The organism is Kitasatospora saccharophila, from assembly GCF_039529925.1.
GTDB classification, from domain to species: Bacteria; Actinomycetota; Actinomycetes; order Streptomycetales; family Streptomycetaceae; genus Kitasatospora; species Kitasatospora saccharophila.
Window position 1 is genome coordinate 116072 of record NZ_BAAANS010000008.1, and the last position, 55501, is coordinate 171572.

Sequence of the window (55501 nt, forward strand, 5' to 3'; positions counted from 1 at the left end):
GGGGGGGGGGGGGGGGGGCGCGGGGGGGGGGGGGGGGGGGGGGGGGGGGGGGGGGGGGGGGGGGGTAGGAGATGGCGGGAGTGTGGTCGTCGGATGCCCGGAGGTGGGTGCTGTGGTGCGGTGGAAGCGTGCGGTGGCGGGGTTGGTCGTGGTGGTGGCGGGTGTGGTGGGGGTGCCGGGGGTGGCGGGGGCCGAGGGGGTGCAGAACGAGCAGCAGCGGGAGGTGTGTTCGCGGTTGTTGGACGGGTTGCTGCCGGGGTTGGTGCCGACTTCCTCGGTGTGTGCGGTGCAGGGGGTGGGGCAGGGCTGAGGCGCGGTCCTAGGGTGGGGGGATGACGGGTGGGGAGTGTTACGCGTGTGCCCGGGAGGGCGAGTTCGAGCGGTTGCCGGCGTACGAGCGGATCGCGGTGGACGAGCACTGGCGGGTGGTGCACGCGGTGGACTGCGCGTTGCCGGGGTGGCTGGTGCTGCTGCCCCGGCGGCACCTGGAGTCGTTGGCGGAGCTGACCGACGCGGAGGCGGCTTCGCTCGGGGTTTGGCAGGTGCGGTTGGCGCGGGCGCTGGGGGAGGTGACGGGGTGCCGGAAGGCGTACGTGGCGCAGTTCGGGGAGGCGGCCGGGTTCGCGCACGTGCACTTCCACCTGGTGCCGCGGGGGGAGGAGTGGCCGGTGGAGTGGCTGGGGCCCCGGGTGTTCGGGTTGTTGAAGGCGGGGGAGCGGGCGGTGCCGGCGGCGCGGATGGACGAGTTGGCGGGGCGGCTGGCCGCCGTCCTGGCGGGGTGAGGGGTGGCGGGATCTCGACGACGGCTGGCGGCCGGGCCGCTGGTGGGGGGCGTGGCGGGGCGGCCATGCTGGGCACATGATCACTCCTGACACCAAGGACTGGACCTGGGTCCTCGAACGTCCCTGCGCCGACTGCGGCCTGGACACTCCGGCGGTCGCCTTCGAGGCGGTGCCGGGCATGATCCGGGCGAACGCGGCGGCCTGGGTCGCGCTGCTGGGCGCCGAGGGCGGGGCGGCGGCGGCCGGGTTGGGGGAGCGTCCGGCCGCCGGGGTGTGGTCGCCGCTGGAGTACGCCTGCCACGTCCGGGACGTGTTCCGGCTGTTCGACGTGCGGCTGCGGTTGATGCTGGCCGAGGACGACCCGCTGTTCGCCAACTGGGACCAGGACGCCACCGCCGTCGAGGAGCGCTACCGGGAGCAGGACCCGGCCTTGGTCGCCGTCGAACTGGCTGAAGCGGCCGAGCAGTTGGCGCGTTCCTTCGCCGCGGTGCCGGAGGCCGGGCGGCGGCGGACCGGGAACCGCAGCGACGGTGCCCGGTTCACCGTGGAGTCCTTCGCCCGCTACCTGATCCACGACCCGGTGCACCACCGCTACGACGTCACGGGCCTTCGGCACCAGGAAAGTTGACGAAGCGTCAGGGCGCGAGGAGGGCGGGGTCGCCCTGCTCCAGGGTCCAGGCGGGCAGGCCGTGCGGCCGGGCTTCGGCGAGCGTCACCTCGGGGTCGGTGCCGAGTCGGGCGGTGAGCAGGAAGCGGTGTCCGGCGCCGACCCGGCGCGGTTCGAAGGCGAGGTGCAGGAACGGCGCGGACGGGTCGGAGGCGGCCGCGAGGCGGGCCAGTTCGTCCTCGGTGCGGCGCCACTCCTCGGCGGGCACGTACTGCCGCATGACCGAGTGCCAGACCACGGTCAGGGCGCCCTCGGCGGTCTCGACGTCGCGCAGGAACGCGGCGGCGCCGGTCGCCTCGACCGGGGCGGCCGTCTCGGCGGCGAGCGCGAGTGCGCCGTTCAGCCGTTGCACGCGCGGGAGTTGGTCCGCCCAGAGGTAGGAGCGCAGGGCCAGCGAGCCGTCGGCGGAGCGCGGGTCGATCGGGGTCGGGTCGCAGCCGCGCCGGTCGGCCACCCGCTGGAGCGGGGCGTCGCGCAGCCAGGCGGGCGGCTCGCCCTGCCAGGCGTCGGCCAGGACGACGGGGGAGTCCGGCGGCCCGTACGAGAAGCCCGGGGCGGTGCAGCGGAACCGGTCGGCCAGGAGGTTGAGGCCCGCGCTGGAGCCGAGTTCGCGCAGCCGCACCGGGAAGGGGGTGCCGGGGGTGGCGGCCAACCGCCGCTGGGCCCAGGCGAGGCCGGTGAGCAGCAGGTTGGCCCGGCCGACCTCGTTGGTCTGCGGCGGGCGGGTGAGCCACTCGCGGACGAACGGCAGGTGGGCGGCGACGGCCTCGCGGAAGGCCGGCCAGGGGGCGTCCGGGTCGGCGGGGTCGAAGTGCCCGCCGGCGCTGGGGTAGTGGGCGGCGAGGTCGGGGGCGAGGCCGGACAGCACCAGGGCGTGGGCGGCGCCGAGCAGCCGCAGGGCGATGGCGTCCGGGCCCGGGGCGTCCTCGTGTCCGGCGATCGCGGCCGCGCACGGGCCGTCCGCGGCGAGGTCCTCGGCGGCGCGGCGGAGCAGGGCGGCGGACAGCGGGGAGCCCAGGGCGGCGCAGGAGTCCGCCTGGTGGTGGAACATGGCCACGGCGTGGTCGTGGGGCACTGCGGGGTCTCCGTTCTCCAGGGCCGCGAGGGCCGCGGGGGGCGCGGGGGTTGCGACGGCCGGGGCGGTCGTGACCGCCGTGACGGGAGTGGCGCCCGTGACGATCGTGACCGGCGGGCCCATCCTTCGCCGACCGCGGGGGCGGCGGTAGTACGCCTCGGGTGACCTTGATCACGAGCGGTGCGGGTCGGACGCCCGGGTGCTTCGGGAACGACCGGCCCGGGCCGGCGGCGGACGGACGGCGGACGGGCGCGGTTCCGGCGGACGCGTTCCGCTCGCGGGGAGCGTGCCCCGGCGGGGCGGGGTGTGCCCCCGGAGGGCGAGGCGTGCCGGGGGCGCGCGACCTGCGCTGCGCGCCCCGGGAGGGTCACCAGTCGGTGGCGCGCCTGCGGTGGGTCTGGCGGAGCTGGCTGGTGATGCTGGCGGTGTCGCCGCCCACCACGTCCGCGATCTCGGGGGTGGCCAGGCCGACCACGTAGTGCAGGATCGCCAGGTCCTCGTCGCCGTCCACGTCGGGCCGCAGGCCCTCGATCCCGGCGGTCGCGTGCTGCTCGGTGACGGTGTCGCGGAGGATCTGCCAGGCCGCGGCGGCCGGATTCGGACTCTCCAGGACGGTGGGCCACACCGAGGCGATCGCGTGCAGGGCGAGCCGGACCACCCGGTGGGCGGCGGCCGGCTCCTGGAACCAGACCCGGGCGTAGCTCCGGTACCTGGGTTCGTGGAGCTCGCAGAAGGCGGCGAACTCGACGGACACGTACGGAAGTTCGGTGGACCGATCAGCGGATGCCGAGTCTGCGGCCGGGACATGACGGTCAGTCACATCAGCTGCCTCTCGATCTGGGTCCGGACGGGGAGCGTCAGCGCTCACTCTAGGCCCTCGGGTGGGTGCTGTGGGTGACAAGTCTGCTGAGATGCCCGGAGCCGGACCCGATTCGGGCCGTTGTGTGACGAGGCGTCAGCAAATGCCGCCCGCCGGACGCAGCTGCGAGGGAATCGCACCTGGTCAGAGGTGGTACATCGACAGTGGCTGCAAGGGAGTCGGTGTGCCACTGTAAGCCCCATGGGTGAACGCTGGAACGGCGACGGGACTCACCTCCACGGGCGAATCCCGGACCACGGGCATGACCACCATCACACACCGGACCGGCCGGACCTCCCCGGCCACGAGCCCCACGGCCACCGCCACCGCCCGTGGCACCGCCTCGCGCACCTGCTGCGCCCGCACGCGCACGACGCCGCGGACCGGGTCGACGCGGCGATGGAGTCCTCGGCCGAGGGCCTGCGCACGCTATGGATCTCGCTGCTGGTGCTGGGCGTGACGGCCGCCGCCCAGGCGGTGGTGGCGGTGCTGTCGGGTTCGGTGGCGCTGCTCGGCGACACCGTGCACAACGCCGCCGACGCGCTGACCGCCGTCCCGCTGGGCGTGGCGTTCCTGCTGGGGCGGCGGGCGGCGAGCCGCGGCTACCCGTACGGGTACGGGCGGGCCGAGGACCTGGCGGGCGTCGCCGTGGTGCTGGCGGTGGCGGCGTCCGCGCTGGTGGCGGGGTGGGCGGCGGTGCAGCGGTTGCTGCACCCGGAGCCGGTCGGGCAGTTGTGGGCGGTGGCCGCCGCGGCCCTCGCGGGGTGCGCCGGCAACGAGTGGGTGGCCCGCTACCGGATCGCCACCGGCCGCCGGATCGGCTCGGCGGCGCTGGTCGCGGACGGCCTGCACGCCCGCAGCGACGCGCTGGCCTCGCTGGCGGTGCTGCTCGGCGCGGGCGGCGGCGCGCTGGGCTGGCGGTACGCGGACCCGGTGGTCGGACTGCTGATCACGGTGGCGATCCTGGCCGTGCTGGCCGGCACGGTGCGCGAGGTGGGCCGGCGGCTGATGGACGCCGTCGATCCGGCGCTGCTGGACGCGGCGGAGCGCGAACTCGCCGCGGTGGACGGGGTGCGCGCGGTCGGCGCGGTCCGGATGCGCTGGATCGGGCACGCGCTGCGCGCCGAGGCGGAGGTGGTGGTCGACCGGACGCTGACGGTGGTGGCCGGGCACCAGGTGGCGGAGGCCGCCGAACGGGCCCTGGTCCGGGCCGTCCCCCGGCTGCTCGCCGCGACCGTGCACGTCGACCACGCCCCGCCGGGACGGTCTGATCCGGTCGGGCGGTTCGGCGGGAGTCCCGGCGGGCGGCCCCGCCGGGTCGACGGTCCGAGCTGACGTGCCGTCAGAAAGCCCGCGGAGGGGCCCACCGGCCCCGTCCGCGCGCCCGTGCGACTCCTGGGTCGTACGGGGCCCCCGGGGCGCCGGAGGGCCCTCCAGGGCCGTCGGGCTCCGCGAGGGCCAGCGGGTTCCCCCGCGCCGGGCCGTTCCGGGCCGTTCCGGGCCGTTCGCCGGGCCGCGTCCCGGGCTGCCTGCCGCACCGCGCACCGCGCGCCGGGCCGCGCCCCCGTCCGCGGCCCCGCTCCCGGTTGGGCGCTCAGCGCTCGCGGGCGGTCTGCGTCGTCCGCGTCGCCTGTGCCGCCCGGGCCGCGGCCCGGGCGGCGAGGGCCGCCGCCTGCTCGGCGGCGCGGGCCGCGGCCGCCACGCTGTCGGGCTCGCGGCGGGTCTGCTCCGGGATGCCGGCGTTGCGCCGGTCGCCGCGGACGGCGGTCTCGGCGGCTTCGAGGCTCTCCCGGGCGGCCAGGTACGCCTGCACCGCGGCGATGCCGTAGACCGGCTGGATGAGCTGGTGGCCCTTGAAGAAGGGCCGGGCGGGGGCGAAGCCGGCGGCGGCCACGAGTTCGCGGATCTCGGTTATCTCGGCCTCGCTGCGCGCCGTGAAACGCACTTCCCAGCCCTTCTTGTACGTACGTCCGTCCTCCCCGCCGCGTCTGGCGGGATCCGGTTGGCGGACGTAGCCGGGCAGGCGGCCGAGGCGTAGTCGGGCGGCGCGCTGGGCTGATGTCTCGTCGCGGGGCATGAGCCCGATGGTAGGCAATTCGCGGCGGTGGCCGGTGCCGGGGGGTGTGACGTCGGGTGATCGGACGATCACCGGTGGTCAGATCGCGCAGGTCGGGGGCGCGGGTCCCGGGGGATCGCAATGCTGTGTCGATCCGATGAAAATCGGATAGTAGAAAACAAGTCCGATCTATTACGGCAAGGGAGTGAACACCCGATCCGCCGAATGGGTGAGGGTATGGGGACTTTAGTGCGGAGCAGTCCCGGTTTGACGACGGTTGCGTAACAGGTCGTCAGGTCTGGCATCGACTGTCAGAAGCGCGGGGGAACGTGGATGTCATGAGCCACCGGATTCCGCAGCAGCCCGCGTCCCTCGAAGAACTCGCCCGGCACCAGCAGAACGTGGTGACGGCCAGTCAGCTCCGCGCCCGCGGGGTGCCCGCCCGCATGGTCAGCGAGCACTGCCGCAGCGGGGGGCCGTGGCAGCGCCTGCTGCCACGGGTCTACCTGCTGCAGGAGGGCGAGCCGACGCCCGAGCAGCGGATGTGGGCCGCGCTGCTGTACGCGGCGCAGAACGGTCCGGCCGGGGACGGGGCCCGCGAGGGGGCGGTGATCACCGGCGCGGCGGCGCTGGCGCTGTACGGGTTCGTGTCGGTGCCGCGGCTGCCGGCCGTGCTCGGGGTGGAGGTGCTGGTGCCCCGGCAGCGCCGGCTGCGGGACGCCGGGCAGGTGCGGATCCGGCGCACCGAACGGGAGTTGGAGGCCCGGTCGGTGCACGGGCTGGCGGTCGCCCCGGTGGCCCGGGCGGTGGCGGACGCGATCCGCGAGTGGGACGAGCAGGGCGCCTTCGGGTCCGGCCGGACCGGTCCGGGCCTGCTGCGGTCGCTGCTGCGCGAGGCGCTCACCGGGCGCGGCGGCGGCTGCGCGGCGTCCGAGCTGCTGGCCGAGCTGGCCGAGGCGGGCCTCATGGAGCTGCCCCGGGTGCGGGCCGCGGTGGACGAGCTGCTGGCGGCGCGCCGGGAGGCGGCGTTCGCCGAACTGCTGGAGCTGGCCGCGGAGTCGGGCCTGCCGCTGCCGCTGACCGGCCCCGAGCTGCGGATGCGCGGCGGCACCTACGTCGCGGTGCCGGACCTGTACTGGCCCGAGGCGGCGGTGGCGGTGGAGGTCGACTCCGAGCTGCGCTGCGTCAGCGAGGGCGAGTCGGCCTGGGTGCGCGGCGGCCAGCACCGGATGGAGTACCTGGGCGTGCGGGTGCTGTACGTCGGCTCGTCCCGGCTCGCCGCCGAACGGGAGGCGGTCGGCGGCGAGTTGACCGAGGCGTACCGGCTCGGCGGGGAGGACGTGGTGGAGCTGCTGGTCACCGGGCGCTGAGCGCCCGGGGGCCGCCGCCCGGTCAGCCGTGGACGACCGGCGTGCCGGTCAACTCGACGCCCGCGGACCGTAGTTCGTCCAGTGCGGTGGCGGTGGTGGCGGGGGCGACGCCGGCCGTCAGGTCGAGCAGGACGCGGGTGGCGAAGCCCTCGCGGGCGGCGTCCAGGGCGGTGGCGCGGACGCAGTGGTCGGTGGCGATGCCGACCACGTCGACGTCGGTGACGCCGCGCTCGTTCAGCCAGTCGGTGAGGGTGCCGCCGTGCTCGTCGAAGCCCTCGAAGCCGCTGTAGGCGGCGGCGTGCGCGCCCTTGGAGAAGACCGCCTCGACCGCGCCGGAGGTCACCGAGGGGGCGAAGTTGGGGTGGAAGCCGACGCCCTCGGTGCCGGCCACGCAGTGCGCGGGCCAGGAGCGGACGTAGTCGGGTTCGGCGGCGAAGTGCGGGCCGGGGTCGATGTGGTGGTCGCGGGTGGCGACGATGTGGGCGTAGCCGGGGGCGGACTCGGCGATCAGGTCGGTGATCGCGGCCGCGACCTCGGCCCCGCCGGCGACGGGAAGACTGCCGCCCTCGCAGAAGTCGTTCTGCACGTCGACGACGATCAGGGCCCGGTGCATGGCTCTTCTCTTCTCTCGTGGGCTCGGGAGCGCGGGGGCTCGGTGGCCGCTGCTCCGGGAGGGAGCGGGGTGCGGACGGTACGGCGGTTGGCACTCTAGGCAGAGCCGGGGCGGACGCGGTAGTACCGGCGGGCGGAGCCGGGTCCGGTCTCCGGGTCGGCCGGGGGTCAGCCCGGGTCGGCCGGGGGTCAGCCGGCGTGCCGCTCGGTGGTGATCACCGGCTCGCCGCGGGAGAGCTGGGTGGCCGACAGCGGCAGCGCGGCGCGGGCCCGGAGGTGGCGCTCGCGGGCGGCCTCCAGCGGTTCGCGGCCGACCACCTCGCCGCCGGTGACCAGCGGGACGTGCAGCAGGTGCGGGGCCAGTTCGGCGGGGACGGGGCCGGTGCCGACCACCTCGGCCTCGGCGACGCCGTCCCGGTCGGGGCGGCGGGCGGCCCACTTGCGGCCGCCGACGCTGGTCTTGCCGCCCGCCGAGCGCTTGGCGACCGGGACGAGCTCGCCGCCGGGCACCGACTCGCGGGCGACCAGCTTGTAGACCATCGCGCAGGTCGGGTGGCCGCTGCCGGTGACCAGGCTGGTGCCGACGCCGTAGCCGTCGACCGGGGCGGCGGCCAGCGCGGCGATGGCGTACTCGTCCAGGTCGGAGGTGACGATGATCTTCGTGTCGGTGGCGCCGAGCTCGTCGAGCTGGCGGCGCACCCGGTGGGCCAGCAGGGTCAGGTCGCCGGAGTCGATCCGGACGGCGCCCAGCTGCGGTCCGGCCACCTCGACGGCGGTGCGGACCGCCTCGCCGAGGTCGTAGGTGTCCACCAGCAGGGTGGTGTCGCGGCCCATCGAGTCGATCTGCGCGGTGAAGGCGTCCTTCTCGCTGTCGTGCAGCAGGGTGAAGGCGTGCGCGGCGGTGCCGGTGGTCGGGATGCCGTGGGTGAAGCCCGCCTCCAGGTCGGAGGTGGCGGCGAAGCCGGCCAGGTAGGCGGCCCGGGCGGCGGCCACCGCGGACCGCTCGTGGGCCCGCCGGGCGCCCATCTCGATCACCGGGCGCCCGCCCGCGGCGGCGGTCATCCGGGAGGCGGCGGCGGCGATCGCCGAGTCGTGGTTGAGGATCGACAGGATCACCGTCTCCAGGATCACTGCCTCGGCGAAGCTGCCCTCGACGGTGAGCAGCGGCGAGCCGGGGAAGTACGCCTCGCCCTCGGGGTAGCCGTGCACGTCGCCGGTGAAGCGGTAGTCGGCGAGGAAGCGCAGGGTCTCCTCGTCCACCACCCGCTGGTCGGCCAGCCAGTCGAGTTGCGGCGCGGTGAAGCGGAAGTCCTCGATGGCGTCCAGCACCCGGCCGGTGCCGGCCAGCACGCCGTAGCGGCGGCCGTCCGGCAGGCGGCGGGTGAAGACCTCGAAGACCGAGCGGCGGTGGGCGGCGCCGCTGCGCAGCGCGGCCTGCAGCATGGTCAGTTCGTAGCGGTCGGTGAGCAGCGCGGAGCTGCGGTGCGCGGTGATGGCGTCCATGGGGATGATGCTACTACCACTTAGCGTCAGTTTGACGATTTCTCTCGCGGAGGGCCCGTGTCGGGCCGTGCCGCGCCGCCGCGGACATCCTGATTCGCTCCTGGGTCCCTCGGATGGAAGCATGGGACGGGGGAGTTCCGAGGTCGACGAGGAGAGACGGACTGTGAGTGTCGCGCCGGTGGAGATCGAGCGCCCGGAGGTGGAGGGGGTTCCGGTCACGGAGCCGGACACGCCGTGGGTGACCATCGTCCACAACGACCCGGTCAACCTGATGAGCTACGTCCAGTACGTCTTCCAGAGCTACTTCGGCTATCCGAAGGACAAGGCCCGCAAGCTCATGATGGACGTGCACCACAAGGGGCGGGCGGTGGTCTCCAGCGGCACCCGCGAGGAGATGGAGCGCGACGTGCAGGCGATGCACGGCTACGGCCTGTGGGCCACCCTGCAGCACGACTGACGGACCGTCACCCACCACCCACGAGGGGCTGATCCCACCCACATGGCCACTTTCTTCGAGAGCACCGGCGACGGCGGCGCGGCGATGGACCTGGACGAGTTCGAGGTGTCCATCCTGCGCACGCTGGAAGTGCAGATGCTGGAGCTGATCGGCCCGCCGCCCGGCGGGCAGGGCGACGACCCGCTGGCCGCGCTGTTCGCCGAGGGCCCGAGCGAGGCCCCGGACGACCCCGTGCTGCACCGGCTGTTCCCCGACGCGTACGGCGGCCCGGGCGCGCCCGAGGACCCGCGGACCGCCGAGATGGCCGCCGAGTTCCGCCGCTACACCGAACTCGACCTGCGGACCCGCAAGCGCGACGACGCGCTGGCGGTGGTCCGGACGCTGGACGGGCTGGCCGGGGGCGGGGTGCTGGAGGTGGGGCCGGACGAGCTCCAGCGCTGGCTGGGCGCCCTGAACGACCTGCGGCTGGCCCTGGCCACCCGGCTGGAGGTCACCGAGGAGGACACCGAGGGGCTGTACCGGCTGCCCGACTCCGACCCGCGCAAGCCGCTGGTGGTGGCCTACCTGTGGCTGGGCGGGCTGCAGGAGAGCCTGCTGGACGCGATGGCGGGCTGACCCGGACCGCCCCGCCTCCTTCCTATTGTCCGATTGATCCGGTGCTGCCCGCTTGTGGGCGCCTCCGGGCCTTCCGCGTGGTTCACTGCTGCCTCCCCGGGAACACGGGGCCCGTCGGCCGACCGGCCGGCGCGGACCGGGAGGCGAGGCGGGCGCATGACGCAGCAGGTGACGGACGAGGCGGTCGGGCCGGCCCCGGACGGGGAGGGCTACCAGCGCGGGCTGGGCAGCCGGCAGATCCAGATGATCGCGATCGGCGGCGCGATCGGCACCGGCCTGTTCCTCGGCGCCGGCACCGCCATCTCCAAGGCCGGCCCCAGCCTGGTCCTCAGCTACGCGGTGGCCGGCGTGGTGATCTTCGTGATCATGCGGGCGCTCGGCGAACTGCTCACCTACCGCCCGGTGTCCGGCAGCTTCGCCGAGTACGCCCGGGAGTTCCTCGGCCCGTTCGCCGGGTTCGCCACCGGCTGGACGTACTGGCTGTTCTGGGTGGTCACCGGCATGGCCGAGACCACCGCCGCCGCCGTCTACGTCCGCTTCTGGGCGCCCGGCGTCCCGCAGTGGGCCACCGCGCTGGTCTTCCTGCTGGTGCTGTACGCCGCCAACCTGATCTCGGTGAAGGTGTTCGGCGAGATCGAGTTCTGGTTCTCGATGGTCAAGGTCACCGCCATCCTCGGGATGATCCTGATCGGCGTCGGCGTGCTCACCCTCGGCTTCTCGGACGCCGGGGACACCGCCTCGGTCACCCACCTGTGGCAGGACGGCGGCTTCTTCCCGAAGGGCGTCGGCGCCACCGTGATGACCCTGCAGATCGTCATGTTCGCCTACGTGGGCGTGGAACTGGTCGGCGTCACCGCGGGGGAGAGCGAGGACCCGGAGAAGACCCTGCCGCGGGCCATCAACACCCTGCCGCTGCGGATCGCGCTGTTCTACGTCGGCGCGCTGGTGGTCATCCTCTCGCTGGTGCCGTGGAGCGAGTTCCAGCCCGGCGTCAGCCCGTTCGTCGCCGCCTTCGGGAAGATCGGCATCCCGGCGGCGGCCGGGATCGTCAACTTCGTGGTGCTCACCGCCGCGCTCTCCTCCTGCAACTCCGGGATGTACTCCACCGGCCGGATGCTGCGCGACCTGGCCCTGCGCGGACAGGCCCCCGGGCGGCTCACCGGGCTCAACGCCCGCCGCACCCCCGCCGCCGCGATCACCGTCTCCTGCCTGCTGATGGGCGCCGGCGTGGTGCTCAACTACTGCGTCCCGGAACGGGCCTTCCAGTACATCACCTCGGTCGCCACCGTCTGCGGCCTGTGGACCTGGGGCGCCATCCTGGCCAGCCAGATCCGCTACCGGGCCGCCTGGACCTCCGGACGGCTGCCCGCCCCGACCTTCCGCGCCCCCGGCGGCAACTGGAGCCGCGCCCTGGCGCTGGCCTTCCTCGTCCTGGTCGCCGTCCTGATCGGCGTCGACCCCGACACCCGGATCTCGCTGTACGTCCTGCCCGGCTGGGCGCTGTTCCTGGTGGTCGGCTACGCGGTGCTGCGCCGCCGCGACCCGGCCGCCCTGGACGCCGACCTCCGCCCGGAGGAGGGCGTCTGACGCCTCGCTATCCTGGCCGCATGCTGACCATCACCCGAGAACTGCGCGACCGGATCGTCGCCCACGCCCGCGCCGACCACCCGGACGAGGCGTGCGGCGTGATCGCCGGACCGGCCGGCACCGGGCGCCCCGAGCGGTTCGTCCCGATGCTCAACGCCGCCCGCTCGCCCACCTTCTACGAGTTCGACTCCGGCGACCTGCTGAAGCTCTACCGCGAGATGGACGACCTCGACGAGGAGCCGGTGGTGATCTACCACTCGCACACCGCCACCGAGGCGTACCCCTCCCGCACCGACGTGAGCTACGCCTCCGAGCCGTTCGCCCACTACGTGCTGGTCTCCACCGCCGAGGGCACCGACGAGACGGACCCCTACCAGTTCCGCTCGTTCCGCATCGTGGACGGCGTGATCACGGAGGAAGACGTCGAGGTGGTCGAGGCGTACGCCGCCTGACGCCGCCCGCCCGGGGACGGGCCGGTCCGGACCGCGCCCGCGCGGCGGATCGGCCCGTTTTCTCATGCCTCGGAACGCCATCGACCGGATGCCGAGACACGCATGTCAAAGCGGGGCCGGGAATCTATACGATGAGTCCATGCGTTCCGTCGATGTGAGCAATCAGGCCCCAGGCACCCGCCTCGTGGCGCGCCTGCACGTCGACCTGTGCCGGCTCGCCAGCGCGATCTGTCCCGGCACCGCCGCGCACTGACCGGCGGCACCGACCGGCAAGCCCAGACAGCACCGCCCCGGCGCCCCGGGGCCCTCCCCCCTGCCGCGCCCCGCCCGGCCCGGCAACCCGAACCCCACTCCACAGGAGCGCAGCCATGGCCATCGAGGTCCGCATCCCGACCATCCTCCGTACCTACACCGACGGCGCCAAGGCCGTCGACGGCAACGGCGCCAACCTCGGGGAGCTCTTCACCGACCTCGACACCCGCCACCCCGGCATCGCCGCCCGGCTGCTGGACGGCGGCGAGCTGCGCCGCTTCGTCAACGTCTACCTGAACGACGAGGACGTCCGCTTCCTGGACGGCATCTCCACCGCGCTCTCCGACGGCGACAGCGTCACCATCCTCCCGGCCGTGGCCGGCGGTATGAAGTAATGCGCTACGACAGCCCGATCGAGGCCATCGGCAACACGCCCCTGGTGCGGTTGCCGAGGCTCTCGGCCGGCATCCCGGGGAACGAGGACGGCCGGGTCACGCTCTGGGCCAAGCTGGAGGACCGCAACCCGACCGGCTCGATCAAGGACCGTCCGGCGCTGCGCATGATCGAGCGCGCCGAGGCGGAGGGCCGGCTCACCCCGGGCTGCACCGTCCTGGAGCCCACCAGCGGCAACACCGGCATCTCGCTCGCCATGGCGGCCAAGCTCAAGGGCTACCGGATGGTCTGCGTGATGCCGGAGAACACCAGCGAGGAGCGCCGCGAGCTGCTCCGGATGTGGGGCGCGGAGATCATCCCCTCGCCCGCCGCCGGCGGCTCCAACACCGCGGTGCGGATCGCCAAGGAGATCGCCGCCGAGCACCCCGACTGGGTGATGCTCTACCAGTACGGCAACCCGGACAACGCCGGCGCGCACTACGCCACCACCGGCCCGGAGATCCTCGCCGACCTGCCCACCGTCACCCACTTCGTGGCGGGCCTGGGCACCACCGGCACCCTGATGGGCATCGGCCGCTACCTGCGCGAGAAGGTCCCGGGCGTGCAGATCGTCGCCGCCGAGCCCCGCTACGACGACCTGGTCTACGGCCTGCGCAACCTGGACGAGGGCTTCGTCCCCGAGCTGTACGACGCCGAGGTGCTCACCACCCGCTTCTCGGTCGGCTCGGCCGACGCCGTCACCCGCACCCGCGAACTCCTCCAGCAGGAGGGCATCTTCGCGGGCGTCTCCACCGGCGCGGTCGCGCACGCCGCGATCGGCGTGGCCCGCAAGGCCGCCAAGGCCGGCGAGCGGGCGGACGTGGTGTTCGTGGTCGCCGACGGCGGCTGGAAGTACCTGTCCACCGGCATCTACACCGCCGAGACCACCGAGGCGGCGGTCGAGGCGCTGCAGGGCCAGCTCTGGGCCTGACGGACGCGGCAGGACCACGGCGCGGCACCCCTCCGGGTGCCGCGCCGTCCGCTCGTCCGATCATCGGTCCGCTGTGACACCGCGGCATTTGTCCGTTCCCGATGACCGGTTCGTCACGGAACGGCCACCGCGCCGGTCGCGCCCCGACCGCCCCGCCCCGCCCCGCCAGGCTGGCCGCGCACCACTGGTTCGCCGTCACCCGGAGGTGGGCGCGATGCCCGGCCGAGAGCTCTGGTCCTACGTCGAGATCGGCCTGCACATCCACGTGCAGACCGAGACCGTGCGCAACTACAAGCGGCACGGACTGCTGCCCGAACCCGACCTGGTCGACCCGGCCGGCCACCCCCGCTGGTACCCGGAGACCATCCGGGCCTGGGCCCTGGCCCGCCCCGGCCGCCGTTAGTGCCGCGTCCGGCGCGCGTTCGAACGCCCCCGCCCCGTCCTGGTGATTCCGCCCACAGCCCGGCACGGGAGAGGGGGCAAAGTGCCGCCCGGCCCTTACCCTCGACAGTCAAAGCACCGACGGAGCCGAAGGACCCCGCCCGCCCGCCGGCGGTGCGGACGGCCGCGGACGACGGCCCGACTGGGCGGGAAGGGCTCGGCATGAAACTGACCGTGGTGGGGTGCTCGGGGAGCTTCCCGTCCGTGGACTCCCCGTGCTCCAGCTACCTGGTGGAGCACGACGGCTACTGCCTGGTCGTCGACCTCGGCAACGGCGCGCTCGGCGCGCTGCAGAAGTACGCCGGCCTGTACGACGTGGACGCCGTCCTGCTCAGCCACCTGCACGCCGACCACTGCGTCGACCTGTGCGCGTACTGGGTGGCCCGCAACTACCGGGTCGAGGGCTGCCCCGACCCGCTGCCCGTGTACGGCCCGGCCGGGACGGCCGAGCGGCTGGCCCGCGCCTACGACATGCCGGAGAAGCCCGGCATGACCGAGGTGTTCGACTTCCGCGACCTCGGCGGCGGCGCCCGGCTGCGGCTCGGCCCGTTCACCGTCACCGCCGTCCGGGTCAACCACCTCGACTGCGAGGCGTACGGCTTCCGGATCGAGGCCGGCGGCCGCAGCCTGGTCTACTCCGGGGACACCGGGGTCTGCCCCGACCTGGTCGAACTCGCCCGCGGCGCCGACCTGTTCCTGTGCGAGGCGGCCTACACGGACGGCAAGGAGACCTTCGACTCCATCCACCTGAACGGCACCCAGGCCGGCGAGCACGCCGCCGACGCGGGCGCCGCCCGGCTGGTGCTCACCCACATCCCGCCGTGGACCGACGCCGAGCGCAACCGCGCGGACGCCGCCGCGGTCTTCGCCGGACCGGTCGAGCTGGCCCGGGCCGGAGCCGTCTACGAGCTCTGAACCGGCGTCAGCCAGTGCCGGTAGCGGGCGTCGGCGCCGCTCACCGCGGCCCGGTACGCCTCGCCCAGGAGCTTGGTCAACTCGCCCTCGCAGGACGGCAGTTCGCGGTTGTCCAGGGAGGCCACCGGCACCACCCCGGCCGCCGTCCCGGAGACGAACACCTCGTCCGCCGCGTACAGGTCCGAGCGCAGCAGGTTCTCCACCCGCACCTCGACGCCCAGGTCCCGGGCCAGCGTCAGCAGGGTGTCCTGGGTGATGCCCTCCAGTGCGCCCGCGCTGCCCGGCGGGGTGCGCAGCACGCCGTCCCGGACCGCGAACACGTTCTCCGAACTGCACTCGCTGACCGTCCCGTCCGGGGCCAGTAGCAGTGCCTCGTCGTAGCCCGCGTCGCTCGCCTCCCGCCGGGCCAGCGCCGAGTTGAGGTACGGGCCGGTGGCCTTCGCCGCCGGGGGGACGGAGTTGGGGTCGGTGCGCCGCCAACTGCTGGTCATCAGCCGCAGCCCGCGCTCCGCCGCCAGGTAGGCCGGCCACTCCCAGGAGGCGATCGACACGCTGGTGGGGGAGTGTCGCATGTCCAGCCCCATCGAGCCGTAGCCCAGGAACGCCAGGTGCCGCAGGTAGCAGGAGCGGTGGCCGTTCGCCGCCACCAGGTCCACCGTCGCCCGGGCCAACTCCTCTCGGGTGTACGGGAGTTCGATCCGCAGCATGCGGGCGCTGCGCTCCAGCCGGGCCAGGTGCTCGTCCAGCCGGAACACCGCGGGCCCGTCGGCCGTCTCGAACGCCCGGGTGCCCTCCAGCACACCGGTGCCGTAGTGCAGCGCGTGCGTCAGCACGTGGACCCGGGCCTCCTGCCAGGGCACCAGCGCGCCGTCGAACCAGATCACGGAAGACTCGGGAATCGCCATGCCGCCCATCCTGGGGACCCCGGCCCGCCCCGCGAAGCCCCCCGGCCGCGCCGGATCAGGCCATGGCCGCCACCGCCGCGGCCGTCTCGCATGCTGAAAACCACCGTCCGCCCCCCGGCCCCGGCCCTAGGCTCCCGGAGGGTGGAGACCAGCACCGCCCTGTACGCCCGACTGCTCGCCGAACCCGGCCTGCCGCTGGACTCCCTGCGCGACGAACTCGGCTGCGAGGAACGGGAGTTAGAGCAGGCGATCGGCGAACTGCGCGGCCTTGGACTGCTCCAGCGGACGACCGCGACGGTCAGCGGGGTGGCCGCCGTCTCGATCGACACCGCCGTTCGCCAACTGCTGGCCGACTCCGACCGCCGCTTCACCGCGCTGCTCGGCGAGGCCCGCCGCACCCGGGACCGGGTCGAGCAGCTGCACTCCCACTACCTGCCGCTGCGCACCGGCGCCGCCCACGAGCTGGTCCGCGGCGCCGACCGGGTCGCCGCGCTGCTGGAGGACGCCGCCCGGGCCGCCCGCACCGAGGCGCTGTCGCTGCGGCCCGGCCAGGACCAGTCCGAGAGCGGCCTGGCCGAGAAGCTCGCCCGCGAGCGGATCGCCCTGGCCCACCGGGTCGCGCTGCGCACCATCTACCCCGCCGCCGCCCTGAACCAGGGCCCGGTGCTGGCCCACGTCCAGGCGCTGACCGCGGCCGGCGCGCACATCAGGGTCGCGCACACCCTGCCGCTGTGGCTGATCGTGGTCGACGCGGGCCTGGCCGTCCTGCCCGCGCCGGGGGAGCCGCCGGGCAGCGCGGCGGTGGTGGTCCGCGACCCGGCCGTGGTCGGCGTGGTCCGCGAGCTCTTCGAGCACTTCTGGGCGTCCAGCTGGGTCCCGCCGGAACTGCTCGGCCGCACCACCCCCGACGACCGCCACCGCGAGGTGCTGCGGCTGCTCGCGGCCGGGCTCACCGACCAGGCGATCGGCCGCAAGCTGGAGATCTCCGACCGCACGGTGCGCCGCCTGGTCGCCGACCTGACCACGGCGCTGGGCGCGCAGTCCCGCTTCCAGGCGGGCGTGCACGCGGCCCGGCTGGGCTGGATCTAGGCCCGGGGGCGAGGGCGAGGGCGAGGGCGAGGGCGAGAGCGGGGGTGGGGCAGGGGCAGGGGCGGGGGCTACCCGTCCTCGAAGGCGTCCTCGTCCTCGCGGCCCGGCGTCTTCAGGTCGAAGCGCAGGATGACGAACCGGAAGAGCGTGTAGTAGACCACCGCGAAGCACAGCCCGATCGGGATGATCAGCCAGGGTGCGGTGGCCAGGTTCCAGTTCAGCGCGTAGTCGATGGCGCCCGCGGAGAAGGTGAAGCCGTGGTGCACCCCGAGCCCCCAGGTGACGGCCATGGACAGGCCGGTGAGCACGGCGTGCAGGACGTACAGGACCGGGGCGATGAACAGGAAGGCGAACTCGATCGGCTCGGTGATGCCGGTGACGAAGGAGGTCAGGGCGAGCGAGAACATCATGCCCAGGACGGCCTTGCGGCGCTCCGGGCGGGCGCAGTGGGCGATGGCGAGCGCGGCGGCGGGCAGGCCGAACATCATGATCGGGAAGAAGCCGGACATGAACTGGCCGGCGTGCAGGTCGTGCTGGAAGAAGCGGGTCTGGTCGCCGTGGAAGTCCTGGCCGCCGACGGTGTAGGTGCCGGCCTGCTGCCAGAAGAAGGTGTTGGCGAACTGGTGCAGGCCGAACGGCAGCAGGGCCCGGTTGATCAGGCCGAAGATGCCGGAGCCGAGCGCGCCCAGGCCGATCGCCCAGGTGCTGAAGCGGTCGACGAGGCCGCCGATCGGGCCCCAGCACAGGCCGAAGAGGACGCCCAGCGCGGTGCCGACGAAGGCCATCACGATCGGGACCAGCCGCCGCCCGTTGAAGAAGCCCAGCCAGTCGACCAGCCGGGTCCGGTGCAGCCGCTGCCACAGGATCGCGGTGAGCAGCCCGACCACCACGCCGCCGAGCACCCCCGGGTCCTGGTAGGTGGCCTCGATGTCCCGGCCGGGCAACTCCTGGTAGCCGGTCTTCGGGAAGGCGGTGAGCACCTGGTGGTAGGTGAGGAAGCCGACCAGGGCGGCGAGCGCGGTGGAGCCGTCGGACTTCTTGGCGTAGCCGATGGCGATGCCCACGCAGAACAGCAGCGGCATCCAGTCGAAGACGGCGTGGCCGGAGGCGGAGAACACCTCGGCGACCCTGGTCCAGCCGAGGCCCTGGTCGCCGAAGACGTCCTCCTTGCCGAGCCGCAGCAGGATGCCCGCGGCGGGCAGCACGGCGATCGGGAGCTGGAGGCTGCGACCGATCTTCTGGAGGGACGCGAAGACCCGGGAGCGCAGCTCCCGTCCGCCGGGTGCCGCCGCGGGCCGGGAGTTCTGCGCGGTCGTACTCATAGCGGTGGTTCCTCACGGCAGCGCGATCCTGGTCTAGACCACTTAAGGTCTCGTTCAGCTTTCTAGCACGGGCCGAACGGGCTCCGGAACCCTCTTAAGGTTCGCGGGGGACAAGCGCTGCGGAATCGAAACCTTGGGCCGGTTGACGCCGAATCAATTGACCTGGTGGTAACTCCTTTTGGATCGTCGGGAAACAAAGCCGCGCCCCCGGCGGGAATTCCTCCCGCCGGGGGCGCGGTGCGCGGCGCCGCGGCCGCTGAGCTGGGGTCAGGCCTTGGTCACGTCCTCGACCTCGTCGTCGTCCTCGCGACCCGGGGTCTTGAGGTCGAACTTGACGATGATGAAGCGGAACAGGAGGTAGTAGACCACCGCGAAGCACAGGCCGATCGGGATGATCAGCCACGGTTTCGTGGCCAGGTTCCAGTTGATGACGTAGTCGAGCAGGCCGGCCGAGAAACTGAAGCCGTCGTGGACGCCGAGCCCCCAGGTGATGGCCATCGAGGCGCCGGTGAGCAGGGCGTGGACGGCGTACAGCAGCGGGGCCACGTAGGCGAAGGAGTACTCGATGGGCTCGGTGACGCCGGTGACGAAGGAGGTCAGCGCGACCGAGAGCATCAGGCCGTAGATCTCCTTGCGCCGGTGCGGCTTGGCGGCCGCGGCGATGGCCATCGCCGCGGCGGGCAGCGCGAACATCATGATCGGGAAGAAGCCGGAGGTGAACTGGCCGGCCGTCGGGTCGCCCGCCAGGAAGCGGTTGATGTCACCGTTGACGACCGTGCCGTCCGGCTTGGTGAAGGAGCCGAACTGGAACCAGAGGAAGGTGTTCAGCAGCTGGTGCATGCCGATCAGCAGCAGGGCGCGGTTGGCGACGCCGAAGATGCCGGAGCCGCCGGCGCCCAGGTCGGCCAGCCACTGCGAGAAGTCGTTCATCCCGGTGCCGATCGGCTTCCAGACCCAGGCCATCAGCGAGCCGAACAGCAGGCCGACCAGGGCGGTGATCATCGGGACCAGGCGGCGGCCGTTGAAGAAGCCCAGCCAGTCGACCAGCCTGACCCGGTGGAAGCGCACCCAGAGCCAGGCCGAGAAGAGGCCCATCAGGATGCCGCCCAGGACGCCGGGGTTCTGGTAGACGGTGTTGGCCGCCTTGCCGCCGGCGAAGTCGACGCACTGGTTGCCCTTGAGCACGGTGGGCGCCGGGCAGTCCTCGGGGAACGCCTGCAGGACGGCGTAGTACACCAGGAAGCCGGCCACCGCGGCGAGCGCGGTCGAGCCGTCCGCCTTCTTGGCCATGCCGATCGCGACGCCGATGCAGAACAGCAGCGGCAGGCCGAGCGAGGAGTTGAGCAGCGCACCGCCCGCGGCGCCGATGGCGGTGGCGACGTTGTCCCAGCCGAGGCCGTCGGCGCCGAAGATGTCCGGCTGGCCGAGCCGGTTCAGGATGCCCGCGGCCGGCAGGACCGCCACCGGCAGCTGGAGGCTGCGGCCCATCTTCTGCAGGCCGCCGTAGAAGGTGTGCCACCACGTGGACTGGTGCGCCGTGGCGCCTGGTGAACTCATCGTCGGCCCTCCGCTGCCGTTCCCGTTCCCCGCTGGGGGCTCATCCGTGCGTGGGGCCAGGAACACCGGCGGACCGTCCTGCGTTGTCCCGAGTACACCTAGGATTGGTGTAGACCATTTCCGGGGCAGTGGCGGTCCGCGGGTTCGAGAACCCGATGATCGTCATCCTCCGGCGGCTCCGGAGAGGGCCGCGCGCGGAGATAGCCCGAAAGTGGACTAACGTGGCATATCGGTCGGAAACGGGTGATGCTGGTCGCGCCGTCGGAAGACGCGGCAAACTGATCCCCGGTCACCTCCGGCCGGCACCACCGCACACGCAGTACGGCACCCGGCGACCGACCGCCGAAGCGCCGAGACAGAGGGAGAAAGACCATGGCCAGCAAGGCTGAGAAGATCGTCGCCGGTCTCGGCGGAATCGAGAACATCGACGAGGTCGAGGGCTGCATCACCCGGCTGCGCACCGAGGTCCACGACGCCTCCAAGGTCGACGAGGCGGCGCTCAAGGCGGCCGGTGCCCACGGCGTGGTGAAGATGGGCACGGCCATCCAGGTCGTCATCGGCACCGACGCCGACCCGATCGCCGCCGAGATCGAGGACATGATGTGAGCTGAGCCCCCGCGGCCCGCTCCGCCCCGCACGGCCCGCCGCCGGAGACCACCGGCCGGCGGGCCGTCGCACGTGCGCCCCGGCCGGGGGCCGGGCACGGACCCGATACGCTCGGGGACATGTCTCGCATCGACGGCCGCACCCCCGACCAGCTCCGCCCCGTCACCATCGAACGGAACTGGAGCAAGCACGCCGAAGGCTCCGTCCTGGTCTCCTACGGCGACACCAAGGTGCTGTGCACCGCCAGCGTCACCGAGGGCGTCCCGCGCTGGCGCAAGGGCAGCGGCGAGGGCTGGGTCACCGCCGAGTACGCCATGCTGCCCCGGGCCACCAACACCCGCGGCGACCGCGAGTCCGTCCGCGGCAAGATCGGCGGCCGCACCCACGAGATCAGCCGGCTGATCGGCCGCTCGCTGCGCGCCGTCATCGACCACCGGGCGCTCGCCGAGAACACCATCGTGCTGGACTGCGACGTCCTGCAGGCCGACGGCGGCACCCGCACCGCGGCGATCACCGGCGCGTACGTCGCCCTGGTCGACGCGGTCTCCTGGGCGCGCGAGAAGAAGCTGCTGCGCGCCAAGGGCCAGCCGATCACCGGCGGCGTCAGCGCGGTCAGCGTCGGCATCATCGGCGGCGTCCCGATGCTCGACCTCCGCTACGAGGAGGACGTCCGGGCCGAGACCGACATGAACATCGTCTGCACCTCCGACGGCCGCTTCGTCGAGGTCCAGGGCACCGCCGAGGGCGCCCCCTTCGACCGCGCCCTGCTCGACCAGCTGCTCGACCTCGGCAGCCTGGGCTGCGCCGAGCTGGACGAGATCCAGCGCAAGGCCCTGGAAGCGTAGGGAACCGCGGTGGGCTGAACGGCCGTCAGGAAGGGTGGGCGGGCACCGGAGTGCTGTACAGGCACGCGGGCCGAGCCTTAACGTTCGGGGTGAGCCCGCACACCCTCCTGGAGGACTCGCCGATGCAGCAGCCGCTGAGCATCAACCGCACCACCGCGCTCGCCGTCGCCGCGCTGGCCCTGGTCCTGCCGTTGAGCGCGGTCAGCTGCTCCGCCGCGGAGAAGGCGCTCAGCTGCGCCAACACCGCGGTGCAGATCAGCACGCACGTGGCCCAGCTCGGCGACGCGTACAACAACGCCGACCAGGACCCGGCCGCCGCCGGGAGGGCGCTGCAGAACCTCAAGGGCGACGTGGACAAGCTCGGGCGCAACTCCAGCGACGCCGACCTGGCCAAGGCCGTCACCGACCTGCAGACCCAGCTCGACAACGTGCAGAAGGCCGTGGACGGCAACCAGACGCCCGACCTCGGGCCGCTGGGCAGCGCGGCCGGGCGGGTCAGCAAGGTGTGCACCGGCTGAACCGGGCCGCGGCACTAGGCTGGGCGGCATGACCAAGCGACTCGTTCTCGCCACCCGCAACCAGCACAAGGTCGCCGAGCTGCGCGACATCCTCGGCGCGGCCGGACTGGACGTCGAACTGGTGGGCGCGGACGCCTTCCCCGAGGTGCCGGACGTGCCGGAGACCGGGGTCACCTTCGCCGAGAACGCGCTGCTCAAGGCGCACGCGCTGGCGAGGGCGACCGGGCTGCCGGCCGTCGCCGACGACTCCGGGCTGTGCGTGGACGTGCTGGGCGGGGCGCCCGGGATCTTCTCCGCGCGCTGGGCCGGGCGGCACGGCGACGACAAGGCCAACCTGGACCTGCTGCTGGCCCAGCTCGGCGACATCGCCGCCGAGCACCGGGCCGCCTCGTTCGCCTGCGCCGCCGCGCTCGCGCTGCCGGACGGCACCGAGCGGGTGGTCGAGGGCCGGCTGCACGGCACCCTGCGCACCGAGCCGGCCGGGACGAACGGCTTCGGCTACGACCCGGTCCTGCAGCCGCTCGGCGAGAGCCGCACCTGCGCGGAGCTGAGCGCCGAGGAGAAGAACGCGATCAGCCACCGCGGCCAGGCGTTCCGCTCGCTGGCGCCGGTGGTCGCCGAACTGCTCGCGTAGTCGCGGCGGAAGCGTGAAGAGGCCCGCCCCGGGAGGATCCGGGGCGGGCCTCTTCACGCGTGAACGCCGGTGCGGCCTGAGGGACTCGAACCCTCACGAGATCTCTCTCACGGGCACCTAAAACCCGGGCGTCTGCCAATTCCGCCAAGACCGCCGATGTGTGACTCCCGCCATGCTACTGGCCCGTCGCACGGGCGTGCACCACCCTTTCGGGCGGTGGTTCGGGGCGTCCCGGCTTGTTCAAGAATTGGTACAGACCTATTGACCGGTGTGGTCCAGACCACGTACGTTCGCGCCGATCCGCGGAAATCCGGGTCCCGGGCGGTGCGCAACGGCCGGGCCCAGGCACGCCTTCCTCCCCCACGGCGCCCGGTCCCCCACCCCGGGCGCGAGCATTGGAGCGACCCATGCCCGAACGCGCCACAGCCGCGCGCTCCGCCGCCCGCACCGGGCGGCGTCCGCTGAAGGCCGGCACCGCGCTGGCGACCGCGACCGCCCTGGTGGCCGGTGCCGCCGGACTGGTCACCGCGATGGGCGGCGCCTCCTCGGCCGCCACCGTCAACCTGCTCGTCAACGGCGACTTCGAGAGCGGCACGCCGAGCGGCTGGAACTGCTCGGCCGGCCTCGGCTCGATCACCTCCACCGCCCCGCACGGCGGCACCAAGGCGCTGCAGGCGGCGGCCTCCGCGTCGGACAGCGCCCAGTGCTCGCAGACCGTCACGGTCAGCCCGAACACCACGTACAGCCTGAGCGGCTGGCTGAAGGGCAACTACACCTACCTGGGCGTCACCGGGACGGGCACCACCGACACCAACGCCTGGGGATCCAGCGCCGACTGGACCAACCGCAGCACCACCTTCACCACCGGTGCCTCCACCACCTCGGTGACGGTCTACACCCACGGCTGGTACGGCCAGGGCACCTACTACGCGGACGACCTGGTCCTCACCGGCCCCGGCGGGTCGGGCTCCAGCAGCCCCTCGGCGAGCGGGAGTTCGAGCGCGAGTGCCAGTGCGAGTGCCAGTGCGAGCGCCTCGGCCAGCGCGTCCTCGTCCGCCTCCCCCTCCGGGTCCGCCTCGGCCTCCGCCTCGCAGAGCGCCTCGCCGTCGGCCAGTGCCTCCAGCACCGGGACGCCGGGCGGGGACGGGGTGGTGACCACGCCGACCGGGCTGACCGCGAGCGTGGCGGGCACCGCGGTGACGCTGAAGTGGAACGCCTCCACCGACAACGCGCAGAACGGCAACAGCGCGGTCTACCGGATCTTCACCGGCGGCACCACGGTGCAGACCGCGACCTCGATGGGCACCGCGGTCACCATCTCCTCGCTGCTGCCGAACACCTCGTACTCCTTCACCGTGCAGGGCTACGACAAGGACGGGCACAGCAGCGGGTTCACCGCGCCGGTGACCGTCACCACCGGGGCGGCCCCGACCGGCGCGCTCAAGTCGGCGTACTTCGCGCAGTGGGGCATCTACGGGAACAAGTACTACCCGTCGACGATGGCCGCCACCGGCGCGGCGAGCGGGCTGAACACGATGACCTACGCGTTCGCCAACATCAACCCGTCCACGCTGAGCTGCTTCGAGACCATCAAGGCCGCGGACACCAACGACAACAACCCGAGCGCCGGCGACGGCGCGGGCGACGCGTTCGCGGACTACCAGAAGGGCTACACCGCGGACATCGCGGTGGACGGCACCACCGACGCCTGGACCCAGCCGCTGAAGGGCAACTTCAACCAGCTGCGCGAGCTCAAGGCGAAGTACCCGAACCTGAAGATCACCATGTCGCTGGGCGGCTGGACGTACTCCAAGTACTTCTCCGACGCGGCGGCCACCGACGCCTCGCGCAAGAAGCTGGTCTCCTCCTGCATCGACATGTTCATCAAGGGCAACCTGCCCTCGATCCAGGGCGACGCGACCGGCGGCGCCGCCGCGGCGATGGGCATCTTCGACGGCATCGACATCGACTGGGAGTACCCGGCCTCCGCGGGCGGCCACACCGGCAACCACTACGCGGCCGCCGACACCGCCAACTTCACCGCGCTGCTGGCCGAGTTCCGCAACCAGCTGGACGCCTACGGGCAGACCGTCGGCAAGAAGTACCTGCTGACCGCGGCGCTGCCGTCCGGCCAGGACAAGATCGCGCTGCTGCAGACCGACCAGATCGGCAAGTACCTGGACTACGGCAACGTGATGTCCTACGACATGCACGGCGCCTGGGACGCGACCGGTCCGACCAACCTGCAGGACCCGCTGTACGACAGCCCGAACGACCCGAGCAACCCCGTCGCCCCGGGCACCCAGAGGTACACCGTGGACAACGCGGTCAACGCCTACCTGAACGGCGCCCCGGCGTACGGGATCAAGGGCGGCTTCCCGGCCAAGAAGCTGGTGCTGGGCGTGCCGTTCTACATGCGCGGGTGGACCGGCGTGCCGGCCGGCTCGAACTACGGCCTCTACCAGAGCGCGACCGGCCCGGCGGGGGCGCAGGGCACCAGCCAGACCGCCGGCGTGGCGTTCTGGAAGGAGCTGGTGGCGGCCGGCAAGACCACCGGTTCCTCGGTGCACTGGGACCCGACCACGCAGAGCTCGTGGATCTACGACGGCACCAACCTGTGGACCGGTGACACCCCGCAGGCCATCGCGGCGCGCGGCTCGTACGCCACCTCCAAGGGCCTCGGCGGCATCTTCGCCTACTCGCTGGAGGCGGACGACCCGTCCGGAACCCTGGTCAACGCGATGACCGGCAGCATGAAGTAGCGTCAACTTTCCTTAGGGAGGGCCGGATCGTCCGAGTGCGGACGGTCCGGCCCTTCATATCAAGTTGGTACAGACCTGTTGACGTGGATGGTCCAGACCTTTTAGGTTCGGCGGAACTTCCCCCACAGGTGCGCGGCTTCCCACGGCCGTGCGCACGACACTCCCTCCAGGAGGACCGAGTGTTGATCCGAAACAAGGCGGAGCAGCGTCCCACCGCTGCGGGCCGCCACCTCAAGGGCCGCAAGGTGGCGTTCGGCGCCGCCGCGGCCGCGGGGCTGGCGGGCCTGCTGATGGGCACGCTCGGCGTCGCCCCGTCCGCCGCCGCCGTCGACAACCAGGCGTGCCGTCCCGACGGCATGTACACCACGCCCGGCGTCGACGTCCCGTACTGCAACGTCTACGACACCAGCGGCCGCGAGCAGATGGGCGCCGACCACCAGCGCCGCGTCATCGGCTACTTCACCAGCTGGCGCACCGGCAAGGACGGCACGCCCGCCTACCTGGTGAACAACATCCCCTGGGACAAGGTCACCCACCTCAACTACGCGTTCGCGCACGTCGCCTCGGACAACACGCTGTCCGTGGGCACCGACGGCCCGAACAACGCCTCCACCGGGATGACCTTCCCCGGCGTGGCGGGCGCGGAGATGGACCCGGCGTACTCGTACAAGGGCCACTTCAACCTGCTCAGCAAGTTCAAGAAGCAGTACCCGAACGTCAAGACCATGGTCTCGGTCGGCGGCTGGGCCGAGACCGGCGGCTACTTCGACGACTCGGGCAAGCGGGTCAACTCGGGCGGCTTCTACTCGATGACCGTCAACGCGGACGGGTCGGTCAACCAGGCCGGCATCAACACCTTCGCGGACTCGGCCGTCACCTTCATCAAGAAGTACGGCTTCAACGGCGTCGACCTCGACTACGAGTACCCGACCTCGATGAAGGACGCGGGCAACCCGCTCGACTACAGCATCAGCAACGCCAAGCGCGCCTCCCTGATGAAGGGCTACGCGGCGCTGATGAAGACCATGCGCGAGAAGCTCGACCGGGCCTCCGCCGCCGACGGCAAGTACTACCTGCTGTCGGTCGCCGCCCCGTCCTCGGGCTACCTGCTGCGCGGCATGGAGACCTTCCAGGTCACCCAGTACCTGGACTACGTCAACATCATGTCGTACGACCTGCACGGCGCCTGGAACAAGTACGTCGGCCCGAACGCCGCGCTGTACGACGACGGCAAGGACGCCGAGCTGGCGGCCGCCAACGTGTACGGCACCTCGCAGTACGGCGGCATCGGCTACCTGAACACCGACTGGGCCGTGCACTACTTCCGCGGCGCGATGCCGGCCGGCCGGATCAACCTCGGCGTGCCGTACTACACCCGCGGCTTCCAGAACGTCCAGGGCGGCACCAACGGCCTGTGGGGCACCTCCTCCACCACCAACTGCCCGGCCGGCTCCGGCCTGACCACCTGTGGTGACGGCGCCGTCGGCATCGACAACATCTGGCACGACCTGGACGACAACGGCAAGGAGTCGCCCGCCGGCTCCAACCCGATGTGGCACGCCAAGAACCTGGAAGCGGGCGTCGTCCCGGACTACCTGTCCAAGTACGGCGTGACCGACACCGCGCTCAAGGGCACCTACGCCCGCAACTACAGCTCGTCGCTGGTCGCGCCGTGGCTGTGGAACGCCGACAAGAAGGTCTTCCTGTCGACCGAGGACGACCAGTCGATCGGCGCCAAGGCCGACTACGTGGTCAACCAGGGCGTCGGCGGCGCGATGATCTGGGAGCTGGCCGGCGACTACAAGTGGGACGCCACCGCCAACGGCGGCAAGGGCGAGTACGTCCAGGGCAACACCATGACCTCGCTGCTGTACGACAAGTTCAAGTCGGCCTCGGCGTACGGCGCGACCCGCTCCACCATCGCGCTGCCGCAGCAGACCCTGCCGATCGACGTGTCCTTCACCGACTTCGCGCTGGGCGACAACAACTACCCGATCAACCCGAAGATCCACATCGTCAACAACTCGACCACCACCCTGCCGGGCGGCACCGAGTTCCAGTTCGACTACTCGGTCTCCGCGCCCGGCAACGCCGCCGACCAGTCCGGCTTCGGCTCCAAGGTCATCCGGGCCGACCACACCGGCAGCAACGTCGGCGGTCTGAAGGGCACCTACAACCGCGTCTCGCTGAAGCTGCCCACCTGGCAGACGCTGGCGCCCGGCGCCTCGGTGGACGTCGCCTTCGTCTACTACCTGCCGGTCTCCACCCCCGCCAACTGGACCGTGAACGTCGGCGGCACCCTGTACGGCATCAAGGGCGACTTCACCCGCGGCGCCACCGCGGCCACCGCCTCGCCGTCGGCCAGCGCCTCCGCGTCCGCCTCGCAGTCGGCCTCGCCGTCCGCGTCGGCCAGCGCCTCGGCCTCGCAGTCGGCGTCCCCGTCGGCCTCGGCCTCCGCCTCGCAGTCGGCCTCGCCGTCCGCGTCGGTCACCGCCGGCACCTGCTCGGGCGCCCCGAGCTGGGTCGCGGGCACCGCCTACGCCACCACCACCAAGGTGTCGTGGAAGGGCCACTACTACCAGAACAAGTGGTGGACCACCGGCGAGGACCCCTCGCTGAGCGGCGCCTGGGGCGTCTGGACGGACCTCGGGGCCTGCTGAGGCTGATCCCGAGCCCATGAACGGCGGTGGCGGTCGACCCGGTCGGGGGGTCGGCCGCCACCGCTCCTTTGCGCACCCGCCGGGCTACTGGCCGACCTTGAGGTCCTTCAGCAGCTTGGCGACGTGGCCGGTGGCCCGGACGTTGTAGAGCGCCCGCTCCACCCGGCCCCGCTCGTCCACCACGATCGTCGAGCGGATCACGCCCTGGTAGGTGCGGCCGTAGTTGACCTTCTCGCCGTACGCGCCGTACGCCTCCAGCACCCGGTGCTCCGGGTCGGACAGCAGGGTCACCTTCAGGTCCTCGGCCTCGCGGAACTTCCCGAGCTTCTCCGGCTTGTCCGGCGAGATGCCGATCACGTCGTACCCGGCGCCCGCGAACACCTCCAGGTTGTCGGTGAAGTCGCACGCCTGCTTCGTGCAGCCCGGGGTGAGCGCCGCCGGGTAGAAGTAGACGATCACCCTGCGGCCGAGGTGGTCGGCCAGCGACACCTCCTTGCCGTCGGCGTCGGGCAGGGTGAAGGCGGGGGCGGTGTCGCCGGGCTGCAGGCGCTCGCTCACGATCGGGGCTCTCCTCGGGAGTGGACGGGTGGTCGTGCTGCTGGTTCAACCTACTCCCGTTGGTGGGTGGCGCTGCGCGCGTGCGGCGGCGAGCTGACAGACTGTCCGAGGAGAAGCAGTACCTAGCGGTAACAGAGATGGGGTGGCCCCAGTGGCATCGAGCAAGGACACGTCGGCACCGCGGACGACCGCCCAGATCGAGGCGGACATCGCCGGGAGCAGGGACCGGCTCGCCGCGACCCTCGACGAACTCGCCATGCGCGTCCACCCGGCCACCGTCGCCGCGCAGACCAAGGCCAAGGTCCGGGCCGCGGTCGAGCAGAAGGCCGGGCGGGCGTACGTCGCCGCGAGCGGGGCCGTCGAGCAGGCCCGGTCGAAGTTCGTGGACGAGGAGGGGCGGCTGCGCGCCGAGCGGGTGGTGCCGGCCGCGCTGGTCGGCGTCGGCGTGGTGCTGCTGATCGCCTCGGCCCGGCGGCGGCGCAAGGGCTGACGGCACCTCGCGGCGGGGCCCCGGGCAGGTGCCCGGGGCCCCGCCGCCGTTCCCCGGTCCGGTACGGTCGGGGCGTGAGCGAGAACGACACCCAGAACACGGCCGCCGGCCCCGAGGACGACCGGCACGGGCGGCACGACCGGCTCGGCGAGAAGCTGCCGATCCGGATGCTGCACGACCGGGTGCTGGTGCGGACCGAGAGCGGCGAGGGCGAGCGGCGCTCCACCGGCGGCATCCTGATCCCGGCCACCGCCGAACTGTCGCGGCGCTGCGCGTGGGCCGAGGCGGTGGCCGTCGGCCAGAGCGTCCGGTCCGTCGAACCCGGCGACCGGGTGCTGTACGACCCGGAGGACAAGCTGGAGGTCGAGGTGCGCGGCGCCACCTACGTACTGCTGCGCGAGCGCGACCTGCACGCGGTGGCGGCGGGGCGCTTCGGCGACCTGGAGGGGTCGACGGGCCTGTACCTGTAGGACGACCAGCGGTACGGAACGACGAGAGGGCGCCCGCGGCGGGCCGGTGCACGCCGCAGGCGCCCTCGTCCGTGCCGCACGCGCCCGCTGCCGTGCCTCGGGCGCTCTCGTCCGTGCCTCGGGCGCCGTCGGAAATCAGGTGCGGGCGGGCGGGGGGCGGGCATAGCTTGGTGGGTCGCGTCCACGTGCGGGTGATTGTCGACAAGGAGACAAGTATGCGCGGAGCGGTCTACTTACCGGTGGCCCGGGGGGCGTTCCGGCGCTACTCGACGTACCGGGCGGCGACGCTGGCCGGGACGGTCACCAACACCGTGTTCGGGGTGATCCTGGCGTCCACCATGCTCGCGCTGTGGCGGGCCCGGCCCGGCCTCGGCGGGTACGACGCCGCGCAGGCGGTCACGTACGTCTGGATCAGCCAGGGGCTCCTGGTGACCGTCGCGGTCTGGGGCGGCGGCTTCCAGGACGAGCTGCAGGCCCGCTTCCGCAGCGGGGACATCGCGGTCGACCTGTACCGGCCGGTGGACTTCCAGGGCTGGTGGCTGGCCACCGACCTGGGCCGGGCCGGCTACCAGCTGCTGACCCGGGGCGCGCTGCCGATGCTGGCGGGCGCGGCGCTGTTCGACCTGACCCTGCCGGCCGACCCGCTGGTGTGGGCCGAGTTCCTGCTCGCGGTGGCGCTGGCGGTGCTGGTCAGCTTCGGGCTGCGCTTCCTGGCCACGCTGACCGGCTTCTGGCTGCACGAGTCCGAGGGGGTGCGGGCCGCGATGACGGTGGTGTCGATGTTCTTCTCCGGGATGCTCCTCCCGCTGGCGCTCTTCCCCGGCCTGCTCGGCGAGCTGGCCCGGGTGCTGCCGTTCTCGGCCATGGTGCAGCTGCCCTCCGACGTGCTGCTGCAACGCCGCACCGGCACCGCCCTGTTCGGCCTGTACGGGTTCCAACTCGCCTGGGGCGCCGCCCTGCTGGCCCTCGGCCGGGTCGGGCAGGCGCTCGCGGTGCGCCGGGTGGTGGTCCAGGGTGGCTGAACCCGTCCGGGGCGCGGCGGCGCGCGCGGGCTGGGCGGTGCGCTCCTGGTGGCTGATCACCGGGATGTGGATCCGCTCCACGATGGCCTACCGGGCCTCGTTCGCGCTCTCGCTGGCCGCCAACACGCTGATCACCTTCCTCGACTTCGCGGTGCTGCTGCTGATGTTCGCCCACACCAGGCAGCTGGCCGGCTGGACCCTCGCCGAGACCGGGTTCCTGTACGCCACCTCCTCGGTCGCGCTCGGCGCCGCCAACGTCCTGGTCGGCTCGGTCGGCGGGCTGGGGGAGCGGGTGCGCTCCGGCAGCCTGGACACCATGCTGATCCGGCCCGCCCCCGCGCTGGCCCAGCTCGCCGCCGAACGCTTCTCGCTGCGCCGCCTGGGCCGGCTGCTGCAGGCCTTCGCGGTGCTCGGCTGGTCGCTCACCGCGCTGGACGTGCACTGGACCTGGGACCGCGTCCTGATGGTGCCCGTGCTGCTGCTCTGCGGCACCGTCATCTTCTGCGCGCTGTTCGTCGGCTGCTCCTGCGTGCAGTTCTGGTGGGGCGAGGCCGCCGAACTGCAGAACGCCGTCACCTACGGCGGCGCCACCGTCCTGCAGTACCCGCCCACCGTGTTCGCCAGGGAACTCGTCGCGGGCACCGTCTTCGGCGTGCCGCTGGCCTTCGTCAACTGGCTGCCCGCGCTGCACGTCCTGGGCCGGCCCGACCCGCTCGGGCTGCCCGTCGCCTTCCGGTTCGCCTCGCCGCTGGCCGCCGCGCTGTGCGTGCTGGCGGCCGGGCTCGCCTGGCGGACCGGGCTGCGCGCCTACCGCTCCACCGGAAACTGAGGGAAGGGGAACCATGGCCGTGATCGAGGTCGAGGACGTCCGGCGGAGCTTCACCGTCCGCACCAAGGAGGGCCGCTGGCGCCGCGGGAAGCGCGAGGTGCGGGCCGTCGACGGGCTGACCTTCGCCGTCGAGGAGGGCGAGTGCGTCGGCTACATCGGGCCCAACGGCGCCGGGAAGTCCACCACCGTCAAGATGCTCACCGGCATCCTGGTGCCCAGCGGCGGCCGGCTGCGGGTGGCCGGCGTCGACCCGGCCGCCCGGCGGGCCGAACTCGCCCGCCGGATCGGCGTGGTGTTCGGCCAGCGCACCACCCTGTGGTGGGACCTGCCGCTGCGCGACAGCTACGAACTGGCCCGGCGGATCTACCGGATCCCCGACGCCCGCTACCGGGCCAACCTCGACCGGTGCGTCGAACTCCTGGGCCTCGCCGACCTGCTGGACACCCCCGTGCGGCAGCTCTCGCTCGGCCAGCGGATGCGCGGCGACCTGGCCGCCGCCCTGCTGCACGACCCCAGCGTGCTGTACCTGGACGAGCCCACCATCGGACTGGACACCGTCAGCAAGGCGAAGGTCCGCGAGTTCCTGCGCGAGACCAACCGGGAGCGGCGCACCACCGTGCTGCTCACCACCCACGACCTCACCGACATCGAGCAGCTGTGCGGCCGGGTGATGGTGATCGACCACGGCCGGCTCGTCCTGGACGGCCCGCTGGAGCGGCTGCACGAGATCGGCGGCAGCGAACGCACCCTGGTGGTCGACCTCGCCGAGGCGCACCCGCCGATCGACCTGCCCGGCGTCCGGGTCGTCCGCACCGAGGGCCCGCGCCAGTGGCTGGCCTTCCCGGCCAAGCGGAGCGCCGCCCCGATCGTCGCCGCCGTCGCCGAGCGCTACCCGCTGGTCGACCTGTCGGTGCGCGAACCCGCGATCGAGGACGTCATCGCCCGGATCTACGCCGGCAGCGGCACGGCCACCGCCGCGCCGGTGGCCTGACCCGCCCCGGCCGGCCCGCCTTCACTCGTTCGAGTCAGCACGGTGACCAGTCGGCCGGTACGGGAGTTGACACCTCGTGACCGAGCACGTACCGGACGTCAGCGTGGTGATCGCCGTCCACGACACCATGCCCTACCTCACCGCCTGCCTGGACTCGCTGGTGGGCCAGAGCATCGGGCACCGGCGGATGGAAGTGGTCGCCGTCGACGACGGCTCCAGCGACGGCAGCACCGAGGAGCTGGCCCGCTACGCCGCCGCCCACCCCGGGCTGTTCCGCACCCTGCGGCAGCCCGCGTCCGGGGGCCCCGCCAAGCCCACCAACCGCGGCACCGAACTCGCCCGCGGCCGCTACCTGCTCTACCTCGGGGCCGACGACTGGCTCGGGTCCGAGGCGCTGGAGCGGATGGTCGACGCCGCCGACCGCTGGGACTCCGACGTGCTGATCCCCAAGCAGGTCGGCGAGCACGGCCGGATCGTCCCGCAGGGCATCTTCGACCGGACCGCCGAGCGGGTCGGCTTCACCGACTCCGCGCTGGCCTGGGCGCTCGGCGACACCAAGCTGTTCCGCCGCGACCTGGTCACCAACCACGGCCTGCGCCGCCGCGAGGACCTGGTCATCCACTCCGACCAGCCGTTCACCCTGGGCGCCCTGCTGCACGCCCGCAAGGTCTCCGTCCTCGCCGACTACGACTACTACCACCTGGTGCTGCGCCGGGACCGCTCCAACGTCACCCACCGGGCCGGGCCGATGGACCGGCTGCGCGGCTTCACCGCCGCCCACGAGGTGCTCGACCGGTCCACCCTGCCCGGCCCCGCCCGGGACGCCGTCCGGGCCCGCTACTTCAGCTGGGACGTCCCGCAACTGCTCCAGGCCCCCTTCCTGGACGAGCCGCCCGCCATGCAGCGGCGGATCGTCCAGGAGATCGGCCGGTTCACCGAACGGCACTGCTCGCCCGCCGTGTTCCGCACCCTGCCGGTCCCCGCCCGGCTGCGGCTCGCGCTGGCCCGGCGCGGCGAACTGCTCGCCCTGTGCGACCTGATCGCCTGGGAGCAGGACCACGGCGAGGCCGCCCCCGTCCGGCGCGGCGCCAAGCTCTACGCCGCCTACCCGATGTTCCGCGACCGGCGGCTCGGCCTGCCCGACGCCCTGTTCGAGACCGGCCGCGCCCCCGGCCCGGACGGCTGGCGCCGCCTGGTGCCCGCACCGCTGCGCCGCGCCCGGTGGGCCGTCAAGCGCGCGCTGCGCCGGGCCCGGCGGCACGGCCTGGCCGCCGCCCTGAAGGGGACCGCCCGGTGAGCCCCGAACGGGAGCCGGACGTCCGAGGGTCGGACGTCCGCGTGCTGGACGTCTGCGTGGTGGGCCTCGGCAAGATCGGCCTGCCGCTGGCCGTCCAGTACGCCGGCCGGGGCCACCTGGTCACCGGCGCGGACATCGCCCCCGGCACGGTCGCCGCCGTCAACGCCGGACGGCCGCCCTTCCCGCGCGAGGCCCACCTCGCCGAGCGGCTCGCCGGGGCCGTCGCCGCCGGACGGCTGCGCGCCACCACCGACACCGCCGCCGCCACCGCCGGGGCCGACGCCGTGGTGATCGTCGTCCCGCTGGTCACCGGCCCCGACGGCACCCCGGACTTCGGGCTGCTGGACGCCGCCACCGACGCCGTCGCCGCCGGACTGCGCCCCGGCACCCTGGTCAGCTACGAGACCACCCTGCCGGTGGGCACCGTGCGCGGCCGCTTCGCCCAGCGGCTGGAGGCCGGCTCCGGGCTGGCCGCCGGACGGGACTTCGCGCTGGTGTTCAGCCCCGAACGGGTCCGCACCGGGCGGGTCTTCGCCGACCTGCGGCGCTACCCCAAGCTGGTCGGCGGCATCGACGGGGACTCCACCCGGCGCGGCGCCGAGTTCTACCGGGCGGTGCTCGACTTCGACCCGCGCCCCGACCTGCCGCGCGGCAACGGCGTGTGGGAGCTGTCGAGCGCGGAGGCCGCCGAGTTCGCCAAGCTCGCCGAGACCACCTACCGGGACGTCAACATCGCGCTGGTCAACCAGTTCGCCCGGTACGCGGACCGGGTCGGCGTCGACCTCGCCGAGGTGATCGACGCCTGCAACTCCCAGCCCTACAGCCACCTGCACCGCCCCGGCATCGCGGTCGGCGGCCACTGCATCCCGGTCTACCCCCGGCTCTACCTGTGGAACGACCCGGACGCCACCGTGGTGCGCGCCGCCCGCGAGGCCAACGAGCGGGTCCCGGCGTACGCGGTCGGGCTGCTGGAGGGCGCGCTCGGCCCGCTGGAGGGCGTCGCCGTGACGGTGCTCGGCGCCGCCTACCGGGGCGGGGTCAAGGAGACCGCCTACTCCGGGGTGTTCCCGCTGGTCGAGGCGCTGCGCGCGGCCGGGGCCGAGGTCGGCGTCAGCGACCCGCTCTACCCCCCGGACGAACTGGCCGCGCTCGGCCTGCCGCCCGACCAGGGCAAGCCCGCCGCCGCGCTGGTCGTCCAGGCCGACCACCCCGAGTACCGGGACCTCGGCGCGGCCGACTTCCCCGGCGTCCGGGTGCTGCTCGACGGGCGCCGGGTCACCGACCCGGCCCGCTGGGAGGGCGTGCGGCGGATCGTGCTCGGCGGGGGCGGCTGAGGCGCCGACCGGGCGGGTCCGCGGGGGCGCCGGGCGGACGGATTCGCGGGGTGGCGGCCGTTTCGCCCGCCCGGTGTGCCAGGCTGACGGGGTGAGCACGGACCAGACGGCCCCAGGAGTCAGCTTCACCGCCGCCGACGAGGAGAAGCGGCGCGGTGTGCGGAAGATGAAGAGCGTGGCGACCGGGCTGCTCGCCCTGGCCACGCTGGTGTTCGCCCTCGCCACCTGGGCGAAGGCGTCCGGCGCGGGCGCCTGGGCCGGGTACGTCGCGGCCGCCGCCGAGGCCGGCATGGTCGGCGCGCTCGCCGACTGGTTCGCCGTCACCGCGCTGTTCCGCCGCCCGTTCGGGCTGCCGATCCCGCACACCGCGATCATCCCGACCAAGAAGGACGCCTTCGGCCGCTCGCTCGGCGACTTCGTCGGCGACAACTTCCTGTCCGCCCCGGTGGTCCGGGCCCGGCTGGGCCGGATCGGGGTGGCCCGGCGGCTCGGCGAGTGGCTCTCCGCGCCCGGCAGCGCCGAACGCGTCACCCGGGAGGCCGCCGCCGCGCTGCGCGGCCTGCTCGCGGTGCTCCGCGACGAGGACGTGCAGGCCGTGGTCGCCGAGGCGGTCACCCGGCGGGCCGCCGCCACCTCGGTCGCCGAACCCGCCGGACGGCTGCTCGGCAAGATCGTCGCGGACGGCGGGCACAAGGGCCTGGTCGACCTGGTCGCGGTGCGCGGCCACGACTGGCTGGTCGAGCACCACGGCGAGGTGGTCGCCCGGGTCACCGCCAAGACCCCCGGCTGGACGCCCAAGTTCCTCGACCAGCAGGTCGGCGAACGCGTCTACAAGGAACTGCTGCGCTTCGTCACCGACGTCCGCGACGACCCGGTCCACCCCGCCCGCGGCGCCCTCGACAACTTCCTCGCCGACTTCGCCCAGGAACTCCAGCACGACCCCGCCACCATCGACCGGGTCGAGCGGGCCAAGGCCGACCTGCTGGCCCGTCCCGAGGTGCAGGACCTGATCGCCTCCTCCTGGGCGGCCGTCCGCGCCCTGGTGCTCAACGCCGCCGAGGACGAGGACAGCGAACTGCGCCGCCGCCTCACCGAGGGGCTGCGCGCCCTCGGCCGGCGGCTGGCCACCGACGCGAAGCTCCAGGCGAAGACCGACGGCTGGCTGCTGGACGCCGCCGAGTACGTGGTCTCCACCTACCGGGAGGAGATCACCTCGCTGATCTCCGAGACCGTGGCGGGCTGGGACGCCGCCGACGCCTCCCGCAAGATCGAGGCCAACGTCGGCCGCGACCTGCAGTTCATCCGGATCAACGGCACGGTGGTGGGCGCGCTGGCGGGCCTGCTCATCCACACCGTCAGCACGGCCCTGGGCGGCTGACCGGACCCCGGCCCGGCCCGGCGTCCCCCTCCCGGCGGCAAATTCCGGGTAAAAACTGGCGCCCGCCCGCCGGGTCCGTCCGCCGGGCCGGGGCGGGGGCGCCGACACGGCGCTGACCTGCGGATCCCGGCGGCGGCGCACGGTCGTGACGGGCCGTCAGGACGGGCGACGGGAGCCGGTCCGGGCTGATTCGTCCTGGTGCGGGTACGCCCGGCCGCCTGGACTAGGGTGGGCGACCGATCGGCGTGGCCAGGGGGGTCGAACGCCTGTTTTCCACGGGGGAGTTGACGGACATGACGGTGCGTGCGCGAAAGACCGCTCTGCGGATCGCGGCACTGGGGGCGGCCGCGCTGGTGCTGACGGCCTGCAACGACGACGGGTCCTCGTCCGACCCGGGGCTCTCCGGCGCGTCCGCGCCGCACAGCGCGGCGGCGAGCCCGACCGCGCACGCCAGCCCGACCGGCAAGGGCAAGCTCAAGGAGCCGGAGAAGAACAGCAAGTCCGGCGCGGCGGCGGGCGGGACCAAGGCGGGCGACGCCAAGGCGGCGCAGGCGAAGACGGACCAGCTGGCACTCACCGCCGAAGAATGGGACAACGCCTACGTCAGCAGCGGCGAGGACAACGCCAGCACGGACAACTTCGTGATGAGCGCGTCCTGCGAGTGGGGGTCGGACGGGACCCAGGTCAAGGGCCTGAGCGCCGCGACCTGGCGCTACGTGCAGCAGGACCACGAGAGCGACTCGACGTACGCGATCACCACCGCCGAGCAGTTCACCGCCGCCGCCGACGCGCACCGGGAGATCCAGAAGTTCCGGGACAACGACAAGCGCTGCCCGGACTACAAGGACGCCGACACCGACAGCGGGGCCGGCACCCAGTACAGCGGCGTGCACGCGGGCACGGCGCCCGCGGTGCCCGGCGCCGACGAGGTGTACGTCGAGGAGGGCAAGAACAAGTGGGCCTACGAGGACGGGACGTGGAGCGACTCGCGTGACTTCGTCTACCTGATGGCGCGCAAGGGCACCGTCGTGGTGATGGTGTACATGGACGTCGACCCGCACTTCAACGCCCGGACCAGCAAGGACCAGGCGCGGGACGCCCTGGCGACGCTCGCCACCAAGTGGTGACGGGCCGGGCCGGGCGCGCGGGTTAGCATGCGAGGTCTGTCCGGGTCCGGGTGAAGTAGACGGGAGCGTGCCGTGGTCGAGGGTGTCCAGGGGATCGAGGCGTTCATCGCCGGAATGCCGAAGGCGGAGCTGCACGTGCACCACGTGGGGTCGGCCTCGCCGCGGGTGGTGGCCGAGCTGGCGGCGCGGCACGCCGGTCGCAGCAGGGTCCCGGTGGACCCGCAGGCGCTCGCCGAGTACTTCACCTTCACCGACTTCGCGCACTTCATCGAGGTGTACCTGAGCGTCGTCGACCTGATCCGGGACGCCGAGGACGTCCGGGCGCTGACCTACGGCGTCGCGCAGGACATGGCCCGGCAGAACATCCGGTACGCCGAGCTGACCGTCACCCCGTACTCGTCGGTCAGCCGGGGCATCCCCGACGTCGCCTTCATGGAGGCGATCGAGGACGCCCGGCTGTCCGCCGAGAAGGACCTCGGCATCGTGCTGCGCTGGTGCTTCGACATCCCCGGCGAGGCCGGGCTGGCCTCCGCCGAGGAGACCGCCCGGCTCGCCCTGGACCTGGCCCCCGAGGGGCTGGTCTCGTTCGGGCTCGGTGGCCCCGAGATCGGGGTGCCGCGCCCGCAGTTCAAGCCGTACTTCGACCGGGCCCGGGCGGCCGGACTGCACAGCGTGCCGCACGCGGGCGAGTCGACCGGCCCCGAGACGGTGTGGGACGCGATCCGGGTGCTCGGCGCGGAGCGGATCGGCCACGGCACCCAGTCGGTCAAGGACCCGGCCCTGGTCGACCACCTCGGCGAGCACCGGATCCCGCTGGAGGTCTGCCCGACCTCCAACCTGGCGACCCGGGTGGTCGAGCGGATCGAGGACCACCCCCTCCGGCAGATGGTCGACGCCGGCCTGCTGGTCACCATCAACAGCGACGACCCGCCGATGTTCGGCACCGACCTGAACACCGAGTACGCGGTCGCCGCGAAGCTGCTCGACCTGGACGAGGCCGGGGTCGCGGCGCTGGCCCGGAACGCCGTCGAGGCGTCCTTCCTGGACGCGGCGGGCAAGCGCCGGCTGACCGGCGAGATCGACGCTCACCTGGCGGCCTGGCGGCCCACCGCCTGAGCACCGGCCGCGGCGGCGGCCGGGCGGTGCAGGTACCACCGCTCGGCCGCCGTCCAGGCCGTGGAGGCCAGCAGGTACAGCTGCCCGGCCAGCGGCAGCAGCAGGGCGAACAGCGGGGTGCCGAAGGCCAGCCAGCGCAGCGGCCCGGCGGCTGGCGTGCCGGCGGCGGGCGTGCCCGCGCCCTGCGCGCGGCGGACGTTGAACCAGGCCAGCGCGAGCAGCGCCGCCTCCAGGACGGCGAACACCGCGAACTGCGCCGGGGTGCGGGCCGCCGCGGGGTGGGTGGCGAGCGGGACGCCCGCGAGGGTCGCGTCCAGCAGGTGGCCCGGGGCGCTGGTGAACAGGCGGTACATCACCGAGAAGAACGGCGCCTGCAGCAGCGCGGGCAGCAGCCCGGCGAACGGGCCGGTGCCCGCGGCGCGCTGCAGCGCCAGCAGTTCGCGGTTCAGCCGGGCCGGGTCCTTCGCGTGCCGCTCGCGCAGCCGCGCGACCTGCGGCGCGATCCGGGCCCGGGCCCGTTCGGCCCGGGCCGCGGAACGGGCCAGCGGGTGCAGGGCGGCCCGGACGGCCAGGGTGAACAGGACGATCGCCACCGCGGTGGGCACGGCGGTGGCGAGGGCCGCGACGGCGGCGTGGGCGAGGCGGACGGCGGGGTCGAGGACGCTCAGGACGGACACGGCGGGCTCTCCGGGAGTCGGCGGGGCAGGGCGACGGTGCTCGGAGGGCGGACGCGCGGAGGGGGCGTCCCGGCCCGGTGGGGCGGGGACGGCGGACGGTCGCTCGCGCAGCTCCCCGCGCCCCTGACGGGGACGGCGGGAACGGCGGACTCCCGGCCCCGGTCCGGGGAGCGCGGGGCTCCCGGTTCCGGCGGGGCCGGGGAGGTTCGCGGGACTGCGGAGGCGGACGGGCCCCTCAGGCGGCCGCGGGCAGCCGTCCCGGGGCGCGGGGGCGGGCGCGGCCCGGGGCGTCCGGGTCGCGCGGGCGCAGGTAGGCGGTCCGGTAGGCGCGGCGGCGCAGGACGCCCGCGTGGACGGCCGCCGGGGTGCGGGCACCGGAACGGCGGGCCGCGGTGAGCGTGCCGGCGACGGCGGCGGCGAACAGCAGCAGCGCGGCCGTGGTCAGCGCACCCGGGCCGGTCAGCAGGTCGCCGGTGAGGACCTGGAACAGCGCGAGGAGGAGCGGCGCGACGGGCACGGGGCGGGCCTCCTCGGGGCGGGGTGTTCGGATCCGGCGGTACGACAACGGCCGGACGGGGCCGGGTGGTTCCCGGGGGGCGGGTCGGTGGGTGCGGCGACGGCGGGGCGGGAGCCGGTGGTTACCGGTGCCCGGGGCGGGGACGTGTCAACGTCGGTGCGGGGCGGGGTGGTTGCCGGTGCTTGGGGCGAGTGGGACGCCGACGTCGGTGCGGAGGAAGGTGGTTGCCGGTGCCCGGGGCTGGGTCGTGCCAATGTTGGTGCGGGGCCGGGTGGTTCCGGGGGTGCGGGTCGGTGGGTGCGGCGACGGCGGGGCGGGAGGCGGTGGTTGCCGGTGCCCGGGGTGGGGGCGTGTCAACGTCGGTGCGGGGCCGGGTGGTTCCCGGTGCCTGGGGTGGGTGGGACGCCAACGGGGCTGTGGACAAGGGGTGTTCGCGGTGCCGGGGCCGGATGGTGTGCCAACGGCCGTGCTGCGGCGGGTGTTCACCGCTGTCCGGGGCGAGCGGTGCGTCAATGCCGGTGTCGGCAAGGGCGGTTCGCGGTGCCCGGACCGGGGGTGTGCCGACGGCGGGGCGGGAGCCGGTGGTTACCGGCGTCCGGCCCCGCCGTCGGCGGGTTTCAGGGGAGGCGGACCACGGAGGCCGTCGCGGCGGAGGCGCGGGCGGCCTCCAGGACGGCCAGGGTGGCGACGGCGTCGCGCGGGTCGACCGGGGGCGGGGTGCGGTCGGCCAGCGAGGCGGCGATGCCCGCGTAGTAGGCGGGGTAGTCGCCGGGGTCGGTGGTGACCGGTTCGGCGTCGCCGTCGCTGCCGAGCAGGCCGTACGCGGCCGGGTCGTCGTCGCCCCAGTGGCTCTCCGGTCCGCCCGGGCGGCGGCCGGCCCGCAGGTCGGCCTCCTGCGGGTCCATGCCGAACTTGACGTAGCCGGCGCTGTCGCCGAGGACGCGCAGGCGGGGCCCGGCGAGCGGGGCCAGGGCGCTGGTCCACAGCTGGGAGCGGACGCCGCCGGTGTGGGTGAGGGCGAGGAAGGCGTCGTCGTCGACCACCGCGCCGTCGCGGCGCACGTCGATCTCCGCGTACACCGTCTCGACCGGGCCGAACAGGGTGAGCGCCTGGTCGACCAGGTGGCTGCCGAGGTCGTACAGGGTGCCGCCGACCTCGGCCGGGTCGGCGAGCTCGCGCCAGCCCGGCTTCGGCTTCGGGCGGAAGCGCTCGAAGCGGGACTCGAAGCGGTGCACCCGGCCGAGCCGGCCCTCCTCGATCAGCCGGCGGGCGGTCAGGAAGTCGCCGTCCCAGCGGCGGTTCTGGAACACCGACAGCAGCAGGCCGGACTTCTCGGCGAACTCGCACAGGTCGCGGGCCTCGGCGCTGGTCGCGGCGAGCGGCTTGTCGACCACGGTGGACAGGCCCGCCAGCAGGGCGGTGCGGGCGAGCGGGACGTGGGTGCGGTTGGGGGAGGCGATCACCACCAGGTCGAACCGGTCGGCGTCCTCGAACAGCTGCTCGGGGGTGTCGAGGGCGCGGGCGCCGGGGTGGTCGCGGTGCAACTGGGCGCGGCGGTCGGGGTTGGCGGTGACCACCGCGTCCAGCTGGAGTCCGGGGGTGGTGGCGATCAGCGGGGCGTGGAAGGCGGAACCTGCCAGGCCGTAGCCGATCAGGCCGACGCGGAACGGGGCGGAGGGCGTGCTGCTCATGCCCTCAACTCAACCACCCCGGTCCGCCGGAGCGACGGAGGCCACCCGGTCCGCGAGCCCCGGCCGGTCAGCCGTCGTCCCCGGGGCGGTGCCGGCGCAGCACCGCGCAGGCCGCACCGCCCAGCAGCAGCACCGAGCCCAGCGACAGCAGCACGCCGTCGGTGGTCGCGTCGCCGGTCCGGGCCAGTTCGGAGGAGGACGGCGCGGGCACGGGCGGGGCGGTGGGCGATCCGGACGGGGCCGGGGGCGGGGCGTCGGCGGCGGCGGGCAGCGCGGCCGGGCCGCCGAGCAGGGCGGCGGCGGCCAGCAGGGGCAGGGCGGTGCGGCGGACGGAGGCCATCGAGGGGCTCCCTTGCGTCGTGCGGAGAGAGGGTGTGTCCGGGACGCTAGCCACTCGGAGCGGCCGATCTGACGGTACGTCAGGGTAGTTACGGGCGGCTTAAGGCCGTGTTGAGGAGCCCCGGACCGGGGGCGACGGTCCGGGGCCGGGCGGTCACGCCCGGTTCGCGGACGGGGCGGCGCCGGCGCCCGCGGCCCGGCACGGCGAGGGCCCCCGGCGCGGCGCGCCGGGGGCCCTGCGGGGAGCGGGGTCAGACCAGTTCGACCAGGTCGGCGATCGAGTCGACCACCTGGGTCGGCCGGTACGGGAAGCGGTCGACCTCGGCCGCCTGGGTCAGGCCGGTCAGCACCAGGAAGGTCGACATGCCGGCCTCCATGCCGGAGACGATGTCGGTGTCCATCCGGTCGCCGATCATCGCGCTGTTCTCCGAGTGCGCGCCGATCGCGTTCAGGCCCGCGCGCATCATCAGCGGGTTCGGCTTGCCGACGAAGTACGGCTCCACGCCGGTCGCCTTGGTGATCAGCGCGGCCACCGCGCCGGTCGCGGGCAGCGCGCCCTCGGCGGACGGGCCGGTCTCGTCCGGGTTGGTGGCGATGAACCGGGCGCCGTCGTTGATCAGGCGGACGGCCTTGGTCATCGCCTCGAAGGAGTACGTCCGGGTCTCGCCCAGCACGACGAAGTCCGGGGCGGTGTCGGTCAGCACGTAGCCGACGTCGTGCAGCGCGGTGGTCAGGCCGGCCTCGCCGATCACGTACGCGGTGCCGCCCGGGCGCTGGTCGTCGAGGAACTTCGCGGTGGCCAGCGCGGAGGTCCAGATGTGCTCGGCGGGCACGTCCAGGCCCATCCGGGCCAGGCGGGCGTGCAGGTCGCGCTGGGTGTAGATCGAGTTGTTGGTGAGCACGAGGAAGGGCTTCCCGGACTCACGCAGCCGCTTGATGAAGGCATCGGCCCCGGGGATCGGCACGCCCTCGTGGATGAGGACTCCGTCCATGTCGGTCAGCCAGGTCTCGATGGGCTTGCGGTCTGCCACGTGGGTGTCTCCTTGGTCTTGCACAGGTCGAACGATCTTCGTGATCGCTCCGACCGGACACCACTGGCCGGTCGGGCGCCACAGGCTGCCCCAACGCCGTCAGCCTAGTCGTCCGGGCCGGGCGGACACAGGGGCGTCCGGCGCCGGTGACCGCCCGCCGCCCGCCCGCCCGGACGCCGACGGCGGGCGGCCCGGGACGCCCCGCGCCGCCCGCCGCCCGGACCGGCCCCGCCGTCAGCCCCCGTACGGGCCCCCGCCCGGCGGCTGCTGCGGCGGCTGCGGGGGCTGTACGTAGGGCACGGGCGGTTGCTGCGGGGGCTGCTGTTGCTGCGGCGGCTGCCCGTACGGCGCGGGCGGCTGCTGCGGCAGCGGGGCGTACGGCGCGGTCGGGGCGTACGGCGCGGTCGGGGCGTACGGCGCGGTCGGGGCCGCGTACGGCTGCGGCTGCGGTGCGCCGTACCCGGGCTGGGTTCCGTACGGCGGCGGCGTCCCGAAGGGCGGCGGCTGCGTCCCGTACGGGGGCTGCGGCGCGCCGTACGGCTGCGGGCCGTCCGGCAGCAGCGGTTCGGCGTCGGGGCGGCGCCTGCGGCGGACCAGCAGGACCACCACCACCGCCAGCACCAGGAGGACCGCCACCACGCCGCCGATGACCAGCGGCAGGCTCCCCGGGCCGGACGAGGACTTCTGCGGCGCGGCCGACGGCTCCGGGGCCGCGCCGGGCGAGGCGCTCGCCGCACCGCCGGGGCTCTGGGCGTCCGCGTCGGGGGAGGCGGACGGCGAGGTGGCCACGGTGGGCAGCGGGTTGACGTCCGCCGGGCCGGGGTCGCCGGGGGCGGTCAGCGCGACCTGGGGCCGGACCACGCCGTAGCCGAGGTACTCGTTGCGGTGCTGCGGGTCGCTGGCGGTGTTGATCAGCACCCGCAGCACCTGGTGGGCCGTCCAGTCGGGGTGCGCCGACCAGAGCAGCGCGGCGGAGGCGGAGACCAGCGCGGTGGAGTCGGAGGTGCCGTTGCCCTTGCAGTACCCGGACGGGCCGGTGCACGCGCCGTAGATGTCGGTGGCCGGGGCGGCCAGCACCACCTGCTGGCCGTGCTGCGACTCCTCCCAGAACTTCCCGTCCCGGTCGCTGCCGGACACGCCGACGACGCCGGGCAGGGCGGCCGGGTAGACCAGGGCGTTGCCCTGCTTGCCCTCGTTGCCGACCGAGGCGACCACCAGGGCGCCGCGCTCGATGGCGTGGTTGACGGCCGCCTGGAGCCGGCTGCGGTTGGCGGGGGTGAGCACGTTGGTGCCCTGCGAGACGTTGACGATCTTGGCGCCGTTGTCGGCCGCGTAGACGATGCCCCGGGACAGCTGGTCCACGTACTGGTCCTGGGTCATCGCGGGGTTCATGTCGGAGGTGGTGTTCTTGACCGGGAGGATCTTGACCCCGGGCGCCAGGCCGTAGGCCCCCTTGCCGTTCAGACCCTTGCCGGTGCCGGCGATGTCGCTGGCCGTGTGGGTGCCGTGGCCGATCGGGTCGGACAGCACGCCGCCGGGCAGCCCGCTCAGGTCGGTGCCGGGCAGCAACTGGCCGGCCAGGTCGGGGGCGTCGGCCTGCACCCCGCTGTCGACCAGGCCCACGACGATGCCCTGGCCGGTGCTGGTCTTCCAGATCTCCTCGGCCTGCATGGCGTCCAGGAACCACTCCTGCGCGCGGATCGAGCTCTCCGCCGCCGCGGGCCCCGCCGCCCAGCCCCACAGGACGGCGCCGACCGCCGCCGCGACGGCGAGTCGCCGCCCCCGCCCGGCCCTGCCCAATCGCCGCATCACGCTCTCCTCCGTGCTCGTGTCGCGTCCACCAGGGCCTTCCCGGCACGCGGTGCGGCCCGGCCGGGGAGCAGCCGCCCCGCGGCGGGCCTTCGAACGGACCGTCACTCGATCGCGTCCGGGCCGACCGGCCGGAGCCCCGGCCCGGTCGGGCGTCAACTGCCGCCGGGAGCCCGCCCCCTGACGGCGGCCGCGGCCGCGCTGCCGCCACCGCCCCCGTCCGTGGACGCTCCGAGCAGCGCCGTTCCCCGCCCCGTGGGCCGCGGACGTCCGCTCCCCCCGGGGCCCCGCTCCGGCCCCGCCCAAAGATAGCGGCCCGGCAGGACGCCCGGCAGGGGTGCTCCGCGCCCCCGCCGCCGACGGGCCGGGCGGGCTGTCGGCCCGACTGTGTAGCGTTCACCGCGGCGGGTCCGGGACGGGCCCGCGCAACGGGACGAGCGAGAGCGGCCGCCGTGCGGCGCGGCCGGTGGGAGGTACAACGTGACGGAGCTGGCCGAGACGTCCACGGGCGGCGCGCCGGAACTGCCCGGGTCCTGGCGGGCGGTGCTCGCCGAGGAGACCGGCAAGCCCTACTACGCGCAGCTGACGGAGTTCCTGGCCGCCGAGCGCGCCGAGCACGAGGTGTTCCCGCCCGCCGGGCAGGAGTTCTCCGCGCTGGAGGCCACGCCGTACGAGGACGTCAAGGTGCTGATCCTCGGCCAGGACCCGTACCACGACAACGGCCAGGCGCACGGCATGAGCTTCTCGGTGCTTCCGGGCGTGAAGACCCCGCCGTCGCTGCGCAACATCTACAAGGAGCTCGGCACCGACCTCGGCCTGACCGTGCCCGACAACGGGTACCTGATGCCGTGGGCCGAGCAGGGCGTGCTGCTGCTCAACGCGGTGCTCACGGTGCGCGCGCACGAGGCCAACTCGCACAAGAACAAGGGCTGGGAGAAGTTCACCGACGCGGTGATCAAGGCGGTCAGCGCCCGCGAGGAGCCCTGCGTGTTCGTGCTGTGGGGCGGCTACGCGAAGAAGAAGCTGCCGCTGATCGACACCGAGCGGCACGTGGTGGTGCAGGGCGCGCACCCCTCGCCGCTGTCCGCGAAGCTGTTCCTCGGCAGCAAGCCGTTCTCGCAGATCAACGCGGCGCTGGAGGGCTTCGGCCAGAAGCCGATCGACTGGCAGATCCCGAACATCAAGGGCTGAGCACCACGCGCCGAGGGGCCCGGCCGTCGAACGGCCGGGCCCCTCGGGCCCGTTCGGGGCCGGTGCCCGGGACGCCGTTCTCGGAGTGCGGCACGACGTGGACGCCGGGCGGCAGCCGGCCGGGGACCAGGGTGGGCAGGCCGATGCCGAGGTTGACGTACTGGCCGTCGCGCAGTTCGCGGGCGGCCCGGGCGGCGAGCGCCGCGCGCGGGTCGGGGGCGGCGGCGGTCACCGGGACTCCTCCGGGGCGGCGGCGGGGAAGACGCAGGTGCCGTGCCGGTCGGCGACCTCGGCGTCGCCTTTACCAGGGGAGGGGCTGACTGCCGCACCACCCTCCCGCAGGCCCCGGGGCTTTCCATGGCGGACGGCACCACCGGGCGGGCCCGTTCGGTGTGCCCGCCGCACACTCCCGGCCGCGCGCCGCCGGCTGCGCGAAGGCCGGCACGGCCGGCGGCGGCGAAGGCCGCGCTCCCGACCGAGAGGGTGCCGGGCACCAGCCACTGCTCGATCATCTGGTCGGAGCGCCTGGCGGCGGCACTCGCCTGAGGAAAACAGGGGCCCGGGGAACGGCGGGTCGATGCTGCTGACGGCCGGAGCCCGTCGGAGGTCCGTGCTGCTGCGTGTGGTGAACGGAACCGGAAGCCGATGCGCGCTCCGGCAGTGCACCGCTCGCAGACCGGGCCTCGCCGTTCCCCGAGCCCCTGGCGGTGCTCTCCGCTACGCGCCCAGGAACGCCTGCCAGCCGTCCTTCGGGGCCTGGCCGACGTTGAGGGTGCGGAGCTTGCGGAGGGTGGACTGGTCCTGGGCCTCCAGCCAGTCGACCAGCTGCTTGAAGGAGACCAGGCGGACGTCGGGCTTGTCGGCGATCTGCTTGAGGGTCTCCTCGACGGCGTCCATGTAGATGCCGCCGTTCCACTGCTCGAAGTGGTTGCCGACGAAGAACGGGGCCCGGTTGGTGGTGTAGGCGCGGTTGAAGCCGGCCAGGTACGCGTCGCGGGCCTGGTCGCGCCACTGGCCGTACTTGCCGGGGTCGCCCTTGGTGGAGCCGCCGGACTGGTTGGCGAGGATGTTGTAGTCCATCGACAGGACCTGGAAGCTGTGGCCGGGGAAGGGGATGCCCTGGAGCGGGAAGTCCCAGATCTTGCCGTCCTGGACCTTCTGCGGCCAGATCTGCAGGCCGCCGGGGGAGCTGGCGTCGTACTTCCAGCCGAGCTTCGCGGCGGTCGGCAGCAGGGCCTTCTGGCCCTCCAGGCAGGGGGTGCGGCCGCCGATCAGTTCCTTCTTGTAGTCGAAGGGCAGCGGGTCGACGTCGGTGAAGCCGGTGTTGGTGCGCCACTCGGTGACGAAGGAGACCGCCTGCTGGATCTCGCTCTCCCAGTCCTCCGGGCTCCACTTGTTGACGCCGTTGTGGTCGGAGCGGGTGGAGCAGAAGTGCCCGTTGAAGTGGGTGCCGATCTCGTGGCCGGAGAGCCACGCCTGGCTGATCAGCTTGATGGTGTTGCGGACGGCGTTGTCGGACAGGAAGGGGATGTCCGAGGCGCCGGCCGGGTGCTGCGGCGGGTGGTAGAGGGAGGACTTCTCCTTCGGCAGGGTGTAGATGCCGGAGAGGAAGAAGGTCATGCTCGCCTTGTGCTCGTCGGCGAGCTTGAGGAAGCGGCTGAACTGGCCGTCGTCGGTGGCGCCGGCGCCGTCCCAGGAGAAGACCACGAACTGGGGCGGCGCCTCGCCGGGCTTGAGCTTCTCGACGGCGGGCTGGCGCGGCTGGGTCCCGGTGTCGGCGGTGGAGCCGTCGCCGAGCGGGGTCGCCTTCACCGGGGGCTGCGGCGAACCGGAGCCGCCGCCGGCCGACCGGGCGTCCGAGCCGGGGCGGTTCGCGGAGCCGCCCCCGCTGGAACAGGCCGCGACGGCGCCGAGGGCCGCCGTCGCCGCGGTGGCGGTCAGCACTGTCCTGCGCGAGATGGTGCTCATGGTCTCCCCTGCCACGGTGGGCGCGATACAGAAGGAACTCCGGGTGCCGACGCGCGGTCCCGGAGGTCAACTTCTGGCAAAATCGGACAATTTGACGGTATCGCCATCGCAAGGATGGCACGCCCGAGGGGGCCGGTCCAACGCCGTCCGCCCTCAACCGGTCATCACGCGGTAAAGCTTCGGTCGGCTCCCGGGGAGGGGGTCTTGTTGCCGTCCTGAGACAGAGAACGCCGAGGTCGCGGAGGCGGCCCCCGGTCAGTCGCCCTCGACCAGCACGGCCAGCCGGCGGCGGCGCCGGACCAGCTGCACCACGGCGGAGCTGATCGCGGTGGCGGCCAGGCAGGAGATGGCCAGGCTCAGCCAGGCGGTGTCGAACCAGTGCTGGTTGAGCCAGCCCAGCGAGACGATGTAGGCCGCCCACACCACGGCGGCCACCGCCGACCAGCGCAGGAAGGTCCACGGCCGGTGGTGGGTGGAGTGGCCGACCGCCAGGTCCAGCACCGTCCGTCCGGCCGGGACGAAGCGGGCGATGATCACGATCGCCGCGGCGGCCCGGCTGGTGTGGCGGCCGGTCAGGGCCCGCTGCACCCGCTCGACGCTCTCGGCCAGCCGGGGGCGGCGGGCCAGTCGGCGGTGCACGGCGGGCGCGCCGCGCCGGGCCAGGTTGAGCAGCAGCAGGTCGCCCAGGAAGGAGGCGACGGCGACCCCGGCGGCGAGCAGCAGCGGCGAGCCGCCGACCTGCCCGGTCTTCAGCACGGCCAGGATCACCAGCGTCCCGCTGGGCAGGAAGGGCAGGAAGGCGTCGCCGAGGACCGCGGCCAGTGCCAGCGCGCAGTACCAGGCCGGCCCGATGACGGCGTTCGGATCCACGGTGTCTCTCCCTCCAGCACGCCCGGGGGGAGCAGCTGCAACGGGGGACAACGCTAGCGCGGGCAAAGTTCATGCCATGAAGCACCCCCGTGTGGCATACCGCACACGGCCCGCGGGCACGGCGAGAGCCCCCGGAGCGGGGTAATGCTCCGGGGGCCCGTGGGATCGAACGACGCTGGTCGAGCCCGCCGATCTGTCGCTGGTGCGCGGAGCCGGTACGTGTTCCGCGCTGATCACCAGACTGCCCCATCCCCGGCCGCGCTTCGACCATCGGACCTGGCGACTTCTCGCTGTGGCGTGAAGTCGCCACGCAGCGTGGCCTACTGGCGGCCCGTCAGCGCGGCCCCGGCGGGTCGCGGCCCGCGGGGCGGTCGGCCGGGCCGATGGCCGGGCGGACGGGCGGCGGGAACAGGTCGGCCGGTGCGGGGGTTGTCCTCCCACGAACGCCCGGCACCCGGCCGGGCAGCAGGAGGACGCACCGCATGAGCACCGCACCGGAGCCGACCGCCCCCGAAACCGTCCCGGGCAGCGCCCCCGACGCCGTCCGCGGCCGGGCCGCGGGCCGCGCCCCCGCCCCGCTGTCCATCCTGGACCTGGCCACCGTCGGCGCCGGCCACACCGCGGGCGAGGCGCTCGCCGCCACCACCGAGCTGGCCCGGGCCGCCGAGGGCTGGGGCTACCACCGGTTCTGGGTGGCCGAGCACCACGGCATGCCCGGCGTCGCCTCCTCGGTGCCCGCCGTCCTGCTCGCCCACCTCGGCGCGCACACCACGACGCTGCGCCTCGGCTCCGGCGGGGTGATGCTGCCCAACCACGCCCCGCTGGCGATCGCCGAGCAGTTCGGCCTGCTGGAGGCGCTGCACCCGGGCCGGATCGACCTGGGCCTGGGCCGCGCCCCCGGCACCGACCAGGGCACCGCCCGGGCGCTGCGCCGCGGCCTGGCCGACGGCGCCGAGGACTTCCCGCGCCAGCTCGCCGAACTGCGGCACTTCCTGGACGGCGACTTCCCGCCCGGCCACCCGTACGCCCGGCTGGAGGCGGTGCCCCGCTCGGCCTCCCGCCCGCCGCTGTGGCTGCTCGGCTCCTCCGGCTTCAGCGCCCAGCTGGCCGCCCGGCTCGGCTACCCGTTCGCGTTCGCGCACCACTTCAGCGCCGCCAACACCGTCCCCGCGCTCGACCTGTACCGGGAGGGCTTCACCCCGTCCGAGGTGCTGGAGAAGCCGTACGCGCTGATCGGGGTCAGCGCGGTGGCCGCCGAGAGCCGGGAGCGGGCGCTGTGGCTGGCCCGGTCGGCGGCCCTGGGCATGCTGCGGCTGCGGCAGGGCCGCCCCGGGCCGATCCCGACGCCGGAGGAGGCCGCCTCGCACGCCTACACGCCCGCCGAGGAGGACTTCCTCGACTCCTGGCTGGCGAACGTGGTGCTCGGCACCCCGGCGGAGGTCGCCGAGGGCCTGGAGGCGCTGCGGCGGCGCACCGGGGCGGACGAGCTGATGGTCACCTCGCACATCCACGGGCACGAGAACCGGCTGGCGTCCTACGGCCTGATCGCCGAGGCGTACGGCCTCACGGCCGCGGGCTGAGCGCGTCCAGGACGGCGAGCTGCTCGGTGACCCGCTCGGCGGACCAGGTCCGCACCCAGTCGGCGAAGTCGCCGGTGTAGGCCCGGGGTGCGGACTCGATCCGCATGATCAGCGCCAGGTAGGTCCGGTACAGCGCGAGCCGGGCCCGCCCGGCGTCGTCCACCGCGAAGGCCGGGTCGACCGAGCGGTAGCCGGAGACGAAGTCCTCGTCCAGCTCGGCGGCGCCGAGCGGGTCCAGGCCGACCAGCTCGGCCAGCGGGTCGCCGAAGAAGGCCCGCTCGCCGTCGATCACCCCGGTCAGCTCCCAGGCGCCGTCCGGGCCGGGGGTGAGCAGCAGGTTGCCCTCCCAGGCGTCGAAGTGCACCAGGGCGGGGCGGCGGACCTCCGCCAGGGCGGCCGCGAAGCGCTCCGGCAGGGCGCGCAACTCCTCGACGGGGGCGGGCAGTTCGACGCCGTAGCGGTCGGCGTCGGCGAGCAGCGCGCCGAACATCGCGGCGAACGCGGCGGGCCAGTCGCCGGCCGACAGGCCCGGCTCGGCCTGCGGGTAGCCGTAGCGCTCCCCGGTGGCCCGGGCCACCCCGGCGGCCCAGGCGCCCAGCGAGCGGCGCAGCCGGGCCCGGTCGGCGTCGGTGAGCTGCTCGCGCAGGCTGTCCCAGGTGGTGCCCTCCACGTAGCCGAGCAGCAGCCACTCGCGGGTCCCGGCGTCCCCGTCCGGGTCGTGGTGCAGCACCTGCGGCACGGTCAGCCCGGCGTCCGCGGCCAGCGCGTGGAACAGCCGCTCGGTGCCCAGCAGTCCGCGCTCGTGCGCCAGGCCGGGCGTGCCGGGCGGCGGCGCGCACTTGAGCACCAGCCGCCGCCCGTCGGTGAGTTCGAGCATCCGGGCGGCGTTGTACAGGCCGCCCGACATCGAGACCTCGGAGACCACCTTCACCCCGTCGCCGAGCACCGCGTCCACGCGTTCCATCAGTCCTGATCCCCTCCGCACCGGAAAAGCCCGCGCCTACCGGCGCGGTTGATCACGGAGTATCGCGGCGATCACCTCGGGACCGCCAGGGCGGGCGTAGTACCAGCCCTGGGCGGTGTCGCAGCCGGTCTGCCGCAGCCGTTCGGCCTGGGCGGCGTTCTCGATGCCCTCGGCGGTCACGGTCAGGCCCAGGGCGTGCGCCAACTGCACCATCGCGCCGACGATCTGCTCGTCGGCGGCCCGGCGGCGGCCGTCCGCGCCCGGTGCGGACTCGCGGAACGCCTCGATGAAGGTGGCGTCCAGCTTGAGCGCGTGCACCGGCAGCCGGGACAGGTAGGCCAGGTTGGAGTAGCCGGTGCCGAAGTCGTCGATGGCGATCCGCACGCCCGTGTCGGCGAGCGCCTGCAGGGCCTGCAGCGGGCGGCCGCCGGGGCCGAGCAGCGCGCTCTCGGTGATCTCCAGCTGGAGCAGGTGCGCGGGCAGCCCGGTGCGGGCCAGCACGTCCGCGACGTCGGCGACCACGTCGGAGTCCCAGATCTGCCGGGGCGCCAGGTTCACGCTGACCAGCACCGGCTGCCCGGGGAACTCCGCCAGCCACTGCCGGGCCTGTCGGCAGGACTCCTCCAGCACCCACTTGCCCAGCTGGACGATCGCCCCGGACTCCTCGGCGAGCGGGATGAACCGGTTCGGCGGCAGCAGTCCGTACCGGGGGTGCCGCCAGCGCACCAGCGCCTCCGCGCCGCGCACCGCGCCGTCGGCCAGGCCGACCAGCGGCTGGTACTCGACGACGAACTCGCCGCGCTCCACGGCCGGGCGCAGCGCGGTGGCCAGCTCGTGCCGGGCCAGCTGGTCGGCGCCCCGGTCGCGGTCGTACAGCGTCCAGCGGGCGCGGCCGTCGGACTTCGACCAGTACAGCGTGGAATCGGCGTCGCGGACCAGGTCGGTGGGCGTGGAGCCGCGCACCGGGCGCTCCACCACGCCGATCGACGCGGTGACGGTCAGCCGGTGCCCGGCGACCTCGAAGGGCCGCTCCAGGGCGGCCATCAGGGCGGCGGCCAGCCGGGTCAGCTCCTGGTGCCCGGCGCTGCCGGTGACCAGCACGGCGAACTCGTCGCCGCCCAGCCGGGCCACCAACTGCCGCTGCTCGCGGGCGAAACCGTGCTCCAGCCGGGCGGCGACGGCCACCAGCAGCTGGTCGCCGACGTGGTGGCCGAGGGTCTCGTTGATGGCCGCGAAGCCGTCCAGGTCGACGTAGCACAGCCCGATCCGCTGCTCGCCGGCCGGCGGCACCGGGCCGTCCGGCCCGGCCGGCTTGAACGCGGCCTCCAGCCGCTCGTAGAACAGCGTCCGGTTGGGCAGCCGGGTCAGCGGGTCGTGGGTGGCCTGGTAGACCAGCCGGTCGCCGAGCTGCCGCCGCTCGGTGACGTCCTCGACCATGACCATCGTGTAGTAGGGGTCGCCGGAGCCGTCGCGGATCAGCGAGACGGTGACCCGGCCCCAGACCTCCCGCCCGCCGCGGTGCTTGAGCCGCTTCTCGGCCCGCATCCGGTCGCGCTCGCCGCGCACCAGTTCGCGGTAGCGGCGGCGGGACGGCTCCTCCGGGTCGATGATCTGGTGGATGTGCATGCCCGGGAGCTCGGCGGGCTCGCGGCCCAGCATCGCCGCGAACGCCGGGTTGCCCTCGATCACCAGGTCGTCGCGGTCGATCAGCGCCATGCCGATCCCGGCGTCGGAGAACGCGGCCCGGAACCGGGACTCGCTGGCCCGCAGGGCGGCGGCCAGCCGTTCGGCCTCGGTGTCCGGCGGGGCGCCGCAGACGGCGCACGGGGCGGGGTCGGCGGGTCCGGTTCCCGGGCGCGGCGCTTCGGGCCGCCCACCCCGATGGTGGTGTGCGTCGGCCCCGAGGTTCCGGCCCGGCACGGCACGCTCCCGTCCGCTGCTGCCACTGGTCGCACCGGCCGCCCCTCACGGACGGCGACCGGCCAGGCGGCCCCGCGCCCGCTCGGCGGCCCCGGCCGGTGGCCGGGGAGCAGTCGGCGGCCTCGGGCCACGTCCGCCGATCATAGGCCGCCGGTGTAACTGTCCGCGACCGCCGCCAGGGTGATTGGTGACGGTGATCCCGATATGCCCGTTACATTCGGTGGGAATTCGCCCGGAAGTTGACCGAAGGGTGGGACGGGGGCCCGGCACGGACGACGGAGCCCCCGGTGGCCGCCGTGCGGGCGTCCGCCGGGGGAGTGCGCCGCCCCTCACGCGCGGTGAGCGACCGTGCGCGCAGGGCTGACGGGCCGACCGGGCGTCAGGCCAGGCTCGCCGACAGCGTGATGGTGGTGCCAGACAGCGCCTGGCTCACCGGGCAGTTCGCCTTCGCGTCCTCGGCGGCCTTCACGAAACCGGCCTCGTCCAGGCCCGGCACCGTCCCGACCACGGTCAGGTGGATGCCGGTGATGCCGGTGCCCGGCTGGAAGGTCACGTCCGCCTTGGTCTCCAGCTTGGTGGGCGGGGTGCCGGCGCCGGTCAGGCCGTGCGAGAGCGCCATCGAGAAGCAGGACGAGTGGGCGGCCGCGATCAGCTCCTCCGGGCTGGTCTTGCCGTTCGCCGCCTCGGCCCGGGACGGCCAGGACACCGGGAACTCGCCGACGCCCGAGGAGTCGAGGGTCACCAGGCCCTTGCCGTCGAGCAGGTTGCCCTCCCACTCGGTGTGCGCGGTGCGGGTCGTCGCCACGATCAGGTACCTCCCATGAGAAGCGGACAGCGGTCGAACTGCTGTACCGAAGACCGGACTTCCGGCCCCGGCCCGCCCAGCCTACGGCCCGCGGCGCGCCCCGGTGGGCGAACGCCGCGCGGAGCGCCGCGCTCCGCCCGGGCCGGCCGGGACACCCGTCCGAACGCCGCCTCGCCCGCCGTCCCGCGGCCGTCCCACACGCCGTCCCACATGCCGGAACGGGCCGGTAATCAGGGCGTACGCCGCCTGCCCGCCCTGTTAGATTGGCCGTTCGCCACGCCCGAGCGACCACCCGTAATCCCGCATCGGAGCCATCCCACATGACGGACCAGCCCACTCCCTCCCCGGCGGGGATCGACGACGCCGTGCGGGCCGAGCTGACCCGCCTGCGCGAGTCCATCGACAACATCGACGCCGCCGTCGTCCACATGCTCGCCGAGCGCTTCAAGGCCACCCAGCAGGTCGGCCGGCTCAAGGCCGAGCACCAGCTGCCGCCCGCCGACCCGGCCCGCGAGCGCCGGCAGATCGACCGCCTGCGCGAACTCGCCATCAGCGCCCACCTCGACCCGGTGTTCGCCGAGAAGTTCCTCAACTTCATCATCGCCGAGGTGATCAGGCACCACGAGGCCATCGCCAAGGAGGCCTGATCCGCCCGCCCGCCCGGGTGGGCCCGGCCGCCCGGGGTGTCTGCTCCGGGTAAGGACCGGATTTCGCGCTGCCCCCCGCTCGGGTTAGCGTGCTGTCCTTGCCAAGGAGGCGGTGTCGGTGTCGGTGGCGGTGACCGAGGAACCCACCCAGGAACGACGTCCGCGCAGGCGGCGGCCCTGGTACGTGGAACTGCCCGTGATGATCACGATCGGCCTGCTCATCGCCGTGCTGATCAAGACCTGCCTGTTCCAGATGTTCTCCATCCCGTCCGGCTCGATGGAGAACACCCTCCAGGTCGGCGACCGGGTCGCGGTCAACAAGCTCGCCACCCTCACCGGTTGGGAGCCGGAACCCGGCGAACCCGTGGTGTTCAAGGACCCGGGCGGCTGGCTGCCGCCCGCCCCGCAGAGCGGCAACGCCTTCACCCGCACCGTCCACTCCGGCCTCAGCGCCGTCGGCCTGCTGCCCCCCGGCGACGACTACCTGGTCAAGCGGGTCATCGCGGTCGGCGGCCAGACCGTCGCCTGCCACGGCAGCACGCTCACCGTCGACGGCGCGACCGTCGCCGAGCCCTACCTGCACCCCGGTGACGACTCCTGCGCCGGCATCGACTTCGGCCCGCTCACCGTCCCCGCCGACCACGTCTGGGTCGAGGGCGACCACCGCAGCGACTCCGCCGACTCCCGCTACCACCGGGACGGACCGGACGGCGGCGCGGTCCCCGTCGCCGACCTGGTCGGACCCGCCAGCGCCGTGGTCTGGCCGCTCGACCACTTCACCTGGTTCGGCTGGAGCGGGCACTGAGCCGACGGCCCGGTCGGGCCGCGACGCCGCAGCCGCACCGCGCGACCCGCCGCGTACGATGACCGGGTGTTCATCCTCGAACTGACCTACACCGCCCCGCTGGAGCGCGTCGAAGCGCTGCTGCCCGCCCACCTGGCCTGGCTGGAGCAGCACTACGCGGCCGGCACCTTC

General features: G+C 73.8%; 55 protein-coding genes, 1 tRNA gene and 1 pseudogene (1 of these 57 only partly in view). 35 read left to right on the top strand and 22 right to left on the bottom strand.

Going from position 1 to position 55501, the window contains the following annotated elements; translation table 11 throughout:
• Positions 1–332 precede the first annotated feature (332 nt).
• Together ABD345_RS08235 and ABD345_RS08240 are read left to right on the top strand one after the other, a co-directional pair.
• A complete protein-coding gene (locus tag ABD345_RS08235; RefSeq protein WP_344551237.1) occupies positions 333–782 on the top strand; it encodes an HIT family protein in 450 nt (149 codons plus the stop codon).
• A gap of 76 nt (positions 783–858) precedes the next feature.
• A complete protein-coding gene (locus ABD345_RS08240) occupies positions 859–1410 on the top strand; it encodes a DinB family protein (RefSeq protein WP_344551239.1) in 552 nt (183 codons plus the stop codon).
• A 7-nt stretch (positions 1411–1417) separates the two neighbouring features.
• On the opposite strand, the gene ABD345_RS08245 is transcribed toward ABD345_RS08240, so the two are convergent.
• Both ABD345_RS08245 and ABD345_RS08250 read right to left on the bottom strand, forming a co-directional pair.
• Positions 1418–2524 carry a DUF2332 domain-containing protein gene (locus tag ABD345_RS08245; RefSeq protein WP_344551241.1) on the bottom strand — a complete coding sequence of 369 codons (1107 nt, stop codon included), beginning with the start codon at positions 2522–2524 and terminating at the stop codon, positions 1418–1420.
• Positions 2525–2891: 367 nt separating this feature from the next.
• Positions 2892–3278, bottom strand: coding sequence for a hypothetical protein (locus ABD345_RS08250; protein WP_344551243.1), 387 nt, complete (start codon positions 3276–3278; stop codon positions 2892–2894).
• Positions 3279–3584: 306 nt separating this feature from the next.
• On the opposite strand from ABD345_RS08250, the gene ABD345_RS08255 reads away from it, so the two are divergent.
• Entirely contained in the window at positions 3585–4718 is a 1134-nt protein-coding gene (locus tag ABD345_RS08255; RefSeq protein ID WP_344551245.1) for a cation diffusion facilitator family transporter, read from the top strand.
• Positions 4719–4977: 259 nt separating this feature from the next.
• On the opposite strand, the gene ABD345_RS08260 is transcribed toward ABD345_RS08255, so the two are convergent.
• Complete coding sequence (locus ABD345_RS08260; protein WP_344551247.1) at positions 4978–5460, bottom strand: hypothetical protein; 483 nt, start codon at positions 5458–5460, stop codon at positions 4978–4980.
• 317 nt (positions 5461–5777) lie between these two features.
• Here ABD345_RS08260 and ABD345_RS08265 point away from each other — a divergent pair, with 317 nt between their 5' ends.
• Positions 5778–6809, top strand: a complete 1032-nt coding sequence (locus ABD345_RS08265; protein ID WP_344551248.1) for a type IV toxin-antitoxin system AbiEi family antitoxin domain-containing protein — start codon at positions 5778–5780, stop codon at positions 6807–6809.
• A 22-nt stretch (positions 6810–6831) separates the two neighbouring features.
• Here ABD345_RS08265 and ABD345_RS08270 read toward each other — a convergent pair whose 3' ends face one another.
• Positions 6832–7422: an isochorismatase family protein gene (locus tag ABD345_RS08270; RefSeq protein ID WP_344551250.1), complete on the bottom strand. Its 591-nt coding sequence runs from the start codon at positions 7420–7422 to the stop codon at positions 6832–6834.
• Between the two features lie 188 nt (positions 7423–7610).
• Positions 7611–8924 carry a nicotinate phosphoribosyltransferase gene (locus tag ABD345_RS08275; protein WP_344551252.1) on the bottom strand — a complete coding sequence of 438 codons (1314 nt, stop codon included), beginning with the start codon at positions 8922–8924 and terminating at the stop codon, positions 7611–7613.
• A gap of 121 nt (positions 8925–9045) precedes the next feature.
• Here ABD345_RS08275 and clpS point away from each other — a divergent pair, with 121 nt between their 5' ends.
• From clpS to ABD345_RS08320, 9 genes are all read left to right on the top strand, one after another.
• Entirely contained in the window at positions 9046–9381 is a 336-nt protein-coding gene (gene clpS / locus ABD345_RS08280) for an ATP-dependent Clp protease adapter ClpS (RefSeq protein WP_344551254.1), read from the top strand.
• Between the two features lie 42 nt (positions 9382–9423).
• Positions 9424–9996: a DUF2017 domain-containing protein gene (locus ABD345_RS08285; RefSeq protein ID WP_344551256.1), complete on the top strand. Its 573-nt coding sequence runs from the start codon at positions 9424–9426 to the stop codon at positions 9994–9996.
• Between the two features lie 156 nt (positions 9997–10152).
• On the top strand, positions 10153–11583 hold the full coding sequence (locus ABD345_RS08290) for an amino acid permease (protein ID WP_344551258.1): 1431 nt from the start codon (positions 10153–10155) through the stop codon (positions 11581–11583).
• Between the two features lie 20 nt (positions 11584–11603).
• Positions 11604–12035, top strand: a complete 432-nt coding sequence (locus ABD345_RS08295; RefSeq protein ID WP_344551259.1) for a M67 family metallopeptidase — start codon at positions 11604–11606, stop codon at positions 12033–12035.
• Between the two features lie 139 nt (positions 12036–12174).
• The gene (locus tag ABD345_RS08300; protein ID WP_318552237.1) at positions 12175–12288 is read left to right on the top strand and encodes a putative leader peptide; all 114 of its coding nucleotides are present in this window, start codon (positions 12175–12177) and stop codon (positions 12286–12288) included.
• A 115-nt stretch (positions 12289–12403) separates the two neighbouring features.
• Positions 12404–12682, top strand: a complete 279-nt coding sequence (locus ABD345_RS08305; RefSeq protein ID WP_344551263.1) for a MoaD/ThiS family protein — start codon at positions 12404–12406, stop codon at positions 12680–12682.
• Entirely contained in the window at positions 12682–13650 is a 969-nt protein-coding gene (locus tag ABD345_RS08310; RefSeq protein ID WP_033253820.1) for a PLP-dependent cysteine synthase family protein, read from the top strand. Before ABD345_RS08305 ends, ABD345_RS08310 begins: the two co-directional genes overlap by 1 nt.
• 214 nt (positions 13651–13864) lie before the next feature.
• Positions 13865–14053, top strand: coding sequence for a MarR family transcriptional regulator (locus ABD345_RS08315; protein ID WP_344551266.1), 189 nt, complete (start codon positions 13865–13867; stop codon positions 14051–14053).
• A 200-nt stretch (positions 14054–14253) separates the two neighbouring features.
• On the top strand, positions 14254–15006 hold the full coding sequence (locus tag ABD345_RS08320; RefSeq protein WP_344551267.1) for an MBL fold metallo-hydrolase: 753 nt from the start codon (positions 14254–14256) through the stop codon (positions 15004–15006).
• On the opposite strand, the gene ABD345_RS08325 is transcribed toward ABD345_RS08320, so the two are convergent.
• A complete protein-coding gene (locus tag ABD345_RS08325) occupies positions 14994–15911 on the bottom strand; it encodes a branched-chain amino acid transaminase (protein WP_344551269.1) in 918 nt (305 codons plus the stop codon). The genes ABD345_RS08320 and ABD345_RS08325 overlap by 13 nt on opposite strands.
• 141 nt (positions 15912–16052) lie before the next feature.
• Here ABD345_RS08325 and ABD345_RS08330 point away from each other — a divergent pair, with 141 nt between their 5' ends.
• Positions 16053–17000: a LuxR C-terminal-related transcriptional regulator gene (locus ABD345_RS08330; RefSeq protein ID WP_344551271.1), complete on the top strand. Its 948-nt coding sequence runs from the start codon at positions 16053–16055 to the stop codon at positions 16998–17000.
• A 68-nt stretch (positions 17001–17068) separates the two neighbouring features.
• On the opposite strand, the gene ABD345_RS08335 is transcribed toward ABD345_RS08330, so the two are convergent.
• Both ABD345_RS08335 and ABD345_RS08340 read right to left on the bottom strand, forming a co-directional pair.
• Positions 17069–18322, bottom strand: coding sequence for a PTS transporter subunit EIIC (locus ABD345_RS08335; RefSeq protein WP_344551273.1), 1254 nt, complete (start codon positions 18320–18322; stop codon positions 17069–17071).
• Between the two features lie 267 nt (positions 18323–18589).
• Positions 18590–19879, bottom strand: a complete 1290-nt coding sequence (locus ABD345_RS08340; RefSeq protein ID WP_344551275.1) for a PTS transporter subunit EIIC — start codon at positions 19877–19879, stop codon at positions 18590–18592.
• A 372-nt stretch (positions 19880–20251) separates the two neighbouring features.
• On the opposite strand from ABD345_RS08340, the gene ABD345_RS08345 reads away from it, so the two are divergent.
• From ABD345_RS08345 to rdgB, 4 genes are all read left to right on the top strand, one after another.
• Positions 20252–20485, top strand: a complete 234-nt coding sequence (locus tag ABD345_RS08345) for a PTS sugar transporter subunit IIB (protein ID WP_014135942.1) — start codon at positions 20252–20254, stop codon at positions 20483–20485.
• A 119-nt stretch (positions 20486–20604) separates the two neighbouring features.
• A complete protein-coding gene (rph, locus tag ABD345_RS08350) occupies positions 20605–21330 on the top strand; it encodes a ribonuclease PH (RefSeq protein ID WP_344551279.1) in 726 nt (241 codons plus the stop codon).
• Between the two features lie 89 nt (positions 21331–21419).
• Positions 21420–21848: a hypothetical protein gene (locus ABD345_RS08355; RefSeq protein WP_344551281.1), complete on the top strand. Its 429-nt coding sequence runs from the start codon at positions 21420–21422 to the stop codon at positions 21846–21848.
• Positions 21849–21876: 28 nt separating this feature from the next.
• The gene (rdgB, locus tag ABD345_RS08360) at positions 21877–22482 is read left to right on the top strand and encodes an RdgB/HAM1 family non-canonical purine NTP pyrophosphatase (RefSeq protein WP_344551283.1); all 606 of its coding nucleotides are present in this window, start codon (positions 21877–21879) and stop codon (positions 22480–22482) included.
• Between the two features lie 70 nt (positions 22483–22552).
• Here rdgB and ABD345_RS08365 read toward each other — a convergent pair.
• Positions 22553–22636: transfer RNA gene (locus tag ABD345_RS08365), tRNA-Leu, on the bottom strand.
• Positions 22637–22889: 253 nt separating this feature from the next.
• On the opposite strand from ABD345_RS08365, the gene ABD345_RS08370 reads away from it, so the two are divergent.
• Positions 22890–25244, top strand: a complete 2355-nt coding sequence (locus ABD345_RS08370; RefSeq protein WP_344551285.1) for a glycosyl hydrolase family 18 protein — start codon at positions 22890–22892, stop codon at positions 25242–25244.
• A 245-nt stretch (positions 25245–25489) separates the two neighbouring features.
• Positions 25490–27904, top strand: coding sequence for a chitinase C-terminal domain-containing protein (locus ABD345_RS08375; RefSeq protein WP_344551331.1), 2415 nt, complete (start codon positions 25490–25492; stop codon positions 27902–27904).
• Between the two features lie 84 nt (positions 27905–27988).
• Here the strand turns inward: ABD345_RS08375 and bcp are convergent, their stop codons facing one another.
• Positions 27989–28462 (bottom strand): thioredoxin-dependent thiol peroxidase, encoded by a 474-nt coding sequence (gene bcp, locus ABD345_RS08380; protein ID WP_344551287.1) that lies wholly within the window; start codon positions 28460–28462, stop codon positions 27989–27991.
• 151 nt (positions 28463–28613) lie between these two features.
• On the opposite strand from bcp, the gene ABD345_RS08385 reads away from it, so the two are divergent.
• The 10 genes from ABD345_RS08385 to ABD345_RS08430 all read left to right on the top strand — a co-directional run bounded on the left by ABD345_RS08385 (position 28614) and on the right by ABD345_RS08430 (position 38516).
• Entirely contained in the window at positions 28614–28952 is a 339-nt protein-coding gene (locus tag ABD345_RS08385; RefSeq protein ID WP_344551289.1) for a DUF3618 domain-containing protein, read from the top strand.
• 167 nt (positions 28953–29119) lie between these two features.
• Positions 29120–29422: a GroES family chaperonin gene (locus tag ABD345_RS08390; protein WP_344551332.1), complete on the top strand. Its 303-nt coding sequence runs from the start codon at positions 29120–29122 to the stop codon at positions 29420–29422.
• 215 nt (positions 29423–29637) lie between these two features.
• Positions 29638–30444 carry an ABC transporter permease gene (locus tag ABD345_RS08395; RefSeq protein WP_344551291.1) on the top strand — a complete coding sequence of 269 codons (807 nt, stop codon included), beginning with the start codon at positions 29638–29640 and terminating at the stop codon, positions 30442–30444.
• Positions 30437–31273, top strand: coding sequence for an ABC transporter permease (locus ABD345_RS08400; protein WP_344551296.1), 837 nt, complete (start codon positions 30437–30439; stop codon positions 31271–31273). The genes ABD345_RS08395 and ABD345_RS08400 overlap by 8 nt, the downstream gene beginning before the upstream one ends.
• A 13-nt stretch (positions 31274–31286) precedes the next feature.
• Positions 31287–32264 (top strand): ABC transporter ATP-binding protein, encoded by a 978-nt coding sequence (locus ABD345_RS08405; RefSeq protein ID WP_344551298.1) that lies wholly within the window; start codon positions 31287–31289, stop codon positions 32262–32264.
• 76 nt (positions 32265–32340) lie between these two features.
• A complete protein-coding gene (locus tag ABD345_RS08410; RefSeq protein ID WP_344551299.1) occupies positions 32341–33561 on the top strand; it encodes a glycosyltransferase family 2 protein in 1221 nt (406 codons plus the stop codon).
• 44 nt (positions 33562–33605) lie between these two features.
• Positions 33606–34895, top strand: a complete 1290-nt coding sequence (locus ABD345_RS08415; protein ID WP_344551333.1) for a nucleotide sugar dehydrogenase — start codon at positions 33606–33608, stop codon at positions 34893–34895.
• A 91-nt stretch (positions 34896–34986) separates the two neighbouring features.
• Positions 34987–36273 (top strand): DUF445 domain-containing protein, encoded by a 1287-nt coding sequence (locus ABD345_RS08420; RefSeq protein ID WP_425556783.1) that lies wholly within the window; start codon positions 34987–34989, stop codon positions 36271–36273.
• A 293-nt stretch (positions 36274–36566) separates the two neighbouring features.
• The gene (locus tag ABD345_RS08425) at positions 36567–37400 is read left to right on the top strand and encodes a hypothetical protein (RefSeq protein ID WP_344551301.1); all 834 of its coding nucleotides are present in this window, start codon (positions 36567–36569) and stop codon (positions 37398–37400) included.
• 114 nt (positions 37401–37514) lie between these two features.
• The gene (locus tag ABD345_RS08430; RefSeq protein WP_344551334.1) at positions 37515–38516 is read left to right on the top strand and encodes an adenosine deaminase; all 1002 of its coding nucleotides are present in this window, start codon (positions 37515–37517) and stop codon (positions 38514–38516) included.
• Here the strand turns inward: ABD345_RS08430 and yidC are convergent.
• The 6 genes from yidC to mycP form a co-directional block, all read right to left on the bottom strand.
• Positions 38486–39193 (bottom strand): membrane protein insertase YidC, encoded by a 708-nt coding sequence (yidC, locus tag ABD345_RS08435; RefSeq protein WP_344551302.1) that lies wholly within the window; start codon positions 39191–39193, stop codon positions 38486–38488. The genes ABD345_RS08430 and yidC overlap by 31 nt on opposite strands.
• Before the next feature lie 235 nt (positions 39194–39428).
• Complete coding sequence (locus ABD345_RS08440; RefSeq protein ID WP_344551303.1) at positions 39429–39710, bottom strand: DUF6412 domain-containing protein; 282 nt, start codon at positions 39708–39710, stop codon at positions 39429–39431.
• A gap of 617 nt (positions 39711–40327) precedes the next feature.
• Positions 40328–41401 carry a Gfo/Idh/MocA family oxidoreductase gene (locus ABD345_RS08445; RefSeq protein ID WP_344551304.1) on the bottom strand — a complete coding sequence of 358 codons (1074 nt, stop codon included), beginning with the start codon at positions 41399–41401 and terminating at the stop codon, positions 40328–40330.
• 67 nt (positions 41402–41468) lie between these two features.
• The gene (locus tag ABD345_RS08450; protein WP_344551305.1) at positions 41469–41741 is read right to left on the bottom strand and encodes a hypothetical protein; all 273 of its coding nucleotides are present in this window, start codon (positions 41739–41741) and stop codon (positions 41469–41471) included.
• Between the two features lie 250 nt (positions 41742–41991).
• On the bottom strand, positions 41992–42771 hold the full coding sequence (locus tag ABD345_RS08455) for an HAD-IIA family hydrolase (protein ID WP_344551306.1): 780 nt from the start codon (positions 42769–42771) through the stop codon (positions 41992–41994).
• A gap of 234 nt (positions 42772–43005) precedes the next feature.
• The gene (gene mycP / locus ABD345_RS08460; RefSeq protein WP_344551307.1) at positions 43006–44580 is read right to left on the bottom strand and encodes a type VII secretion-associated serine protease mycosin; all 1575 of its coding nucleotides are present in this window, start codon (positions 44578–44580) and stop codon (positions 43006–43008) included.
• A 480-nt stretch (positions 44581–45060) separates the two neighbouring features.
• On the opposite strand from mycP, the gene ABD345_RS08465 reads away from it, so the two are divergent.
• Positions 45061–45771, top strand: coding sequence for a uracil-DNA glycosylase (locus tag ABD345_RS08465; RefSeq protein WP_344551308.1), 711 nt, complete (start codon positions 45061–45063; stop codon positions 45769–45771).
• 37 nt (positions 45772–45808) lie between these two features.
• On the opposite strand, the pseudogene ABD345_RS08470 reads toward ABD345_RS08465, so the two are convergent.
• From ABD345_RS08470 to ABD345_RS08480, 3 genes and pseudogenes are all read right to left on the bottom strand, one after another.
• Positions 45809–46003: pseudogene (locus ABD345_RS08470) on the bottom strand (CoA-transferase); the annotation flags it as partial.
• Positions 46004–46488: 485 nt separating this feature from the next.
• On the bottom strand, positions 46489–47739 hold the full coding sequence (locus ABD345_RS08475) for a polysaccharide deacetylase family protein (protein WP_344551309.1): 1251 nt from the start codon (positions 47737–47739) through the stop codon (positions 46489–46491).
• A gap of 255 nt (positions 47740–47994) precedes the next feature.
• Positions 47995–48609 carry a VTT domain-containing protein gene (locus ABD345_RS08480; protein ID WP_344551310.1) on the bottom strand — a complete coding sequence of 205 codons (615 nt, stop codon included), beginning with the start codon at positions 48607–48609 and terminating at the stop codon, positions 47995–47997.
• 482 nt (positions 48610–49091) lie between these two features.
• Here ABD345_RS08480 and ABD345_RS08485 point away from each other — a divergent pair, with 482 nt between their 5' ends.
• Entirely contained in the window at positions 49092–50189 is a 1098-nt protein-coding gene (locus ABD345_RS08485) for an LLM class flavin-dependent oxidoreductase (RefSeq protein ID WP_344551311.1), read from the top strand.
• Here the strand turns inward: ABD345_RS08485 and ABD345_RS08490 are convergent.
• The 3 genes from ABD345_RS08490 to ABD345_RS08500 form a co-directional block, all read right to left on the bottom strand.
• Entirely contained in the window at positions 50173–51153 is a 981-nt protein-coding gene (locus tag ABD345_RS08490; RefSeq protein ID WP_344551312.1) for a phosphotransferase family protein, read from the bottom strand. The genes ABD345_RS08485 and ABD345_RS08490 overlap by 17 nt on opposite strands.
• A 36-nt stretch (positions 51154–51189) precedes the next feature.
• Entirely contained in the window at positions 51190–53073 is a 1884-nt protein-coding gene (locus tag ABD345_RS08495) for a putative bifunctional diguanylate cyclase/phosphodiesterase (RefSeq protein ID WP_344551313.1), read from the bottom strand.
• A gap of 379 nt (positions 53074–53452) precedes the next feature.
• Positions 53453–53878: an OsmC family protein gene (locus tag ABD345_RS08500; protein WP_344551314.1), complete on the bottom strand. Its 426-nt coding sequence runs from the start codon at positions 53876–53878 to the stop codon at positions 53453–53455.
• A 320-nt stretch (positions 53879–54198) separates the two neighbouring features.
• Here ABD345_RS08500 and ABD345_RS08505 point away from each other — a divergent pair, with 320 nt between their 5' ends.
• The 3 genes from ABD345_RS08505 to ABD345_RS08515 all read left to right on the top strand — a co-directional run.
• Positions 54199–54525 (top strand): chorismate mutase, encoded by a 327-nt coding sequence (locus tag ABD345_RS08505; RefSeq protein ID WP_344551315.1) that lies wholly within the window; start codon positions 54199–54201, stop codon positions 54523–54525.
• Positions 54526–54643: 118 nt separating this feature from the next.
• The gene (gene lepB, locus ABD345_RS08510; protein ID WP_344551316.1) at positions 54644–55330 is read left to right on the top strand and encodes a signal peptidase I; all 687 of its coding nucleotides are present in this window, start codon (positions 54644–54646) and stop codon (positions 55328–55330) included.
• A 66-nt stretch (positions 55331–55396) separates the two neighbouring features.
• Positions 55397–55501, top strand: partial view of a YciI family protein gene (locus ABD345_RS08515; RefSeq protein ID WP_344551317.1) — the start only. The gene runs 195 nt beyond the window's last position; only the first 105 of its 300 coding nucleotides appear in the window; its start codon is at positions 55397–55399; the stop codon falls past the right edge of the window.

Excerpts from the sequence above, each read along its gene's own strand:
- clpS (WP_344551254.1), top strand. The coding sequence starts at position 9,046 with ATGGGACGGGGGAGTTCCGAGGTCGACGAGGAGAGACGGACTGTGAGT.
- ABD345_RS08290 (WP_344551258.1), top strand. The coding sequence starts at position 10,153 with ATGACGCAGCAGGTGACGGACGAGGCGGTCGGGCCGGCCCCGGACGGG.
- ABD345_RS08325 (WP_344551269.1), bottom strand. The coding sequence starts at position 15,911 with ATGGCGATTCCCGAGTCTTCCGTGATCTGGTTCGACGGCGCGCTGGTG.
- ABD345_RS08370 (WP_344551285.1), top strand. The coding sequence starts at position 22,890 with ATGCCCGAACGCGCCACAGCCGCGCGCTCCGCCGCCCGCACCGGGCGG.
- ABD345_RS08475 (WP_344551309.1), bottom strand. The coding sequence starts at position 47,739 with ATGAGCACCATCTCGCGCAGGACAGTGCTGACCGCCACCGCGGCGACG.
- ABD345_RS08405 (WP_344551298.1), top strand. The coding sequence starts at position 31,287 with ATGGCCGTGATCGAGGTCGAGGACGTCCGGCGGAGCTTCACCGTCCGC.
- ABD345_RS08270 (WP_344551250.1), bottom strand. The coding sequence starts at position 7,422 with ATGCACCGGGCCCTGATCGTCGTCGACGTGCAGAACGACTTCTGCGAG.
- rdgB (WP_344551283.1), top strand. The coding sequence starts at position 21,877 with ATGACCAAGCGACTCGTTCTCGCCACCCGCAACCAGCACAAGGTCGCC.
- rph (WP_344551279.1), top strand. The coding sequence starts at position 20,605 with ATGTCTCGCATCGACGGCCGCACCCCCGACCAGCTCCGCCCCGTCACC.
- ABD345_RS08340 (WP_344551275.1), bottom strand. The coding sequence starts at position 19,879 with ATGAGTTCACCAGGCGCCACGGCGCACCAGTCCACGTGGTGGCACACC.
- ABD345_RS08275 (WP_344551252.1), bottom strand. The coding sequence starts at position 8,924 with ATGGACGCCATCACCGCGCACCGCAGCTCCGCGCTGCTCACCGACCGC.
- ABD345_RS08310 (WP_033253820.1), top strand. The coding sequence starts at position 12,682 with ATGCGCTACGACAGCCCGATCGAGGCCATCGGCAACACGCCCCTGGTG.
- ABD345_RS08335 (WP_344551273.1), bottom strand. The coding sequence starts at position 18,322 with ATGAGTACGACCGCGCAGAACTCCCGGCCCGCGGCGGCACCCGGCGGA.
- mycP (WP_344551307.1), bottom strand. The coding sequence starts at position 44,580 with ATGCGGCGATTGGGCAGGGCCGGGCGGGGGCGGCGACTCGCCGTCGCG.
- ABD345_RS08240 (WP_344551239.1), top strand. The coding sequence starts at position 859 with ATGATCACTCCTGACACCAAGGACTGGACCTGGGTCCTCGAACGTCCC.
- ABD345_RS08255 (WP_344551245.1), top strand. The coding sequence starts at position 3,585 with ATGGGTGAACGCTGGAACGGCGACGGGACTCACCTCCACGGGCGAATC.
- ABD345_RS08445 (WP_344551304.1), bottom strand. The coding sequence starts at position 41,401 with ATGAGCAGCACGCCCTCCGCCCCGTTCCGCGTCGGCCTGATCGGCTAC.
- ABD345_RS08505 (WP_344551315.1), top strand. The coding sequence starts at position 54,199 with ATGACGGACCAGCCCACTCCCTCCCCGGCGGGGATCGACGACGCCGTG.
- ABD345_RS08315 (WP_344551266.1), top strand. The coding sequence starts at position 13,865 with ATGCCCGGCCGAGAGCTCTGGTCCTACGTCGAGATCGGCCTGCACATC.
- ABD345_RS08450 (WP_344551305.1), bottom strand. The coding sequence starts at position 41,741 with ATGGCCTCCGTCCGCCGCACCGCCCTGCCCCTGCTGGCCGCCGCCGCC.
- ABD345_RS08485 (WP_344551311.1), top strand. The coding sequence starts at position 49,092 with ATGAGCACCGCACCGGAGCCGACCGCCCCCGAAACCGTCCCGGGCAGC.
- ABD345_RS08425 (WP_344551301.1), top strand. The coding sequence starts at position 36,567 with ATGACGGTGCGTGCGCGAAAGACCGCTCTGCGGATCGCGGCACTGGGG.
- ABD345_RS08285 (WP_344551256.1), top strand. The coding sequence starts at position 9,424 with ATGGCCACTTTCTTCGAGAGCACCGGCGACGGCGGCGCGGCGATGGAC.
- ABD345_RS08260 (WP_344551247.1), bottom strand. The coding sequence starts at position 5,460 with ATGCCCCGCGACGAGACATCAGCCCAGCGCGCCGCCCGACTACGCCTC.
- ABD345_RS08305 (WP_344551263.1), top strand. The coding sequence starts at position 12,404 with ATGGCCATCGAGGTCCGCATCCCGACCATCCTCCGTACCTACACCGAC.
- ABD345_RS08395 (WP_344551291.1), top strand. The coding sequence starts at position 29,638 with ATGCGCGGAGCGGTCTACTTACCGGTGGCCCGGGGGGCGTTCCGGCGC.
- ABD345_RS08345 (WP_014135942.1), top strand. The coding sequence starts at position 20,252 with ATGGCCAGCAAGGCTGAGAAGATCGTCGCCGGTCTCGGCGGAATCGAG.
- ABD345_RS08430 (WP_344551334.1), top strand. The coding sequence starts at position 37,515 with ATGCCGAAGGCGGAGCTGCACGTGCACCACGTGGGGTCGGCCTCGCCG.
- ABD345_RS08265 (WP_344551248.1), top strand. The coding sequence starts at position 5,778 with ATGAGCCACCGGATTCCGCAGCAGCCCGCGTCCCTCGAAGAACTCGCC.
- ABD345_RS08490 (WP_344551312.1), bottom strand. The coding sequence starts at position 51,153 with ATGGAACGCGTGGACGCGGTGCTCGGCGACGGGGTGAAGGTGGTCTCC.
- ABD345_RS08390 (WP_344551332.1), top strand. The coding sequence starts at position 29,120 with ATGCTGCACGACCGGGTGCTGGTGCGGACCGAGAGCGGCGAGGGCGAG.
- ABD345_RS08235 (WP_344551237.1), top strand. The coding sequence starts at position 333 with ATGACGGGTGGGGAGTGTTACGCGTGTGCCCGGGAGGGCGAGTTCGAG.
- ABD345_RS08300 (WP_318552237.1), top strand. The coding sequence starts at position 12,175 with ATGCGTTCCGTCGATGTGAGCAATCAGGCCCCAGGCACCCGCCTCGTG.
- ABD345_RS08320 (WP_344551267.1), top strand. The coding sequence starts at position 14,254 with ATGAAACTGACCGTGGTGGGGTGCTCGGGGAGCTTCCCGTCCGTGGAC.
- ABD345_RS08295 (WP_344551259.1), top strand. The coding sequence starts at position 11,604 with ATGCTGACCATCACCCGAGAACTGCGCGACCGGATCGTCGCCCACGCC.